Annotated in this window: 49 protein-coding genes and 1 pseudogene (1 of these 50 running past the window's edge); 13 read left to right on the plus strand and 37 right to left on the minus strand. The window is 40.0% G+C overall.

Annotation, left to right across the window (positions count from 1 at the left end; genetic code table 11):
- Positions 1-268 precede the first annotated feature (268 nt).
- The gene (locus L4C37_RS19365; protein ID WP_429769501.1) at positions 269-1,156 is read left to right on the plus strand and encodes an endonuclease/exonuclease/phosphatase family protein; all 888 of its coding nucleotides are present in this window, start codon (positions 269-271) and stop codon (positions 1,154-1,156) included.
- 12 nt (positions 1,157-1,168) lie between these two features.
- Here the strand turns inward: L4C37_RS19365 and L4C37_RS19370 are convergent, their stop codons facing one another.
- Complete coding sequence (locus tag L4C37_RS19370; RefSeq protein ID WP_372265848.1) at positions 1,169-1,597, minus strand: DUF6691 family protein; 429 nt, start codon at positions 1,595-1,597, stop codon at positions 1,169-1,171.
- Complete coding sequence (locus tag L4C37_RS19375) at positions 1,597-2,019, minus strand: YeeE/YedE family protein (protein ID WP_429769503.1); 423 nt, start codon at positions 2,017-2,019, stop codon at positions 1,597-1,599. The genes L4C37_RS19370 and L4C37_RS19375 overlap by 1 nt, the downstream gene beginning before the upstream one ends.
- A gap of 182 nt (positions 2,020-2,201) precedes the next feature.
- On the opposite strand from L4C37_RS19375, the gene L4C37_RS19380 reads away from it, so the two are divergent.
- Positions 2,202-3,854 (plus strand): FAD-dependent oxidoreductase, encoded by a 1,653-nt coding sequence (locus L4C37_RS19380; RefSeq protein ID WP_429769504.1) that lies wholly within the window; start codon positions 2,202-2,204, stop codon positions 3,852-3,854.
- Positions 3,855-4,090: 236 nt separating this feature from the next.
- Here L4C37_RS19380 and L4C37_RS19385 read toward each other — a convergent pair whose 3' ends face one another.
- Complete coding sequence (locus L4C37_RS19385; protein WP_429769506.1) at positions 4,091-5,323, minus strand: glycosyltransferase; 1,233 nt, start codon at positions 5,321-5,323, stop codon at positions 4,091-4,093.
- A gap of 172 nt (positions 5,324-5,495) precedes the next feature.
- Entirely contained in the window at positions 5,496-6,590 is a 1,095-nt protein-coding gene (locus L4C37_RS19390) for a ketoacyl-ACP synthase III (RefSeq protein ID WP_429769565.1), read from the minus strand.
- A 122-nt stretch (positions 6,591-6,712) separates the two neighbouring features.
- On the opposite strand from L4C37_RS19390, the gene trxC reads away from it, so the two are divergent.
- Together trxC and L4C37_RS19400 are read left to right on the plus strand one after the other, a co-directional pair.
- Positions 6,713-7,147, plus strand: coding sequence for a thioredoxin TrxC (trxC, locus tag L4C37_RS19395; protein ID WP_429769508.1), 435 nt, complete (start codon positions 6,713-6,715; stop codon positions 7,145-7,147).
- A gap of 159 nt (positions 7,148-7,306) precedes the next feature.
- Positions 7,307-8,458, plus strand: a complete 1,152-nt coding sequence (locus tag L4C37_RS19400; protein ID WP_137374290.1) for an MFS transporter — start codon at positions 7,307-7,309, stop codon at positions 8,456-8,458.
- Between the two features lie 129 nt (positions 8,459-8,587).
- On the opposite strand, the gene L4C37_RS19405 is transcribed toward L4C37_RS19400, so the two are convergent.
- Positions 8,588-10,003 (minus strand): hypothetical protein, encoded by a 1,416-nt coding sequence (locus tag L4C37_RS19405; RefSeq protein ID WP_429769510.1) that lies wholly within the window; start codon positions 10,001-10,003, stop codon positions 8,588-8,590.
- Between the two features lie 24 nt (positions 10,004-10,027).
- A complete protein-coding gene (locus tag L4C37_RS19410) occupies positions 10,028-14,284 on the minus strand; it encodes an ATP-binding protein (RefSeq protein ID WP_429769512.1) in 4,257 nt (1,418 codons plus the stop codon).
- Positions 14,285-14,435: 151 nt separating this feature from the next.
- On the opposite strand from L4C37_RS19410, the gene L4C37_RS19415 reads away from it, so the two are divergent.
- The 3 genes from L4C37_RS19415 (at position 14,436) to L4C37_RS19425 (ending at position 18,217) form a co-directional block, all read left to right on the plus strand.
- Positions 14,436-16,112, plus strand: coding sequence for a response regulator (locus L4C37_RS19415; RefSeq protein WP_429769514.1), 1,677 nt, complete (start codon positions 14,436-14,438; stop codon positions 16,110-16,112).
- Positions 16,112-17,323, plus strand: coding sequence for a two-component system response regulator (locus tag L4C37_RS19420; RefSeq protein WP_429769516.1), 1,212 nt, complete (start codon positions 16,112-16,114; stop codon positions 17,321-17,323). The genes L4C37_RS19415 and L4C37_RS19420 overlap by 1 nt, the downstream gene beginning before the upstream one ends.
- 201 nt (positions 17,324-17,524) lie before the next feature.
- Positions 17,525-18,217, plus strand: a complete 693-nt coding sequence (locus L4C37_RS19425) for a Crp/Fnr family transcriptional regulator (RefSeq protein WP_429769518.1) — start codon at positions 17,525-17,527, stop codon at positions 18,215-18,217.
- Positions 18,218-18,288: 71 nt separating this feature from the next.
- Here L4C37_RS19425 and L4C37_RS19430 read toward each other — a convergent pair whose 3' ends face one another.
- Entirely contained in the window at positions 18,289-19,176 is an 888-nt protein-coding gene (locus L4C37_RS19430) for a helix-turn-helix transcriptional regulator (RefSeq protein WP_137374296.1), read from the minus strand.
- Positions 19,177-19,227: 51 nt separating this feature from the next.
- Between L4C37_RS19430 and L4C37_RS19435 the strand changes: the two genes are divergently transcribed.
- Positions 19,228-20,640, plus strand: a complete 1,413-nt coding sequence (locus L4C37_RS19435) for an MATE family efflux transporter (protein WP_429769520.1) — start codon at positions 19,228-19,230, stop codon at positions 20,638-20,640.
- An 84-nt stretch (positions 20,641-20,724) separates the two neighbouring features.
- Here the strand turns inward: L4C37_RS19435 and L4C37_RS19440 are convergent, their stop codons facing one another.
- Both L4C37_RS19440 and L4C37_RS19445 read right to left on the minus strand, forming a co-directional pair.
- On the minus strand, positions 20,725-21,105 hold the full coding sequence (locus L4C37_RS19440) for a nitrous oxide-stimulated promoter family protein (protein WP_273293629.1): 381 nt from the start codon (positions 21,103-21,105) through the stop codon (positions 20,725-20,727).
- Between the two features lie 86 nt (positions 21,106-21,191).
- Positions 21,192-21,695, minus strand: a pseudogene (locus L4C37_RS19445) (GNAT family N-acetyltransferase); the annotation flags it as partial.
- A gap of 96 nt (positions 21,696-21,791) precedes the next feature.
- Between L4C37_RS19445 and L4C37_RS19450 the strand changes: the two are divergent.
- Together L4C37_RS19450 and L4C37_RS19455 are read left to right on the plus strand one after the other, a co-directional pair.
- Positions 21,792-21,974, plus strand: coding sequence for a DUF2986 domain-containing protein (locus tag L4C37_RS19450; protein ID WP_137374300.1), 183 nt, complete (start codon positions 21,792-21,794; stop codon positions 21,972-21,974).
- Between the two features lie 315 nt (positions 21,975-22,289).
- Positions 22,290-24,257 (plus strand): methyl-accepting chemotaxis protein, encoded by a 1,968-nt coding sequence (locus L4C37_RS19455; protein WP_429769523.1) that lies wholly within the window; start codon positions 22,290-22,292, stop codon positions 24,255-24,257.
- Positions 24,258-24,388: 131 nt separating this feature from the next.
- On the opposite strand, the gene L4C37_RS19460 is transcribed toward L4C37_RS19455, so the two are convergent.
- From L4C37_RS19460 to L4C37_RS19575, 24 genes are all read right to left on the minus strand, one after another.
- Positions 24,389-25,279, minus strand: coding sequence for a metal ABC transporter substrate-binding protein (locus L4C37_RS19460; RefSeq protein ID WP_429769525.1), 891 nt, complete (start codon positions 25,277-25,279; stop codon positions 24,389-24,391).
- Between the two features lie 2 nt (positions 25,280-25,281).
- Positions 25,282-26,157 carry a metal ABC transporter permease gene (locus tag L4C37_RS19465; RefSeq protein ID WP_429769527.1) on the minus strand — a complete coding sequence of 292 codons (876 nt, stop codon included), beginning with the start codon at positions 26,155-26,157 and terminating at the stop codon, positions 25,282-25,284.
- A complete protein-coding gene (locus L4C37_RS19470; protein ID WP_429769528.1) occupies positions 26,157-26,891 on the minus strand; it encodes a metal ABC transporter ATP-binding protein in 735 nt (244 codons plus the stop codon). Before L4C37_RS19470 ends, L4C37_RS19465 begins: the two co-directional genes overlap by 1 nt.
- Complete coding sequence (locus tag L4C37_RS19475) at positions 26,891-27,895, minus strand: metal ABC transporter solute-binding protein, Zn/Mn family (protein WP_137374305.1); 1,005 nt, start codon at positions 27,893-27,895, stop codon at positions 26,891-26,893. Before L4C37_RS19475 ends, L4C37_RS19470 begins: the two co-directional genes overlap by 1 nt.
- A gap of 15 nt (positions 27,896-27,910) precedes the next feature.
- A complete protein-coding gene (locus tag L4C37_RS19480; RefSeq protein ID WP_429769531.1) occupies positions 27,911-28,471 on the minus strand; it encodes a DUF6162 family protein in 561 nt (186 codons plus the stop codon).
- A complete protein-coding gene (locus tag L4C37_RS19485) occupies positions 28,468-28,809 on the minus strand; it encodes a hypothetical protein (protein ID WP_429769533.1) in 342 nt (113 codons plus the stop codon). The genes L4C37_RS19480 and L4C37_RS19485 overlap by 4 nt, the downstream gene beginning before the upstream one ends.
- Positions 28,810-28,976: 167 nt before the next feature.
- A complete protein-coding gene (locus L4C37_RS19490; protein WP_372265814.1) occupies positions 28,977-29,813 on the minus strand; it encodes a DUF4198 domain-containing protein in 837 nt (278 codons plus the stop codon).
- Positions 29,814-29,938: 125 nt separating this feature from the next.
- A complete protein-coding gene (locus L4C37_RS19495; RefSeq protein ID WP_429769535.1) occupies positions 29,939-30,457 on the minus strand; it encodes a DUF2271 domain-containing protein in 519 nt (172 codons plus the stop codon).
- A 53-nt stretch (positions 30,458-30,510) separates the two neighbouring features.
- The gene (locus L4C37_RS19500) at positions 30,511-31,140 is read right to left on the minus strand and encodes a PepSY-associated TM helix domain-containing protein (RefSeq protein ID WP_273295945.1); all 630 of its coding nucleotides are present in this window, start codon (positions 31,138-31,140) and stop codon (positions 30,511-30,513) included.
- Positions 31,141-31,518: 378 nt separating this feature from the next.
- On the minus strand, positions 31,519-33,642 hold the full coding sequence (locus tag L4C37_RS19505) for a TonB-dependent receptor (protein WP_429769537.1): 2,124 nt from the start codon (positions 33,640-33,642) through the stop codon (positions 31,519-31,521).
- Between the two features lie 353 nt (positions 33,643-33,995).
- A complete protein-coding gene (gene fhuB / locus L4C37_RS19510; RefSeq protein ID WP_429769567.1) occupies positions 33,996-35,942 on the minus strand; it encodes a Fe(3+)-hydroxamate ABC transporter permease FhuB in 1,947 nt (648 codons plus the stop codon).
- 47 nt (positions 35,943-35,989) lie between these two features.
- Positions 35,990-36,895, minus strand: a complete 906-nt coding sequence (locus L4C37_RS19515; RefSeq protein WP_429769539.1) for an ABC transporter substrate-binding protein — start codon at positions 36,893-36,895, stop codon at positions 35,990-35,992.
- Between the two features lie 125 nt (positions 36,896-37,020).
- The gene (locus L4C37_RS19520) at positions 37,021-37,788 is read right to left on the minus strand and encodes an ABC transporter ATP-binding protein (protein WP_429769541.1); all 768 of its coding nucleotides are present in this window, start codon (positions 37,786-37,788) and stop codon (positions 37,021-37,023) included.
- 81 nt (positions 37,789-37,869) lie between these two features.
- A complete protein-coding gene (locus L4C37_RS19525) occupies positions 37,870-38,688 on the minus strand; it encodes a siderophore ferric iron reductase (protein ID WP_429769543.1) in 819 nt (272 codons plus the stop codon).
- Between the two features lie 180 nt (positions 38,689-38,868).
- A complete protein-coding gene (locus tag L4C37_RS19530; RefSeq protein ID WP_429769544.1) occupies positions 38,869-40,056 on the minus strand; it encodes a tetratricopeptide repeat protein in 1,188 nt (395 codons plus the stop codon).
- Complete coding sequence (locus L4C37_RS19535; protein ID WP_137374317.1) at positions 40,053-40,673, minus strand: energy transducer TonB; 621 nt, start codon at positions 40,671-40,673, stop codon at positions 40,053-40,055. Before L4C37_RS19535 ends, L4C37_RS19530 begins: the two co-directional genes overlap by 4 nt.
- A gap of 58 nt (positions 40,674-40,731) precedes the next feature.
- On the minus strand, positions 40,732-41,136 hold the full coding sequence (locus L4C37_RS19540) for an ExbD/TolR family protein (RefSeq protein WP_137374318.1): 405 nt from the start codon (positions 41,134-41,136) through the stop codon (positions 40,732-40,734).
- A complete protein-coding gene (locus L4C37_RS19545) occupies positions 41,133-41,726 on the minus strand; it encodes a MotA/TolQ/ExbB proton channel family protein (protein WP_137374319.1) in 594 nt (197 codons plus the stop codon). Before L4C37_RS19545 ends, L4C37_RS19540 begins: the two co-directional genes overlap by 4 nt.
- A complete protein-coding gene (locus L4C37_RS19550) occupies positions 41,726-43,126 on the minus strand; it encodes a MotA/TolQ/ExbB proton channel family protein (protein ID WP_273295532.1) in 1,401 nt (466 codons plus the stop codon). The genes L4C37_RS19545 and L4C37_RS19550 overlap by 1 nt, the downstream gene beginning before the upstream one ends.
- A gap of 1 nt (position 43,127) precedes the next feature.
- Entirely contained in the window at positions 43,128-43,925 is a 798-nt protein-coding gene (locus L4C37_RS19555; RefSeq protein ID WP_137374321.1) for a DUF3450 domain-containing protein, read from the minus strand.
- A gap of 160 nt (positions 43,926-44,085) precedes the next feature.
- Positions 44,086-46,179 carry a TonB-dependent siderophore receptor gene (locus tag L4C37_RS19560; RefSeq protein WP_429769548.1) on the minus strand — a complete coding sequence of 698 codons (2,094 nt, stop codon included), beginning with the start codon at positions 46,177-46,179 and terminating at the stop codon, positions 44,086-44,088.
- A 356-nt stretch (positions 46,180-46,535) separates the two neighbouring features.
- A complete protein-coding gene (locus L4C37_RS19565; RefSeq protein WP_273295275.1) occupies positions 46,536-47,936 on the minus strand; it encodes a histidine kinase sensor domain-containing protein in 1,401 nt (466 codons plus the stop codon).
- A 6-nt stretch (positions 47,937-47,942) separates the two neighbouring features.
- A complete protein-coding gene (locus tag L4C37_RS19570) occupies positions 47,943-48,608 on the minus strand; it encodes a response regulator transcription factor (RefSeq protein WP_137374324.1) in 666 nt (221 codons plus the stop codon).
- A gap of 81 nt (positions 48,609-48,689) precedes the next feature.
- Positions 48,690-49,163, minus strand: coding sequence for a LabA-like NYN domain-containing protein (locus L4C37_RS19575; RefSeq protein WP_137374325.1), 474 nt, complete (start codon positions 49,161-49,163; stop codon positions 48,690-48,692).
- A gap of 163 nt (positions 49,164-49,326) precedes the next feature.
- Between L4C37_RS19575 and L4C37_RS19580 the strand changes: the two genes are divergently transcribed.
- Entirely contained in the window at positions 49,327-49,755 is a 429-nt protein-coding gene (locus L4C37_RS19580; protein ID WP_338117241.1) for a DUF4174 domain-containing protein, read from the plus strand.
- A 64-nt stretch (positions 49,756-49,819) separates the two neighbouring features.
- On the opposite strand, the gene cobA is transcribed toward L4C37_RS19580, so the two are convergent.
- The 4 genes from cobA to nirB form a co-directional block, all read right to left on the minus strand.
- Entirely contained in the window at positions 49,820-50,593 is a 774-nt protein-coding gene (gene cobA / locus L4C37_RS19585) for a uroporphyrinogen-III C-methyltransferase (RefSeq protein ID WP_137374327.1), read from the minus strand.
- A 295-nt stretch (positions 50,594-50,888) separates the two neighbouring features.
- The gene (locus L4C37_RS19590) at positions 50,889-51,704 is read right to left on the minus strand and encodes a formate/nitrite transporter family protein (protein WP_137374328.1); all 816 of its coding nucleotides are present in this window, start codon (positions 51,702-51,704) and stop codon (positions 50,889-50,891) included.
- Between the two features lie 143 nt (positions 51,705-51,847).
- A complete protein-coding gene (gene nirD / locus L4C37_RS19595) occupies positions 51,848-52,171 on the minus strand; it encodes a nitrite reductase small subunit NirD (protein ID WP_429769552.1) in 324 nt (107 codons plus the stop codon).
- A 15-nt stretch (positions 52,172-52,186) separates the two neighbouring features.
- Positions 52,187-54,745: a nitrite reductase large subunit NirB gene (nirB, locus tag L4C37_RS19600; RefSeq protein WP_273295267.1), complete on the minus strand. Its 2,559-nt coding sequence runs from the start codon at positions 54,743-54,745 to the stop codon at positions 52,187-52,189.
- Between the two features lie 576 nt (positions 54,746-55,321).
- On the opposite strand from nirB, the gene L4C37_RS19605 reads away from it, so the two are divergent.
- Complete coding sequence (locus L4C37_RS19605; RefSeq protein WP_429769554.1) at positions 55,322-56,872, plus strand: methyl-accepting chemotaxis protein; 1,551 nt, start codon at positions 55,322-55,324, stop codon at positions 56,870-56,872.
- A 696-nt stretch (positions 56,873-57,568) separates the two neighbouring features.
- Positions 57,569-57,671, plus strand: the 5' end (the start) of a protein-coding gene (locus L4C37_RS19610; protein ID WP_273295212.1) for a hypothetical protein. 725 nt of this gene lie beyond the right edge of the window; only the first 103 of its 828 coding nucleotides appear in the window; the start codon lies at positions 57,569-57,571; the stop codon falls past the right edge of the window.

Below are 57,671 nucleotides of genomic sequence, written 5' to 3' on the forward strand. Positions count from 1 at the left end.
ATCCACAGATACACTATATAGAGCTATTTATTATTGAACTAACACAAGATGTTGTGGCGTATTTAACGAGAACCGTCGACTTTGAGCATTGATCTAGATCAAGGATAGTCACAAGCTGACTAATAACAATTCGATCTTGTCGCATGACTTCTCAGTTGAAAAGAAACAATGTAATTGATGAAAAAAAACTTAAAAGAGTTGAATTTTCTGTAGGTGTTGTAGGATAAAGGCTAAATATCAATTACTAACTCTATTATGGTCAAATCGCATGACACAACTAAATAAATGGCTTGCACTTTTTTTCTTTTTTAGCATTCCAGCATTTGCTTCACCATTGACCATCACAACGTGGAATATTGAGTGGCTAACCAAAAAAACCACTAATGAATTGAACATTCCTCAACGGACATTTACAGATGAAAACAAGCTTTCTGATTACTTCAATAAATTGAATTCGGATATTATCGCTTTCCAAGAAGTAGACAGTATTGAAGCTCTAAGCCGAATATCCGGCAATAAGTTCGATTTACTCTTATCAGACCGTGCTATTCCCGCGAACAGACGTCATCAATTCAGTAACGTAAACCAGTACACTGGTTTTGCGATTCGAAAAGGGCTTTCTATTACAGACTATGAAGACTTCCCGCTAGAGAGTAATAGTAAGCTAAGATTTGCGAGTTATATATCTGTCGATATAGAAGGAAACGAAGTACATCTCTTATCAATTCATTTAAAAGCTGGCTGCAGTGGTGCCTATAGAGGAAATAAGAATTGCCAGCGTTTAAAAGCTCAAGGTAAAAGGTTAAATCAGTGGATTAGGGCTAGAGAGGAAAATAATGATGCTTATATCATTCTAGGTGACTTCAACCATAACCTAGCTTACCCCAATGACTGGCTGTGGGATATTTTAACCGACAACACCACTGCAACCCTAGCAACAAAGAATACTCAGGCTAAGTGTAAAATTCGCTCAAATAGACATAAAGGCAAAATCCACCAGTTTCGTTCTGTTATAGATCATATTGTGGTGAGTGACTCACTGAGCTTTCAACCTGCAGAACAGAATCTTTTTAAGACCCAAGATGTACTAGATTTTCAACTAAGTGATCATTGCCCAGTGAGTAGTGTTGTGCAATTGGTCACTACAAACCGTTAATCTCGATTTAGATTATTTACTTTGAAAAGCCACAGCAGCTTTCATTCCAATGAGCATTGTAATACTAAATAAAATTACACTTGTTGCCCCGCCACCTAAACTGGTCACCGCTGGACCGGGACAAAAACCCGCTAAGCCCCAGCCAATCCCAAACAGTGCAGCTCCACCAACTAGTTTTTTATCTATTACTTGATTGGTTGTTATTTTGAAACCTTCACCATTAACTGCCTGTTTGCGTTTCTTAATAACCAGATGGTACATGGGAGTAAATATTGCTAGTGCACCGCCCATGACAAATGCAAGGCTTGGATTCCAATCCCCTGTTATATCTAGGAAACCAAGAACGTTAATCGGATCAACCATTCCTGATATCACCATACCACTACCAAATAGAACTCCAGACACTAAACCAATAACAGATTTATACATTGATTCATTCATTACATAACTCCTGTAACTTTAGTGACTAGCACAGTCAGCGCAGCAAAAGCCATGAATGTTAATGTTGCAACAATTGAACGTTTAGAAAACCTTGCTAAGCCAACAATTCCGTGACCACTCGTGCATCCATTCGAAATTTTGGTTCCAAACCCGACAAGTAGCCCTGCGATAGCCACAATAAATAGATTACTGTTATCGATTACTGGCAGTTCAACTCCGAATGGTTGCAAGATAAATACACTGACAATCATTCCAACGATAAAAGTAATTCGCCAACCAGACTCGCCTTTGACTGGGTTCAATAACCCACTGACAATGCCGCTAATTCCTGCGACACGCCCTATAAACAGCAATAAAATAGTGGCGGATACACCAAGTAACATACCTCCAACTAGTGCATGCCATGGAATTGTATGAATCATATTTACCTCTGCTTCATTTTTAATGTAATTACGGAGCAATTAACTATAAATTAGATATTACTAATAAACTTAAATTAGTCAATCCTAATTTAGATGTAATTAAATAAAACTAACATTAGACTTTTCTAATGTTAGTTTTTATAGTGTGGCTAAAGACAAGTACTAACCCATTGGAGATTCAAATGACCAAGATTGTGATTGTTGGTGGCGTAGCCGGCGGAGCATCAGCAGCAGCCAGAGCAAGAAGACTAAGCGAAGATGCTGAAATTATAATGTTCGAGCGTGGTGAATTTGTATCATTTGCTAACTGTGGTCTTCCTTACCATATTGGTGGTGACATCAAAGACCGAAGTAAATTGTTACTGCAAACACCTCAAAGCTTCTTGGCTCGCTTCAATGTTGATGTGCGTGTGATGAATGAAGTTGTCAGTATCAATCGCTCTAACAAAACTGTCACTGTAAAAAACCTTCTCGATCAAACTGAATACCAAGAAAGTTATGACTTTTTGCTGTTAAGCCCTGGCGCGAGCCCTATTACACCAAACATCAGTGGTATTAATAACCCGCTCACTCATACACTTCGTAATATTCCTGATATGGATAAAATATTAAGAAGTTTGAACACCAACAAACCGCAACATGCGACCGTTGTAGGCGGTGGTTTTATCGGTTTAGAAATGGTTGAGGCATTCCACCAGCTCGGTATTTCCACTTCATTAATCGAAATGTCTGATCAAGTCATGACTCCAGTAGATAGAGAAATGGCAGGCTTCGTACATAGTGAAATTAAAGAAAAAGGCATTGCTCTTCGCTTAAACAGTGCTCTTGAAGCAGTCGAGTTCGATAATTCAAGCCAGAATCTTACATTAAGCCTGAGTAGCGGTGAGCAGATTTCAACGGGTATATTAATTATGGCGATTGGTGTTCGACCAGAAACCTCTCTCGCGAAAGAAGCAGGTCTAACCATTGGTTCATTGGGCGGAATTCAAACCAATGATCAATTACAAACCAGTGATCCGTCGATCTATGCCGTTGGTGACGCCATAGAAGAAAAAGACTTTGTTACAGAGCAACCAACCTTAGTCCCTTTAGCGGGTCCTGCCAATCGCCAAGGTCGAATGGCAGCAGACAATATATTTGGAAGAAACGAAAGTTATCAAGGCACACAAGGTACTGCGATTTGTAAGGTATTTGATTTAGCTGTTGCTTCAACGGGTAAAAATGAAAAACAACTTATACAAAGCAGTACTGATTATGAAAAAGTCTATGTACATACCGCAAGCCATGCCAGTTACTATCCGGGAGCTGAAACAGTATCGTTAAAAATTCTGTTCCACCCGACTTCAGGCGTACTTTTGGGGGCACAGGCAGTTGGAAAAGATGGCATCGATAAACGAATAGATGTATTAGCTGTGGCTCAACGTGCAGGTATGACTGTAGAGCAATTACAGCACCTTGAACTGACTTACGCGCCACCTTATGGAAGTGCTAAGGATGTAATCAACCAAGCGGCATTTGTTGCTAGCAATATTATTAAAGGTGATGCAACGCCTATCCACTATCATCAAATTGATCAACTGTCTGAAAACCAATTGCTGCTTGATGTGCGTAACCCTAACGAATTGTCTAACGGTAATTTCCTTGAAGGCACCGTTAATATCCCTGTAGACCAACTTCGTGAGCGAATGACTGAACTCCCTAAAGATAAAGAGATCATCATTTATTGCCAAGTTGGGTTACGTGGTAACGTAGCTTATCGTCAGTTAGTGAATAATGGCTATAAAGCTCGTAATTTGATTGGTGGCTTCCGTACATATCAATTTTCTAGATTTTAAACACATATAGTAATTATCCATAATAAGAACCTATATTAAGAATCTGTAAGCTCTCTTTAAGAGAACATAGCTTCTAGATGAAAGTTATTAGACGAGATGTAGCTAAGTAATAGCTGATACAAGTAACGTAGAGAAATAAAAAGCCCATTAGCTGAAAGGCTGATGGGCTTTATTTTTTATACTAGCTAAATAGTCGCTAGTAATGCTCTGGATTTAACTTACCAATAGAGATCGGTCTATTTGTGTTTGTTCTTTTCATTAATCCATTGAGACATATACTTAGTACTGGTCATTGTATGGTGCTTTAGCATTGAACCAACGAAGTTATTTAACCGATGCGATTCTAAGGTTGCTTCTAAGCGCGTCAATTCTTTAATTAAAGCATTACCTAAAGCATTCTGCTCATAACATGCTTCTAGTAAACCATGGCACTGGCTCTGCGCAGCTAACCACTTATCTTTATTGGTATACAATTCAACCGCAGCCGAAACAAAGTCGTCATAATCATTTTCAACTGCACCAGGCCAAACCGAATCAGAATTGGGTAGCATCCCTTCACTACCAATTTCACTTGTAATACTTGGGGTTTGCACCTTCATCGCATCTAATAGTTTACCTTTTATCCCAGCTCCAAAGCGTAATGGTGCTAAGCAAATACGTGATTGCTCTACGACTTCCTCTGCATCCTTAGCCCAGCCCTTAATATGGAAGCCAGTTTTGGGATTATGCAGTGCAGTTGCCTTTGGTGGCGGATACGAACCGTAAATGTGTAACTCAGCTTCTGGTAGTTGTTTTTTTATCTTTGGCCAGATTTGTTGAAGTTGCAAAACCGCATCCCAATTTGGGGCATGCCTAAAGTTGCCAATCGTCATAAAGTGCTGACGCTCTTCAAAACTGAGGGTACTTTTAGGCAATGTATCAAGGTCGACCATAAATGGCAGATGGTAGATCAATGATGGATCAACCTTAAATTCATCAACCAATAACTTCATTTCATGGCTTGATATGATCAACGAAAGATCGCATCGAAGTATTGCAGCAATTTCTCGCTTCGCCAAATCACCAAAGAGATCAATTTTAGTCAGCTCTCTATCCGCTTTTACAGCCTGATGACGGGCATTTCGTAAACATTGTAAGTCTTCAGTATCCAACAACTTTAACGCAGTCGGACATGATCTTTCTACACGCCAACCAAATTGCTCTTCCATCATAAACCGATCAAACATGACGATATCTGGTTGTAACTCGGAAATATACTCATCAAAGCTGTCGCAATTAAGCTCGATAGCTTTGCTGGTAATACCTTCAGCACTAAGATCTATCATGTGCTCTGTTTCTTGAGAAGGCGTAGCAAATTCAACTTCCCAACCTTGACGTCTAAATAAACGTAACAGTGACAACATGTGGCTGCCCGCAGCTGAAGAGTTCGGTTCAGGCCAAACATAGCCAATTGCTAATACTTTTTTCACGTAGCTTCCTATCAGAAAAGCAAAAGGGACTGTATGTAGTCCCTTAATTAAAGTTTATATGTACGATGTTAAACTAGATGTAACCTTCATGCTCGATATGCATCCTTCTTACTCAAAGCGATAGTTTTTCCAGAAACAATGTTTTGACCTAAGAAAGTTCAAGAATGAATGATTACTTAACCTCGTTTGGGCGCTCTTTACAGTGTAAAATTGCATTTTCTAGTAGCTCTAGAGCCGTTTGATCTAATTCAGGTAAGCTTGCATCTGAGCTGCCAATAGCAGTGACTCTTTCACCCCATTTTATATGACCAGCGCCCCACGTTAAACCAGCACCAAAAGCAGCAACCAAAAGGTTAGAATTTGGCTTTACAACGCCCTGCTCTAGTGACTCACATAAAGCGATAGGCACAGTAGCAGCAGATGTATTACCGTATTTCTGAATATTCACAAATGCTTTATCGCGTTCGATCCCTGCCATATCACACAGAGTTTGAATAATGCGAATGTTTGCTTGGTGTGGAATAACCACATCAATATTATCAGTGGACAAACCGGTACGGCTCAGAACAGTATGAGCAGCTGCTCCCATCCCTTTTACTGCACGTTTGAAAATCTCTTTACCGACAAAGTCAAAGTCCCAATACCCATTGTCAGCAGCAAATCGATCCATAGATGTACCAAACTTTGGTACCGCAAGAATGTCACGACCTTCTGCATCACAACCAATCTGAGCATGCTGTAAACCCACTTGGCTTTCTGTACGAGACAATACAACCGCCCCTGCTCCATCACCAAATAGCACGGCAGTATCACGTTTAGTCCAATCAATGAAGAAAGACAGTCTTTCTGCGCCAATCACGATGGTATTACGGTAGTTACCTGACTGAATCAATCGAGTCGCCGTTTCCAATCCATAGATAAAGCCAGTACAAGCTGCATTTAAATCAAAGGCAGCAGCCCCTTTAATGCCAAGGTTTTGTTGTACTTTAGATGCGGTGTTAGGGATCAGAGAATCAGGACTGCAAGTCGCAATAATGATCAAATCGATATCTTCGGCTGTTAGACCAGCACATGCCATTGCATGCTTTGCTGCCACAGTTGCAAGCTCAGAAGTATTCACATGGCTAATGCGACGATTTTCGATACCTGTTCGAGTTTTTATCCACTCATCTGAAGTGTCAATAAAAGTGCTTAGGTCATCGTTTGAAAGTACAGCTGGTGGCAAGCATTTCCCCCAGCCTGTAATTTCAGCATAATAATTTGTCATCATTTACCTATTTATTGTTTGTTTTTATTTAAGTATCGTAAGGCTGTTTGAAACAGTATAAACATTTCGTACCACTGCCGTAAATCGGGCATTCTACGAACTGATAATAAAAAGAGAAAGTTATGTCTACATTTAATACTCGTTGCCCTTCTTGCCAAGGTGTCAACCGCGTTCCATCAGAAAGAATCACAGAAAGCCCAACCTGTGGAAAATGCAAAAGCTCACTACTAGACGGCTCACCAGTCGAAGGTACCGTTTTAAACCTACCTGCGATTTTAAACAGCTCTCAACCTGTTGTTATCGACTTTTGGGCTACATGGTGTAATCCATGTGTTGGTTTTGCGCCAGTATTCAGTGATGTGGCAACTGAACGTGCCGGTGCTGTCCGATTCGTTAAGATTGATACTGAAGCTCAGCAACAACTTGCCGCGCAATATCAAATTCGCAGTATACCAACCGTTATGGTATTCAAGAATGGTAAACGTGTTGATAGCATTAATGGCGCACTACCTAAATCACAGTTTGATCAATGGCTTAATCAAGCTTTAACTAAATAAGAATCTAAAATCATCTCATTTTAAAATAGATAATTTTACACCACAGTGGCGATAAACTTTCTTTATCGTCACGACTATTTTTATTCGTTTTACCCATCTCACTTTCTCCTCCATAGTCGCGGAAAATTCATCTTCCACACGACCTTGGAGACTCCTGCATTGGAAAACACTCAACCTATCGCTCGTATAACAGTTCCTGTTATTGCGCTGTCACTTTACGCTATTGCTTCTGGCTACTTAATGAGTTCACTTTCATTAATGCTGTCTGACTATGGGCTAGAAAGTACGCTATCGAGTTGGTTAGCGAGTGCATTTTATGCAGGCTTACTGGTTGGTACTCTTATTATCGAACGTGTTGTTGCTCATTACGGGCATCGTAATGCTTTCGTACTTTGCTTATCAGTATTCATTGGTACCGTACTTATACTTCCGTTAATACCTATTAGCCAAGTTTGGCTAGTCGCACGTTTTGTTGCTGGTATTGCCGTTGCGGGTATTTTTGTTGTCGTAGAGTCTTGGTTGATGAGCGGTGAAGAATCGCAACGAGCAAAACGCTTAGCAATTTACATGTGCTCTCTATATGGCGGCTCTGCACTGGGTCAATTGGGTATTGGTGTATTAGGCGTTATAGGCGGTGTACCTTTTATTGCTATTTTCACACTCTTATTCAGTGCTGTTATCGTATTACTGTTTGGCAATGTTGCTGCACCTGCATCAAGCCACTCGCAAAGTTTGTCTTTCAAACAAATCACGAATTTAAGTCACAGCGCTTTAATTGGGTGCATTGTTTCAGGGCTTACTCTTGGCGCAATTTATGGCTTGATGCCTGTTGAGCTTTCAAACCGTAATATTAGCCACGATGACATTGGCGGCTTAATGGCATTGATTATTATGGGTGGAATGGCTGTACAACCGATTGTTACTTGGTTATCTCGAATGATTGGTCAAGTATTGCTGATGGCTTTGTTCTGCCTGTTAGGTGTAGCAAGCATTGCATTAATCACCTTAAGCCAAGATTTTTACGTGATGGCGAGCAGTTTGTTTATTTTAGGCATGGCAACTTTTGCTTTGTACCCAATTGCAATCAACTTAGGTTGCCGAAACATGGATGCAAGCTACTTGGTTTCGGTCACTCAGATTATGCTGTTTTGCTACAGTATAGGTTCTGTGGCAGGTCCTATTATTGCAGACAGCTTCATGGGTTCACAATCGGGGTTATTTACTTATCTGTTCGCTTCGTTACTAGCAACGACAATCTATATGTTTATTGCTAGCCTTAAAGGCTCACACCTACAAATTGCTGGTGAGTAAAGTAGAACGAGAACCAGTCAGTAAAAGTATTGATTGAACGGCGTGTTTAACTCACTCATGTTTTACTTAGTTAATTTTTTTACAACCCGATGTTTTAAAGGAAATAAGGAGAGCCAACGCTCTCCTTATTTATGAGATGTACTTATCAAGTGGAATGGTGTCTTTAATTCTTATCACAACCACTGTCGAAGAACTTCCATCAATACTCTCAAACTCACTATCTGATTTTAAAATATTGATCGGCTGAACAATAACATCGGCAGGATAAGCAAACGTCTTACTAATAATATTAACCAATTCGGCTTCACACTGAATCCGTTCTTTATTGACGTTGCTAGTATATAACCAAGTCGCCACGTCTGGGCTTTCATGATTAATATTACTCGTAAACAGCTCTAGTGGCTGACCAAACAAAATACTTTCGCACACATTAAACCATTGCCTCGCGGCTGGATTGGCATAACAAATCTTACCCTCAATATCGACGGTGATAATAATATCTCCAATCGCATCAACCAATACTTGGCTAAATTGATTCTGCCGAGACATATTAAAATACACCTTCTTAAAACGATGATGGATCAGCTTCAGCTCTTCCGGCAATTCATGCGATGACGTTGTATCTACTCGTGCCTCATTGTATGTCCCTTCATCGGTTACATAATCAATAAGTTTTGCCATAGGGGTAATAACCTTAGTTGAAAAACCAAGCCAAAGTACAAACGTAATCAAAGGTACAGTGAGTGCGACACCAAAAAGTAAGTACCTAGGGTCAAAATGCTGATAAGACATTAGATCAAAGGTGATAACAAAATTTGCGGGCTGGACACGTCCGTCTGGCAATGTAATTTTATATTCCGCATCGAATGAATGTTCACCATTTGTTATTCGGTGCAAATCCACTTTAAAACCATGAGAATAACTAATTTGAGTTAATCGCATTCCTGCTGATGTGTAGTGAAAGTTGAATTCACGACCGATCTTCTCACTTAATTCTCTTAGTAGCTCAGAATTCACCTCTCGAAGCGTAGTAACCAAGCCTGTAGGTCTTACGGAGGATTCTCCAACAATAGGGACACTTACAAACATGAAAATTCGACCATCAATAAAGTCTACGCCAAGATTTTTCACTGGAGTAAAAACCATTTGCGTATGAGGTTCATGTAACCTCTTTAGCCCGTTAATTGAGCTTGTTTTACTTTTTGTGTTTGTATAAACAAACTGTCCAATGGTGTTTTGAATAATTAAGGTAGAAAACTGGTCACTTTTCTGTATTTCATTATCAATAGAAACGTGTTTTTTATTGATATGATTTACCTGTATAAATTCAGAAATAACTGCATTTTTTGCAAGTTCTTCCGTCGCCAAATTTAGATCTTTAAATTCATCAGAAAAATGGGTAACGGCTAGATTTTTGTAATCTTCGACTAAATTTTCTTGCCAAAAGTTTCGTTCGATATTTAACGAAAACGCACCAACAAGACATGCAATTAAAGTAGCAAAAAAGCAATTGATGGCGACTGCTGCTTTTAGCAATCGCTTCATAGAAGATATATTTATCACTTTAGATTAGCTCATTACTGAATGGTTTGGACTTCTTATTCCTTCGCAATATTGTTCGATTTCTTGTCCAAGAATCGTTAACCCTTTAGTCACAAACTCAATGCGTTCATGACTGTAAGTTAAGTCATTTTTTAAAGCGTTCTTTTCAATATCCTTTGCAACCGTAGATAGTGGATCATTACCTAAATAAAGCGCACTACCTTTAATGCGATGTGCGGTATCTTTAATGGCTAATGCATCTTGAATTGCACCAGTAGCTTCAAGTTCTTGAATGTCGTTTTTGTAGTTTTTAATGAAGGTATCGAGAATATCTAAGGCTATATCTTGATCTTCACCGCTCATAGATAACACATGGTCTACATTAAATGCTTCAAATGCAGGCAATATCAATTCATTGGGTGAAGTTTGTTCTTCTGTTAGTTCAAGTCCAGCGAGTTCGCTTAAAGGGGCATCAAATTTATCAGTTGTGAATTCAAAATTAGATTCAATAAAATCATTGGAACCTAAGGTGCTCCTTGATTGGTATGACTCGAATAAATCTTGTTCAGCTTGTAAAATTGCCGATTCCATTAAAGATTCAGGGGCATTTGAGTTTATTTCTGACTGCTGAACCGCCAACTCAAACTGCTCCATTTCTTTTTCAAATAGCTCAGCATCAGTGAGGTCATTCAAATGGTATTCTGTTTCTTGCTGAACGCTATGTGGGTCGTTAATGCTATTTGGAGAATTGGCGCTATCTGAATCTTCATTGTTATTTGGACCATTGTCGATTTGACTTTCTTCATAAATAACATCGGTAAAGTACCCAGTCTCAGGTAAGTTACCTTGTGACTTCTCCAAGGGAAATAGAGCCTGATTTAACTCATCCATGTGTGACTCTTCTATTTCACTCCATTGGATTGCATCTATCTCAAGCTCCTCAGCTAAATTTGGCTTAGATTCATGATTTACTGATCCGTTAACAAGCCTATTATTAACAAGCCTATTATTAACAAGCTTATTAGATTCTTTGCCACCGTCCGCTAAATTTTCTTTGGATAAGAGGAAATCATTATCCTCTTTTTCATCTGAATCACTCTCCATCTCGCTTAACCAATCTAATGAATCGCTTTCATCAACGGTATTAACTGGTTTGATTATTGGCTCCTGAACATCATTAACCGAGAAAATATCTTCGACACATTCATCATCCAAATTATCGGCTTCGAAGCTATTTGCATCCAACCAAGCCACCAGCGAATTTTCATTACCATCAAAATCAGATTCAGCCACATAATGCTTACCTGCAATTTGTATCAGCTTACTTTCAAGAACATCAAGTGGGCATGGTTTAGAGATGTAGTCATCAAACCCTGCAGTAATACAACGTTTAGCTGCACCGCTTAACGCATCTGCAGTAATGGCAATAAGATGGGGTTTATCTTCTGGAAATTCAGTAGAGATCTTAGTCGCCAATGTAAAACCATCCATTTCAGGCATATGGCAATCAGAAAGAATGACATCATAAGATGCATTCGAAAGGAATTTATTATAAGCAATAAGTCCATTTTCAGCAGTATCAAAGCTAACGCCAAGGCGCTTTAATTGCCCGCCAATTACTTTCCTATTCACTTCATTATCTTCTGCGAACAGAACCCTTAGCTTATTCAATTGATTGCCAGAGGGCATCTCACTAATGGCTTTATCTTGAATAACAATATCTTCGCTTTTACCTACTGGCATAGGTAAAGTGATGCTGAATAAGCTCCCATGTCCAATCACAGAAGACACACGGATCTCTCCCCCCATTTCAGTCACAATCTCACTACAGATACTAAGACCAAGCCCTGTACCACCAAAACGTCGAGTAATATCACCATCAGCCTGAACAAAAGGATCAAACAAAGAGCTTTGCTTATGTTTAGCGATGCCTATACCGCTGTCTCTAACTTGAAAACCAATTAGGTCATATAATGTCCCATCGTCCGTTTGTTTATAATCGGACGCAATAAGCTGGGCGCTTAGTTCAACAAACCCTTCTTGGGTAAACTTTACTGAATTAGAAACCAGATTATTGAGTACTTGCATTAGACGAGTTGAATCGCACATGTAAACGCGACCAATTTGAGAGTCTATTCGGCTATTAATGGAAAGATCTTTAGCAGTAGCTTTATGTTTAAAGTTACCAATCACACTCGTCATCAATGAATTTAGCTCACAGTTAACACTCTCGAGCGTCAGTTTACCTGCATCCATTTTTGAAAAATCTAGTACGTCATTAAGAAGTGCCATTAAGTTACGAGCGGATCCGTTTAGGGTTTGTAACAGATCTTCTTGTTCACTACTAAGTTTAGTAAAAGACAAGGCTTCGGCCATTCCTAGAACACCATTCATCGGAGTTCTAATCTCATGACTCATACGTGCTAGAAAGTCTGATTTAGCAAGAGTCAGTTCCTCCGCCTCTTTCTTTGCTAACTCAGCTTCTTGCAGTGCTCTTTCAAGAGTTGCCTGAATGTCTTTCCTTCTTCCTAATTGATGTCGGTAAAATAAAAAACACATCAATAAGAAAACAATAAGTATTCCACTTGCGATGACAACTTGTTGGTATAAGGCTTGAACACGCTCCCCTTCTTGGCTAAATACAATATGTTCTTTCCATTTAACTTGAAGATCTTGTTGGAATTTATCCCCTAAATTGAAAATACCGACATTGAGTAATTCAACCCAGTCCGTTTCCATTTTAGGTAAAGCAATCCTCGGCCAGAACTCAACATCAAAGTCTTCAGCTTTATGAAGGTTAAGAGTAAATAGCTTGTGCTTATTCACTAAATACGCGCTATTGAGTAACTTACCCACATAAGCATCAGCACGGCCTTCTGCCACTGCACGCATCGCATCTTCTGCTGTGTCCAAATAAATGATTGGATTAACAGGCAACAAATCAGCCAACAGTTCGTTTTCATATAATCCACGGACTAACGCTAAACGTTTACCTTTCAATTGCCTAATAGTGTAGTAATTTTCTTCACTCGCGATGGCAAGCAAAGTTCTGTCTATGTCAGTGGTAAATTCTAAGCTACTGAGTCGCTGTTCAGTTCTATATACGCCAGGAAACATGTCTACTTCACGATTCTTTACCGCATCCATGGCTTCCTGAAATGAGTGATACGGTTTGGCTTTAAATGTCAGACCAAGCTTTAGGCTGATGCTTCGCATCACATCAACGATATAGCCCTCTATAAGGAAATCTTCCGTAATAAAATAGGGTTCTTCTCCATCGACAATATAGGCATAGGTAAGCACTGGTTGTTCTGCTATTTTTTTAGATTGCTTATCCGTTAATTCCGGTATGTAAGATCCAACAACTGGCGCGAAAGACACCAGACCCTTGTTATCTGTCGCCTGTTGCCACAGTTGCTGAGTTTTATCTTTGGAAAATTTTCGAATACCGCTATTGATCAACAACATAAGCTGTTCATCTTCAAAACGTGTCATTGAACGGATGGGGATCCCGGAAGTATTAAATGCAACGGAAAACTCATCGATTAGACCTCGAAAAGCCAACTCTTTCTTTAGTTCTTTGACCGACCAACTGAAGATATAATTGAGTCTATCTGCTCGATCGAGCACTTTAGGTGTTGAATTTGTATGTATCTCAATTTCATTATTGATATTAAAACCAAATGGGGTAATCGATGTGGGTAAATCTAAACCAACCTTCCCACCATCTATGCTTTCACCAATACGTTTAGCCAGAGCAGTTTTTGCCTCTACGTATGGGATACTATACTTAACCCAACTGGTTAAATTGCTGCTGTAGGTTGATGTTGTAAGGATATCAATAGAACCATTTAGTAGTTCTGAATATAAGGTTTGGTACGGTGAAAGCTGAAATTTTATTTCGAACCCATACAACTCCCCCCAAGCCAACCAGTACTGTTTCATAAAAGTACGTAAGATAGCGATATCTTCTTGATCAGCGTGATAACCCTTCGTCTTAGAAGGCTGAGGAATACCAATCGTCAAACTGCGCTTGAGGTGAGCTTCTCCTTTACTATTCAGAATCGCGTCAACTGAGTAGTCTTCCTCCGCAAAAACGTCCTTATAACTGACCTCTATCAAGCTCACTTGCTCTGAACTACTTTTCAGCAAGTTTTCTGATGGTCGTTCAGTACTTTTATTACTGGTAGTTTCTTCATAATCAGAGGCTGATTGGGCGAATGTATTGAATGAAGACAAAACAGACAGAAGCAGAATTTTCAGGCGTAAAGTACTATAAAACATATTATTCGACATCGAGGTTTATAAACTCGCTACCTAGGGGGAATTGCATACAGTATAATTGCAAGTTTCTCTTAGTTCTGTTCTTTAAGGAACAGACTTCTGTATAAAAATTATAAATAATGGCTATGTACCAATTGATAGCGACTTATATATGCCATTCAACACTCTTGACCATTCACGCCCAGTTTTAATTGTCGATGACAGCTCAATGTATAGAACCGCCGCCAAAGGTATGCTTCAAAAGCTGGGTTACCAACCGGAAATGCTGCATTTTGCCCAAGATGCTTCAGAAGCCATTTTACGATGCCGTAATAACCACTATGGTCTTGTCTTCTTCGATTACAACTTAGGTGATCGCGCTAATGGTTTTCAGCTGATTGATGAACTACAGACTAAAGGCTTACTTGCCGCAGACTGCGCTAATATCATTGTAACTGGCGATGCTACAGCTGAAGTCGTGCGAGGGTTTATGGAATTAAGCCCAGATGGTTACCTTCTTAAACCACTCAATTACACGACTTTAAAAGAACGTCTTTCTGGGTTTGTTCGTAAAAAACGCGAACTTTCCGACCTTCTGATTTACTTTGCTAAAAAAGACTACCAAGCCGTTATAACGATGGTCGATGAAGCGTTTTATCAAGACGATGGCATCATTGTTCATGCTCAACGCATAAAAGCAGAAGCACTTATAGAACTTGGTCAATATGATGATGCACGTAATGTGCTAATCAATTTACAAGGCAGTGTGGAAAATGGAAAAGTGGTCCTTAATTTGGCTCGTATTGCACTTAAGCAAAGGCAATATAAACAAGGCTTGTTCTTACTCAAACCACTACAAAAAGACCCTTTCCATGCAGCTTCTGCCGCACAACTCAGTGCAGAGCTAAATGTAGCTCAAATTCAATTTGACCTTGCGTTAAAGGACATCGACCGTGCGATTGCCATTTCCCCCAAGGTTATTGAAAGGCATCGCTTAAAAGTAAACCTCAACATGGCAATGTTTAATTTACCTAATGCTATCTCTAGTACGAAGTCGATGATCTTAGAATCTCGGCATTCATTTAGAGAAACTTTGGATATGTATCAGCTAGGTGCGCAACTAGTTCTAGACCAGGCTCAGTTTGCCACTAGAGAACAGCGATTAACGCACTTATCTGTTTTAGGGAAATGGGCAGAAAGTTGGCGTGCCAAATTCCCGAGAACAGCTTACAAAGCAATGGAGTTATTGCTTTTTTCTCGCGGTAATATTCTAAAAAGTGATCCAATGAAAGGGCGAGCTTTACTGCAAGAATACAAAACCTACATTGCAAACATTGAAGGTTATCAGCCAAGCCTTCTCGAAAAAATTGAACTTTCACGCGTATATTTATTATTAGGTCATCAGTCTGAATACCAGCGCTTAAGCGAACAAATTAACATATCACTTAAAAAAGAGCCCTTCACCACTCAAGACAAAGCTTTGTTAGCTTATCTATCACAGTGGCGAAACAAAGTTCAAAGATCGCGAGAAAATTCGATCAAACTTAAACGCGATGCTCTCACATTGATCGAACAGAAAAGCTTTGAGAAAGCATCGACAATGCTTGCTCACTCATTGGATACACAATTTACTGATAACGAAGTACCTAAACTCTTATTTGGTGTGTTAACTCGAGCTTGGCCCAACAATTGGAGTAAACGTGACGTTATCCATTTAGCGATTAGATGCCGTGATCAGCTTCACGACACTGATTTCATCAAAAGCAAGGAGTTTTCGGCACAAAGCCGAGTTCTAGCTCAACAATTGGATTACAAGGATCTAGCTATGACTGCTAGCATGGTCTCTTAATGGATATTGGTAATATTCTCATCATTGAAGATGATGCATTCCAAAGTAAAATTTTGCATTCGATGCTCTCTTCAATCACAAGTGCCACCATAGTGACTGCGAACAATGGAAAAAAAGGGTTTGAAGCGGTAAAGAAACAAAAGCCTGATTTGATCTTCTGTGATCTTTATATGCCCGAAATGGATGGCGTAGAATTCGTAAGAGTCTTAGCTGATTCAGGAATACAGACGACCGTCGTTTTCACCAGTAGTGCTGCCAGTGATGTACAAGCCGCTGTAATTGAAATGTCGAAATCATGCGGGTTAAAAAAAGTCGCCAATTTAATTAAGCCTCTTAAACGAGAGCAAGTTACTGAACTTCTCACTTGGGTACAAAAAGACACATCCATAGCTCAAAGCAAGCATTCACAAATTATTTCTGTAACGGAAGAAGAGATAAGACATGCACTAAGAAGTGATCAGTTTGAACCTCATTACCAAGCTCACTTTGATGCTCGCTGTGGTACGTTAATCGGTGCTGAAGCCTTGATACGCTGGAACCACCCAAAATTTGGAATGCTGACTCCTATTCACTTCTTAGACAAATTGATAGATATGGGTTTAAGCTATCAGATGACCTGTCATATGCTAAGGAAGTCCATTGAAACTGCCGCAAGTTGGCATAACAAGGGGTGGTCTTTGAATATATCGGTAAACGTAACGCCTACCGATCTAATTCAACCTGATTTTGCTAACCGCGTTTTACAAATTGCTGATGAAGTACGTTTCCCGCCTCATAAATTAACGATTGAGGTGACTGAAACTGAACTAGCGTCTGATTTAGCTCGAACACTTGAAAATACCAGCCGATTACGCATCCGTGGAGTGAACATTTCTATAGATGACTTTGGTACTGGTCACTCATCATTAAGCCAATTAATTTCCAGCCCATTTACTGAGCTTAAAATCGATCAACTTTTTGTTAGTAAAATGCTGAAAAACAATAAACACTTAGCGGCTGTACAGTGTGTAATTGCTTTAAGTAAGAGCTTAGATTTAAGAGTGGTTGCAGAAGGTGTAGAAAGCCAAGTTCAAGCTCGTAGGCTTGCTCAACTTGGTTGTGATGTTTTACAAGGGTACTTTCTCGCGAAGCCTAAAAGTAGTAATGACTTTGTTCAATTTTGCTTCAAACATTTTAATAAGCCTTCGCAATGTAAAAGTGCATCTATTTAAGTACCTATGACTAAGTAGCTACTGCCTAAATACCTATATTTAAGTACCTATACCAAAATACCTATGTCTAAGTATTTTAGCAGCAGCCACTTGATCGTTTCGATAGCACTTTGTCTGCCGATTTTAGCGTTAGAGGTTATTCATATTGTAAGAACGTAATTCGTCACGTTACACTATGAAAAAATACAATCGAGATCGCTTTTGAAAACCTCTACTTCCGATATCCAATGGCCTTGCAATCTAAGCCAGGCATTAAAAGATGAGTTATTGCTTTCTGCCATTACTGTACATGGTCTCTCAGACCGAAATCAGTTTAAACGTTCCAGTGTAGATGGCGTTTTTTATATCGTTCAAGGGATCATGTCGATTAGCTTTGCTTCTGAAAATACAAATACGATGAACGCCACGCTACTTAGTGCAAATACTTGGGCTGGTGGTGGTGTGATATACAATAGCTTATCTTTAAACGCGACAATTGATGAGATTCTACCTTGCACGATCCTTTATTTCCCAAAAGAAAAAATTGACCGTCTGGCTAGCTCCAACGACGAAGTGTTTCGATGGTTGTATCATTGCACTCTAGACTTACAAAAAAATTGGCTTCAATCTCAACTTTGCTCACTTTACGATCGTGAATCTAGAATTGTATTTTCTTTGCTGGATCTAGCAAAACGCTTACCTGCTGTGCAAGGCAGTTTGATTAAAATCGATATTTCGCAAAAGCAACTTAGCCAAATCACCGGGATATCACGCCCTAGGCTCAACGAAGTTCTTAAAAGCTTAGAAGCTGCTAATGAAATAAGTTTAGAACGTGGCAGTATTCACCTTATCGATATTCCATCTCTTAATAAGAAGACCGAGAAACTTAAGCATGCTTTCCAAACGATAAGCTAAATGTCGTGCTTACGTTCTAAGCTCTAAGTTCTAAGTTCTAAGTTCCAATATAGCCTTTAAAATTCATTCATCTAGTGACGCAATGATTTTCTATATTGACTAGGAGATTGCCCAAAATGCTTCTTGAAACGATGCGAGAAATTGTATGGGTCTTTATAACCTAATCGATGAGAAATCATAGTTACTGACCATTCTTGGTGATGCAATAAGCTCACGGCTTTATCCATCCTCAAATGAATGAGCTTACTTCTAGGTGACAATTGGAACAACGATTTGGTCACTCTATTTAGCTGCTCTTCACTAACGAATACTCGCTTTGCCATTTCTGCCACAGTCCAATTTAAATGTAAGCTGCTTTCAATTTCATTATATAAAGCTTGTACACGTGACGTAGTATTAGTCGATTTCGGTTCAAACCCAGTTAGCAAGCGTACAATTTCACTCGAAAGCAGTTTTCTAAAACTCGCACGACCACCAATCTCAAAATACAACAAATTCAATAAAGACCACACTTGCTCGCACTCTCCAAACGGCACTATCGCTTGTCCTAAACCTGCCATATGTTGCCATTGTGGAGTGTCAGGGATCAGCATCCAAGCCATTTTCCAATAGTTCTGCTGTGGATTAAGTTCAAATCGGAAAGAAGTCCCTGCTGGTAAAACAACTAAAGTATATGGCTCAATTTCAGCAACAAATGTAGAGGTAGTTAAAATGCCACTGCCTTCTTGAGTAAATACAAAAGTATGAACAGACACTGATTCACGCTCAATCCGGTAGCCATCAAATAGCTTAGCCATACCAGCCATATGAACACCGCATGCTTGTAATTCAGGGATGTCTTCGGTGGTCAAAAAACGTTCTTTACAACTTTCAGCAAGAAAGACTTCATCTTGCCATGTTGTTTTAGGGCTCATAGACCCAATGACGGATTCGCACAGGTTTTCTCGATTTTCAAACATGTTCTTATCTTTGTCTTATCACTATAGTTCTCGTCATAAACTGGAGAGCCTATGACTACTAAAACATACCCTAACGCAAACAACTTAACGAAGCCAGAGCATATCTTATCTAGGATAATTAAGCTTGGCTTACCTGTAGCACTACAAAGTGCTTTAGTTGCAATACTCGCCCTTGCCGATGTGTTGATGGTTAGTGATTTTGGTATGGAAGCCACCGCAGCTGTGGGAATAGCATCAAAATGGCACTTTGTTGCGATTATGATTATGGCAGGTTTAGCCACTGCCAATGGCACGCTGGTTGCTCAGTACTGGGGAAAAGGTGACCGCTCGAGTGCTAAAACGATCACGTCCATAACATTGCGTTTTGGTTTGAAAGTTTTATTACCAGTTACTGCAGTCATTACGCTTGGTGCCCAGTTGCTGATGATGCTACAAACCAGCGATCAAACTGTGATAGACCTAGGAGCATCTTACCTTTGGTATGGGTTTCCGGTTCTTCTACTTACTCACATTGTGATTGTAACAGAAGCAAGCATGCGCTCATCAGGTGACACGGTAACCCCATTATTACTTGGTGCTGTGACTATTGGGCTCAATATAGCTTTAAACCTAATACTCATTAAAGGAGCATTTGGGATTCCAGCAATGGGTGTGGCTGGAGCTGCCTTAGCCACGACACTTGCTCGTTTAATTCAAGTGATCATGATGTACGCCTACATGCGCCATAAAAACCACTGGCTACTCACATCAGAAAGCTCTACTCACAAACAATCACTGTGGCTTTCTTACCGACGTATTGCATTTCCATTAACAATGAATGCTGTACTTTGGGCTGTAGGGACAATGGCTTATCAAATGGTTTTCGGTCATATGGGAACCACTGAATTAGCGGTCTTCTCTATGCTTGCGCCATTTGAATCACTTTGCTATTCGGTATTTTTTGGAATTTCTGTTGCGTGTTCTGTACTACTAGGTCACTCCTTAGGACGTGATGAATTTGATCAAGCGATGGATATGGGGAAAGCTTTTATTAAAATTGTCGTGGTATTCGGCATTACTGTAGGGTCCGCCCTATTTCTGGGACAAGAATACGTTCTAGAGTGGTTAAACTTAACAGAATCCAGCTTATACGCTTTAGCTTCACCAACAATGCTATTCATGAGTTGTGCCATTGTTATTAGAATGCTCAACATGGTGATCATTAACGGGATGCTACGATCTGGAGGTGACAATAAATTCTGCCTTCGCATGGACTTCATTGCCATGTGGATGGTTGGTATTCCAGTTTGTGTCTTTGGTGCATTTGTATTGGGATGGAGTTTCCAATATATCTACGCATTAATGCTTGTAGAAGAAGTGGTGAAATTGGCTATTTGTTCACATCGCTACGTAAGCCGACGCTGGATTAATAATTTAACCATCAGCAATGATAGCGATAATCAGGCCACACCTGCTATTGCGTAATCAGCATTTAGTCAGGTTAACTTGAATAAAAACAGGGTGAGCATGAATGTGCTCACCCTTTAATTTTTAATCAACACAAATAGATCATTTCAGCCTTTTATGTCGATTTGAAGCATTAGGTAACGGCTTAGCCGGCACTGTACGTCTTTCGTGTAATAAGTGTCTAATCGCTAGTATAGGATGCTTTAACAACATTCTCGGACCCGAATAACGCATCACTAAACGCATCTGTTCTTTAGGTTCAGGTTTATAACAATGAATTGGGCACTTATTGCAGGTAGGTTTTGCTTCACCATATGGGCATCGATCAAGCCGAGTTTCAGCATAGTCTAGTAACTCCGAGCAATCCGCACACAGCTCCTTTACTGTTCCGTGGTGGTGATTGCAATAAATATGAACCATTGCGACAACCGTTTTAAATTCAGTGGCCAGTTCGCCAATGAGTATGTCTTTAGTTTGATACATTATTGAGTACCATGCTTAGATTGAAAGACGTGCTTTGATTGAGAGAAGAGCTTGGGTTGTGAATTAGGGCTGGATTGACGATCAAAGGTCAATTGATAAAGATTGAGATCCACCGACTCTGATAAAGCCTCCTCAACTCTTGCAAAACTAAACCCTAAGCGTTCAAGCAGTTTTATACTGCGCTGGTTGTTTGAGGTAGTAATCGCGACAAGGCTTTTAATTTTCAATCTATGCTGCGCATCATCCAATATTGCTTTCGCAGCTTCATAAGCAATACCTTTGCCGTAGACACTTGGAAAATAGCCGTAGCCAATATCATACGCTTCTAATGTATCTCGCTTAATCAAGCCACAAACACCAAAAGCAGTTAATGTATGTTTATCTTCTACCAACAATAAACACACACCTTTATCTTCATACATCTTCAAAATATTATTTTGGATATAATTTACAGCAGATTCTGGAGAGTCAATGCCTTTGTCCCCAATGTCATTCAAGAAATCTTCTGTGTTGTATAAAGCTTGAATAAACCCGGCATCATCATGCGTGATCATTCGTAAATTTAAACGCTCAGTAGTAAGTGGCTGCATTGACACCATTCTCCATCGAAATACACTCATTTATTGAGTTCTGCGGCTAAAATGATTATCCTCCACCGCATTAACTAAATACAAGGCTATGCAGCAATGAACCGTAAGAAAAAAATTAACGATATTCTAAAAAAGAAACAAAAGAGAGCAAATGCTAAGCTGCATACTAGCAATAAGCCTCGCTATATTTCCAAAGCAGAGCGTGCCAAGATAGAAGCTGAAGAAGCGGCTGCGAAACCAAACGAAGAATCGGTTTCGTCAAACGAAGTCTCTGACTAGATTGGCTCTAAACATGCCTATATTGAATTCCTCATTCTTTGTAGGCACGTTTAACTTTTTATAGGAACGCTTAATTTATTGCTGCACAGAAAATATGAACTGTACGCATCACCCCACTCAGCCTACTCGCCACTTCAATATGCAAACTGTGACATAGTTTAAATATATTAAAAACCAATCCTGATCTATCGCTTATTTACCCACATTATTAATATGGCTTTGTGTCTAATCTGATACTTTAAATAACATCCCGTTTCTCTATACCAATTATTAATTTCACTAAGAGAATCAACCAGAAACAAGTCAGGACGCTGGATGTTAAATTTATTAAAAAGAATAACGAATAGAAGCTCACAAAGTGCTCAAGATGTTTTACCCCACTCTGTCATCCTCTCTCATACCACGAGTTCACTACCCAAAGCAGAAGACATATTAAACACAGTTGAAAAACCTACGCTATGTTTGGCTTACGTCTCGAATCATTCAAAATTTGATCAAGTAACTGCTGATTTAGGACACGTGTTTAAATCTATTGGCGCACATTGCGTCACCATTATGAGTGCAGGTAACTTGAGTTCAACAACGGCTTCCGCCTATGACGGTGGTGAAGTTGTTCTTCATATTTTCTCTCAGAAAATGTTTATCCAATGCGAGCCACAACTTGTTGATATACCGAAACATACTCTTGAAACCGATATTGACCGCCACATAACAACCATGACAAAGGCGATCAAGTCTCTGAATTGGCAAGTTGAGCAAAACCATACTGATACCTTTGCGTACACTTGCTTTACTGGCTTAAATGCTATGGAGAATCAGTTTTTAAGAGCTGCTTATAACAGCGGAAAAATAGAGGTCCCGTTAATAGGTGGAAGTGCTGGGGGTAAGCTGGATTTCACAAGAGCAGATTTTGGGTTAAATGGAAAACCATGCAGTAATAAAGCGCTGTTAATGCTTATTAAACTTCATCCTGATTACGCTTACGCGTTCCATCATACACACTCTGTATCCGGTACTGTCCATACCAAGTTTACCGTAGCTAAATCTAATAATGTTACACGGACTCTGTCTAAAATTATTTTAAGCAATAATGAGATAACATCACCAGTTGAGCATTTATGTGAGGTTCTCAACTGTTCTCCTGACAATCTTCAAAATGCGTTAACCGGAAAGCATTTTGTCATAGAGACTAGTGAAGGAGAAAAATTTGTTCGAAGCGTAGCCAGTGTTAATGGCAACGAGAATTCTCTAAATTTGTTTTCAGATTTAACATTTGGTGAAGAAATTTCTTTAGTAAGTTCTGAGAGCATTGCCTCTTCAACGCAGCGATCCAACAAACAATTTTTATCTGAAATTCAAGGTCAGCCAATTACCACAATAGCGATAGATTGTGTCCTAAGACGTATAGGAAGCAGCGAACAGGAGCTAAAAGCAACAAAGTTTGATGTTCCAACCGCTGGCTACTCAAGCTTTGGTGAAACATGCTATGTTCATTCAAACTGCACAAATGTGTCGATTACAATTTATAAGCGTACCGGTAATCACCATAAATCAGTCACCCATTATCCTTCAACACTAGCAAGGTTTGTTAAATTCCATTCCCAATCGGAAGTTAACGCTGAGCGCTATATGAATAACATTCAAAGAAACATGCTCGCTCAAATTTCTGAGTACAATCCAATCATTACTAATTGTTCTCAGTCACTTAGATCACTGGCATCTATGTCTTTAGCGTTGCAGGGCAAGCAGCATCAACTGAATGACTATTTAGAACATGTTTCTAAAATTACTCATACTCAATCAGATCAACGCGAGCAGTTGATAAAAATGATTGATACTTTAGGTTCAAATGCTTCTGATATTACCAATGCTTTTTCATCTATCACTAGCATTGCCGATCAAACCAACCTATTGGCTTTAAACGCTGCGATTGAAGCTGCAAGAGCTGGAGAACAAGGAAGAGGGTTTGCAGTTGTCGCGGATGAAGTGAGAAGCTTAGCCGTAAGGACTAAGCAAGATGTGAGTGTGAATAGTGAAATAGTCACTCAACTCAATACTTATAGTGTAGATATTGGTGAATTGGTCAATAACGTTCAGTCATCCACTCTAGAACAAATCGAATTAGTTGATGGTGCAAATAGCCTTTGTTCATCAATAAAAGATGAATCAAAAGCGTCAGAGAAAGCGGCGGAAGATGCATTAGATCTGGTTGAAGAAGCCATCCAAAAAATGTCTGCCATTGAAGGTCAACAAGAAAAACTAAACCAACTACTCGTTTCTTAAAAGACGTAAACCATACTCAGACCACTATCGTGGGATAAATAAAAATGCAGCAGGCTACTAACCTGCTGCATTTTGCATGCTAGCCACTCAGTTAAAACGCAAGTGCTCAGTTTTAATACAAGCATAAGCTTTTATTGATTGTTAGGAATAATTTCCCAACGCGAGAATACTTTATCGCTAGTAATACCCTTCTTACCCCAACGATCTACTGAATCAATAACTAGAATTTTGTTTTCTGGTACTAGTGATTTCAATAATTTCGAAGGATTTTTAGATGTGACTAACCACAAGGAATCATCTTCTTTGAATGCCGACTGTAACTCTGTTTTCTGAGTCTCATTCCATTCAAGCTCTGCGGTAAAAATCCTATCTTCAACAAACAACTGATTACCAGAAACAAAGTCTTCTAAGCTTTCAGATAAAAGTACAACGGCATCCACTTCTTGATCAAATAAGATCGCTTGCTGCTGGTTGATCAACTCGCGGACATCTAACATGACACGCTGCAAGTTTTCATCAATCGTGTCTGAATATGTCGGCCATACTTTTTTTAAATCATCCGCCACAATTGATGCCATGCGAGTCAAGTTAGTCGGGTTAAGCCAAACGAATTTAGATACTTCGCCACTTGATAGTGTAATAGCAGCGACCCCTTGCGCACGTGGTGTAATTGCCTGAGCAGCATCAATCTCGACCAATCGAATATTACCCTGCCTTGCATATACATAGGTTGGATCCGCCTTCCATACAGACGAAAGTGTAATGGCTACCGTAGCATTCTGGCCTGATTCAATGGCTTTCTTCTCGCCTTTGGTACTGAACCAGTTGGGCAAACGTTCAATACCATAACGCTTGGGAGGCAAGTACTGGGTCGTGATACTGGTTTTCTTCGTTAGCTCAGTCGCCAGTGCATAAGTCACAGGCGTAGCGGTCAAAATATCTTGAGCAAATACAAACTGAGGGGTAAGAAGCACAGTAATTAAAGCTAGCGCAGAAGAAACCTTAGTGAATAAAGAGGTCATTTTTAAGCCTTTCTTATAATTAGGTAGAATGTTGCAGACAAGAAAAAGACTGCGGAAACAATGATAATTGATGCGCCTGAAGGCACTGGAAGGTCAAGTTCCATAGGCAATATCGTTCCGACCAAACAAGCAATTGTCGCGAGTAACGCAGAAAGCAGCACAAAGCTTCCCATTCGTTTAGTCAGTAAACGCGCGGTAGCACCAGGAATGAGCAATAATGCTCCAACTAAGACTGCACCAACGATCTTTACTGCAGCTATGGTCACTAGCGTAATCATCATTACAAATAAGTAATCATAAAAACTGGTGTTATAGCCACGAACTTTCGCGATATCAGGGCTAATACAAGTTAATAAAATGCGATTAAACGTAGGGATAAGCAGTACAATTATGATGAAACAACTCGCCGCTAATATCGCTAAATCTTGATCGGTCACCGTGAGTATCGAACCAAACAAGACATTCTCTAGCATATGGATATTTATCTTACGCGCGACATACATTAATAAGGCGGCACCAACCGCTAAAGCAAGCGCTAAAAATACGCCCACAAGCGTGTCGTATGGCACATTGGTTCTATTTCTTACAAAGTGAAGTAGCAAAGCAAAAATCATACAGAAGCTAAACAAGCCTATGATTGGGTTTTCGGCTGGCTCTCCAAGTAGCACGCCGATTGCAATCCCTGTTAAAGCAGCGTGACCCACAGCTTCAGAAAAGAAAGCGAGTCGTTTAGCAATAACAAGCGTGCCTAGCCCACCAAGTAATGGCCCTAGTAGTAAGGCTGCAACCAGGGCGTTAACCATAAATGCATACATGAAGCTATCGCTTAACCAACCCGCTTCTACACCCATGATGGCGATTTGTCGTAACCATTCCATTACGCTACCTCGACTGTATTTTTAATGTTTGAAGTACTCGTATAATGTTGGAACAAGCTTTCAATTTTTGATGGGTGTAAAACTTGTTCATGAGTGCCACTTTCAACTAAGCCTCGATTAACCACATGTACATTCGCTTCTAAACGACGAACCGCTGTCACATCATGATGAACCGCTAAAATGGTTCGTCCCTCATCAACACACTCTTTTATAAGAGTTTCTAAATAGCGAACCCCTTGTTCATCCATGCCAGTGGTTGGTTCATCCAACACTAATAAACTTGGGTTATCTAATAGCGCTTGAGCAAATAACACCCTCTGCTGTTCACCACCTGATAATTGCCCCATTCGACGATCAGAACGGCTTGCCATACCTACGCGATCTAACTGTTCAAGAGCGGTATCAAGTTGTTTTGATTTACGACGGAAAAATAAGGGCGTACGTGTTTGGTTGAGCAACACAAAGTCCATCACAGTCAAAGGCAAACTGGATTCGAAGATAGCCTTTTGTGGAACATAGCCAATGCTCGGCTTTGCAGGCCAATGGATCTTTATGTCCCCAGAGAATGGAGTGAGTCCAAGAACAGAACGAAGCAGCGATGTTTTGCCTCCTCCATTTGGTCCCATTACTACGTGGCATTTACCTGGTTCAAAATCTACAGATATTTTTTCCAAAATGATGTTGTTATCATATTGAAGACCAAGGTTATTAATTGAGATTGAAGGACCAATCATTACAAACCACCCGACTTACTTACTTGTTTAATCTTCTGGCCTTGTTGGGATGAGTTAGCCTGATTACTGGCTGCAAATTTCATCGCTTCAATAAGAGTCTCGACATTCTTTTTCATTTCAACTTCAACTTTTTCATCTTCATAATCACCATGAGTCATGTGTGAGAATCGATAAAGTTGAACTCCAGTTTCTACTTCAATAGTGTCGACAAAACGGTTTGGCATATTTAACTCGTAAAAGAGAACGTCAATTTCAGATTCACGAATCTTTTCAATTGTTCCTTGAAGTTGGCTAGCGCTTGGTTCGACGCCATGAGCCGGCTCAATCACCGCGACTACGTCCACCCCAAATTCTTGAAGGATATACCCGTAAGCATTATGTGTTGTGGCCACTTTCATACCTGAAGTATCAAGTTCACCAAGTGAAAGCATGGCGTCACGTTTCATCAAACGGAAATGCTTCGCGTACTTACGAGCATTTTTGCGATAAAAAGCGGCATTATCTGGGTCTAATTTCGATACTTCACTAGCAATGGTGTACACCTTTTGTATCGTTGTTGATAAGCCTACAAACGTATGCGGGTTTACTGCACCTTGACCAACAGATTGACCGAGTGCAGGCAGTAAAGGCACTTCTTTATTGGCTTCAATTACAACCAAATCGTTACGTTGTGACGCTTCAATAACTTTCAATGCAAAGTCATCATGTCCAATGCCATTCACTATAATGGCATCCATCATACTTAAGCGTTTTAGGTCGTTTGGTTGAGGTAAGTAATTGTGTGGGTTAAAACCAGCATCAACCAATGGGAGTATGTTAGCTTTATCACCAACCACAGCTTTGACATAGCTGTAATAGGGTTGCAGCGTGATACCGATTGTAATTTTATTGCTGTCTATTAAATTGCTATCTAATTGTTCGTCTAATGATGAAAGTGCTGTGGCGTGAAGGCTCGACGTGGTAAACACAGAAAGAAAAACAATGAATACAGTTAAAACTCGCATGATAAATCTCTATTTTTAATGAACATCATTTAATTTGTTTTTGGGGTCACTTGCAGTAGTGACAACTTGTTTCCAGCCTAATGACTCTAAATACTCGATCTCATAAGAGCTCGGTGCTTCTAGGCTTCCCCCTAGAGATATCCATATATCAGGTGACATAACATTGGTGTTTAACAAGAATGCGTTTGCTGCATCTGAGTGAGAGGGAGCAGAAAAATAGTATCCATTTCCCACATGAGTCCAATGATGTTGCCCTTTACGCTTCCAACTTTGATCTTTCACAAACGGCGCTATCCACTCGTCTTCTAAAAAATTGACACTTGGCCATTCGCCAGCACTTTCTAAATAAATGTCTCGAATTTCTTCGTGAGCAAGCCTAAGTTCAGACAGCATAGCCAGGTTTTCTTTCTTAACATCGGTAACTAATATTTGATGTTGTTCAACGTGTTCTGTTTGAGTGTTTGCTTGATGAAATGGAATAGCAACCGTAGCGAACGCAAGGATCAAGATAATAATGAACCCGACCCATTTCCCTTCTCTATCACCAGTATCTGGTCTTACTGATTGAGTGATCATTTCTCACTGATCTCAACAACATCAACTTCAACTGGATTTTCATGACCAGAATCGAAGACTAAATAGAAATCTTCATTGGGATGTACAAATTCCACGATTGAACGCTTATCAGTCACTTCTTTAGCGATAAGATTATCGTCATAATCAAACATCTCAACAGCGTAATCGACCGCTGTACTTCCATCTGAATACCCCGCTTCACAAATCACTAATTCTTTTTCTAGCCAGCAGCCCATAAGTGGAAAATGCGCTTGTGCAGGTAATGCTATTGCCGCGACAGCAATAGCGAAGTTTGTCTTAATAGTTATTTTTAATTTTGTTTTAATTTGTTTTTTCATATTCAACATTCACATGGCTAACGTAGTAATATTTTGTAATTTTAAACTTGTGTATTACTTAACTGAGGTAATTCTTAATCGACGCAATACATAACCGACAAAGGGTTCATAACCATGAACCCTAATCGTTGTTTACGAGCGTTCGAAGCCCAGTATGGGAGCCGCGATTACTGTAGTAATGCTTCAAAAGTTAGATGGACATTAGCACTGGCTTTATCTGCTAATGGATTATCAATAAGCTCACCTTTGTAGTTCGCTTTCATCACGTAACGACCAGCAACATCCGGAGTAAACGTGATTTCACCTTTATCATTACTTACTACGTCAATTTGCTCTTGATGGTTACGGTAAAGCGTACCTTCTCGTGTGATTTCAGCGGTTACACCTTTTTGAATTGCACCGTTGTAAAAGAACTGGAATGTCACAGGCTCGCCTTCGATGATATCTGAAGGGTGAGTTACAGGTTTCATTTCAAGTAATTTGCCTTCAATCTCAAATACTGAGTCTGATGGTTTGCCCACAGTGATGTAACTTTCAGCTCGTGTGAAACTGATTTGAGTGACAATGTCACGAGATTTTTCAGGAAGAATGCTGTCTCTTTCTGCTTTAGTCGCTTTCACCCACTTAACGGTATCACGACGACCTGCTTTGTACTGAGTGTAATAGCTTGGTGTATTGTTAATCGTAACCTTGTGAGTACCTTCTTCTTCAAAGTAGAAATCAAAAATAGAACGGCGCTTACCACGTACCACGAAGTTTGGACGCTCTTTTCTCCCATCTGGCATGATAATTTGTGCACTTTCACTGCCAGCAGGCTTATCAAATACAAACGTGCCGTGAGAAGCGGTAACGTCAAAAGTTAACCAATCGCCGCCTTCTTTTGATACGGTAAAATGAGAAGGTAAAACCCAACGAGGGTGTGCTTGAGCTGTTGTAGCTACCGCTAAACCAAATGCCATTACACCCGCAAGAGCTAGCGCTTTTACTTTTGTTTGTTTCATCATTTTTAATTCCATTATTTTCGTTAATTCATCTTCAACTAACGTGAGTATTTGATCGATTTAAATACGTAATTCTATTTAACGACGTGATCTTATTTAGCAACTCGATTTTATTTAACAACTCGATCTTATTTAACAACGTAGCTCATTGTTATTTGTCCTGTTTCTTCCGTTGGCTCTAATTGGTAGCTTTCGTTTGAGCCACCCAATGTGATTTTTTGACGTAAGTAGTTCCGTCCACCATGCTCGCGAACTACCTCAATATGCACGGTGTAGTTACCTTGTTCGAGTGGTTCACCACTGTCAGTTTTTCCATCCCAAACGAATCGATATTCACCCGCAGGTCTCGTTGCTGAGGTAACAGCGTCAACAAGTTCACGATCATAGCGACCTACTTTTCGCCACCAACTACGCAAGTCTTTCAGCCATTCGTCTTTACCGACCCAAAGTTCAATCGTTTTTACAGACTTTCTTTCACTGTTTTCCACCCATACTGCAACATACGGTCTGGCATACATTGATGTATCGATTGTTGGTAATTCAAAGCTCACATCTAGCTTGGCAGCTGCTGGAATAGGTTCAGCCATACTTAAAGTTGGAGCCAGTGACAGTGCAATAAGCAACTGACACCAAAATTTGTTTTTCATGTTCATAGCCTTAGGAAACGAATACCGAATATCTTTAATCAATGCTGACCAAATTAAGGCACAGCAATTACGTAAATGATGAGAGAGACGAGTGAGCCAAAAATGGTCCACTTAATGGATGTATGTAATGTTTTCTTTTTCGGAAGCAGCAAACAAACTCCAGTGATAACGAAAAAAATCATCAGCAATGCAGTAATATCAATAAACCACTTCCACACTTCGCCACTATTTCGGCCTTTGTGTAAGTCATTAAGTAACGCGATTACCCCGTAATCTGTACTTTCGACTTCAACCGATGCATCCAAAATATCGACGAATACAGAAGCGTTATAACCCGGTCCTTTGAAATCCATTGATACTTCGCCAATGATTAACTCGCCATCTTCTATTTCTGAAAAGATGTCTAAATTTGAAGGGCTTCCGGATACATTTGCTTCGTTTTTCAAGAATTGATGTAGCGCTTTTTCATCGGCTTCAATTCGTCCATCATTGATAGAAAATAATGCCCTTGGTAATTCGAAAATATTGCTTTGAATATCAGGCTGGCTTAACTCAAACAGATTTGGGCGATTAAGAGTGATCCCGGTTACTGAGAAAAACAGGACCACAAACAATAATGCCATTGAAATATAAACATGGAGTCGGCGTGCCCACGCTTGAACCGCTCTACCTTTTAACCACATGGTTGTTTAGCCACTTTGTTTTTAACTGCATGTTTTTCAAGCGAATGGTTGCTTAACCAATTTGACTCGTTAACCAATTTGATTTTTAACCGCGCTAGCACTTTAAACTCCGCTAACACTTTGAACACCGCACAGCTTAATTGCATGAATGTATGTACCTATATAATATCTGGGCGGTAATTTAGTTGATAATCATTCGTATTGGCATTTAATTTACATTGTTTACGTTTATATAAGCAGAAGTTCTATAAAATATGAGCTTCTCAAATTTGAGTTCAGAACGGTTCTATGTGAGGGGATTTTTGATTTCTATGAAAAAGCCGCTCTACTTCTAAAGTAAAGCGGCTGACTGATTAAATTTGATAATAATCTATGAGATTAATATTTCACTTGGTAATTGAGAGTAAATGTACGACCTCGACCTTTGTATTCGAACATGTCTGAATCACCATACCAATGTCTTGCACGCTGACTCCATACTGTTGAGTAATCTTCATTTAGTAGATTTTTAATACCAAAGCCTAGGCTTCCAACTGGAAGTTGATAGCTGCCAACAAAATCAAAAACAGTGTAACCATCCAATTTACGATCATCAGCGTCTTTGTAATCAAACATTGTGACACTTTGCAGCTTCATGTTGTAATCGTAGTCATTCCATCCAACCCATGCCGTTGCTTTGGTTGTACTCGCTTCCATCGCGGCTAAATCTTCCCAGCCGTTATCGCCTTTCTCTTCTGAGACAACATAATGACCAGATGTACCCAGTTGCAGGTTATCTGTCATCCAATATTTAACTTCGGCTTCTGCACCATAAACTCGTAGCGGATCAGAAATTCCTTTAATGCTTTTGTCATCTGCATACTCAACTGAACCATCTGAATATGAATAGTACAAGGCTGTTTGGAATGACAAATCATCAAGTTCATTACGGTAGCCAATTTCGTAGCCATCCGTTTTAATGCCTTCAAGTTTAGAGTCATTTACATTTACGGTTGCGTCTTTACCATAGTATTTTGCAGGGTTAGCTAAATCAAAGCCTTGTGAGAAGTTAGCCCACACCTGAGAGCTCTCTGATAGTTGATATATAGTGCCGAAGTTAAACAGTGTTTCTGAATAATCTGTTTCACCACCAGGAACAAAATCTGACGCCGCATTTTTCTGAAAATCGGAAATCTTTGTATTCAAATACTGGTAACGAGTACCACCTTGAATAGACCAATCATTCGTTATCGCATATTCGAGTTGAATAAATGTTGCAAGAGCTTCTGTATCAACTCCAGGGTAACGTCCAGTAATTTCATCAATAACATTGACTAAACCACCGGTATTACCGGTAACCGTTGAATCATAAAGAGCTTGGTCACTATCGAATTTATCTAAATACCCATCGATGCCATAAGTAAAAGACAATGAATCAAACGACTTATTCATGACTGCTTTTAAAGAAATAACGTCTGTTTTTTGTCTTGATGAACTAAAGCTTAGTGTCTGTCGACCTGCTCGCGTATATGGAGTATAGGTATGCTCTTCCATACGATATGAAAGCTCAGCAATAAACTGATGACTTAGGAAGTCATCATTGTTGTAGGCAGCACTAACCATGATTCTTTCAGTACCCTGCTGACGCTCTGCAGAGTACCCTTCACGAACGTCGACAAATTGATAATTTCCGTTCGCGTCTTTCTCAAAATATAAGCCATATGGCGAATCTTGTTGGCTATCATAATATTGGGCAAGTAAATTGAGCCTTTGACTATCGGCTAAATCAATTTGTAAATTACCCAATACGTCAACTGTCTCGTTAAACTGGGTCGAACCTTGCGTCACATCTGGTGTGATAATGTCACCATCTGCATCAAAATAGGCTTGGGTTTTAGTATAAGTAACAGCAGCTCGACCTTTAACGCGGTCATTACCACCCGATACTGATTGCGCAATTTTATAGTCTAGATCTTCACCAGAATTAAAGCCTGTTGTTCCACCAACAAAAGTTTCAAATTCAAGTTCATCACTGTTCGATTTTTTAGTCACAATGTTGATCACACCGCCACTTGCACCAGCACCATAAATGGAACTAGCACCTGAAAGGACTTCAATTCGTGCAATATTGAATGGGTCTATAGAATCTAGTTGGCGGCTGATGGAGCGAACAGACTGCAGAGATACGCCATCAATCATTACCATGATACTTCTACCACGTAAGTTTTGCCCTGTATGAGTTCGACCACCACTTTGTACATCAAGAGACGGAATAGTAACGGCTAGAATTTCATCTAGGTTTTTTCCACCTCTATACTCCCGTTCAATCTGTTCAGCATCAATGTACCAAACCGTACCTGGAATATCGCTGATTGCTTTTGGTGTACGGCTAGAAACCACCACCATTTTTTCATCAGTTTCTGCGTACCCTTCAGCTTGAGCTTGCGTTGAAACGATTGAAAATGCAGAAGTTACAGCCACTGCAACTAATGTTAATGGGAAAATCCCTTTCTTAGACTTCATTCAATTCTCTTATATTTTATAAACAACAAGTGAGAATGGGAATAATACTCATATGCATAAATATTACTACCGATTTATGAAATTTATCGATGAGTGGCTAGGTTTTATCAACTACCTGCATAAAATGCACACCTACTATCTTAGGTGATTGTTTTATCAGTAAAAACCGGATGAAAAAGTATCTAAAGGGGGGCTGCCTTAATGAAAAATATCAAAGTATAGGCGGATGTAAGAATAAAACTGAAAGGGTCTGAACTTGCCTAGCAACTAAAGATAAGTTGGAAAAAACGGTTTTAAGGTGTGGCGGCTACCCATATTAATAACCGCCTAAAATAATCACCGATTGGAGCTATTTACTTTCTCATTAGATATAAGAAGTATGCCCCTCCAATCAATGAAGCTAATAGCCCTGCTGGAAATTGCCAAGGGAACCAAAATGTTCGCCCTAACCAATCCGCGGTCATCATTAAGATTGCACCCAGTAAACTGGCGGTAATCAATTGCTGCTTTGCACTGTATTGGTGTAATGACCGAGCCATATGGGGAGCAAGCAAACCTACAAAACTTAAAGGTCCAATTACTATTGTTGCTAAAGTCGTAATACTTGCCACCAAAAGCAGCAATAGCATTCTTACTCTTGTTGAATCTACCCCAAGGCTATTTGCTGCGACCTCACCTAAGCTAATGATGTCTAACCATTTATGAATTAAGGCTATGGTAATAATGAAAACTAATATCCCTGATCCTAATAAATAGACATCTGTCATTGAAACGAGATAAGTCGAGCCAGATAACCATGTGAGCAAGGCTCTCATATTGTCTTGACCAGATGACAAAGCAATCCTCAGAAAGGCATCAAGCCCCGCACTTAGTGCGATGCCAGTCAGAAGCATGTGTGTTGCTGCAAAGTTATGCTTTCTGCCCATCCACCAAATAAAAAAAGTAACCGATGATGCGCCTAAAGTACCCAACAGCATTTGTTGGAATCGATCAGCCGTTATCCCGAAATAAGCTCCTATAACTAATGCAAGTGCTGCACCAGAGCTTATCCCTAGAACTTCAGGGCTAGCCATAGGATTTGTTGATACTCGTTGGATTATTGTTCCAGCAATAGCTAAGCCAACACCAGCTAATGCAGCAACAGCAACTCTTGGTATTCTAAGTTGTAAGATTGAAACCGATTCAACTATCGTCCAGCCAGTTTGATCTTTACCAACAAAGACAGCAACAATCACAAGAAACACAAAGAGCCCCACAATAGGGATAACAACTTGCTTTAATGTTCGGTGACAATAAGTGCTGATCACTGACTCGCGTGCTTTCATATCTGACTGCAACAGTTTCTTATTGAGCAGCCATAAAAGGAAAGGCGCTCCAAGTAAGGCAGTCATTGCGCCTGTTGGTAGCATTTCGCCACCCGCTCCTGAAAATGGCTGTATGATTAAGTCAGCAAGCAACAACATAGATGAGCCAACCAACCCACTAACCAAAATTTGTTGGTTGAGCTTCCTAGCCCCTAACATTCTTGCAATTGCCGGCGCTACGATACCGACAAAACCTATCAACCCAACTTCACTAACCACTGCCGCTGTAACAAAAATAGCCAATGCTAAACTGATCACTTTTAGAACTTTAACACTCACACCTATAGAAGAGGCAACGTCATCCCCTAGCTGCAATGCAGATAATGGTCTTTCAATGGCTAGAAGTAGTAATGTCGGAATAACCGTTAATGGAATTAGGATTTGCGCACTTTCCCATCCATTTTGATTCAACGTGCCTGCTCCCCACACAAATAAACTGGTAAGGTGCTCTTCATTTAATAAAAGCAACATGGTATTCACTGAGCCAAAAAACAAACTCACAACCATGCCCGCAAGTACCATATGAACTGGTGAAAAGCCTCGTTTAGCCGATAAGATAAAAACCAATGCTGTAGCAAAACAACCGCCGATAAATGCAGGAATAAAACCACTGACTTCAATACTGGCTGGAAGTAATAAAATACTCAGGATCATTCCTAGTTCGGCACCAGAAGCGACACCTAAAGTGGTTGGCGACGCAATGGGGTTTCGTAAAACAAATTGCATCACACAACCCGCAACCGCTAATGCAAAACCACATATCAAGGCAACAGCCAAACGTGGTAGATAAGTTAAATTGATTATGATGTGTTGATAATCTGACGGGTCATACTGAGTAATAACATCAACTAATACGGATAAACCTTGTGAGTAAGGAACCGTAATGTGCACTAGTAGGGCTATCACACTGAATAGCCCAGCTATGCCTAAAGGCAGTCTCGTTCGCTGAAGTGACTCAAACCAACTATGAGTGAACACATTGATCATTTGTTTGATTGATTAGTTAATTGACTAGTTATTTGGTCACTAAACCTTTGAGAGGCGATAAGCCCACCAAAAGTCCAGATAGCAGGTAGTTCATAAACTGAGTCATTTCGAGTGAATTCCATTGCTTGCCATAAAGGAGACTGCAATAACTGCTTTCTTTCTACTTCTTTCAATGGACCAAATATCATCAAGTTGGTTTTTTGATGCTCAGCAACCTTCTCAATTCCTGCGGTTGTAAAACCCCAAAGATTGGTTGTTTCCTGCCAAGAGTTGGTTAAACCCATTTTTTCAATAGTGTCGTTTGCCAGCGAACCGTCACTATGAATTCGAACCGTTTTCTCATCAACGAATCGAACAAACAAAAATGGCTGAGTGCTACTAGCTGATTGAGCTTTAATTTTCTGACCATTAGTTAATAGCTTATTTTGGGTATCACTTATAATTCGTTCTGCTTGAGTAGATTTATCCAGTAAATCACCAAGATCGCGCGTAATACTGACGGCTGAATCAAAGGGAGATTTATTACTATTATAAATTGAATAAGCCAATGTGGGTGCAATTGAATTAAGCTGCGGGTAAGCCGCCGACATTTGTTTACTTATTAAAATCACATCAGGATTCAACTTTAATAATGATTCAAAGTTAGGCTCTCTTCTTGAACCAACATCTATGGCAGCGTCCCCTACTTCAGGCTCTGCTACCCAAGAGTTGTACCCTTTAATATCTGCGACACCAATAGGCTCAATACCTAAGCTCAAAACTGTCTCTGTTAACGCCCAGTCTAATGTAACTACTCGTACTGGGGTGTATTCAAAATTCGCTGATCCAAGCTCATGACTGACTTCTTTTGCAAAAGCCGTAAAACTAAAGAAACACGCTATATAAGCGACCAATATTTTCACACTAATATCCTTTCAACAGTTGTATACCGAACCTGATTAAAATCATCATCTAAAACCAACCTTTATAAACGGATTGTTCTTAAGTTGGGTTTTCTTAAACGTATTAAGCTTCTTAAACCAAATATTTAGGCAATATAGCTGATTGTTTTTCCAGAGATGGGGTCAGTAAAAAGGGATAAATCCATCCCGTAAATTTTCTTCAGGTTATCGGTTGTCATTAATTCAGAAGGAGAACCAGAAGCGATGACTTGACCAGAATGGAGAGCAATGAGTTCATCACTAAACTTGGCAGCCATATTGATGTCATGTAGAACCATAATTACGGTTAATCCCAAAGATTGGTTTAACTCTCTAATCAAAGATAAAAGCTCATGCTGATGCGCAACATCTAAGGCTGATGTCGGTTCATCTAAAAGAATGCATGTGCTTTGCTGGGCTAACAACATTGCTACCCAGGCACGTTGGCGTTCCCCACCAGAGAGTGTGGCAACGAATCGCTGAGAAAAGTCTTCCAAACCCACTTTATTGATGGCGTCATCGACGATTTGATAATCATCTTTACTGTAACGACCAAATACCCCTTTCCATGGATAGCGACCAAAACAGACAAGTTCACGGACAGTCACACCATCTGTTACTGGGGGGTGCTGAGGTAAATAGGCAACATTAAGTGCGAAATCTTGACTACTCAGGCTCCCTACTTCTTTTTCGTTTAACAGAACAGTTCCAGAGTAAGCTTTATTTTGACGACTGAGTAACTTCATTAATGTCGACTTTCCACAACCATTGTGACCAAGTAGCGTGGTAACTTTTCCGGATTTAAACACCAAAGAGGTAGGTTTAAGAATCTTCTTTCCATCGACTTGAAACGACGCGTTAACTAATTGGTACATTGGTTCTTCTAAATTTTAGCTAAGTGCCGCGACTTTATCACATGAGAATATAAATGATAATTAATTTCATAAAGCTCTTTATTAAGATGCTTTCAACGTTACTTTCATCTCTCTATTTTCAGGTAATTTAGGGCAATCAGAACATAGTTTTCGACCTGTGCACTTATATACTAAACAACAACTCGTCCTAACTAAGTGAAGCTTACTTGTCTCTGGATTAACGCTTAGCCCTTCTAATGACTTCAATGGTAAACCAGCAGCAATAATCCAAATTTTAGCCTGCTCTAAAAAATAAGAGTTTGGAATTTCAGGCTGAAATTGTTGAAATTGAACAATGCATCCCAAGATCGCATCTGCAAAAAGGTGGTTTGTGAAACCTGGGCGAATTCGAGCCCACTCGCCGATTTCTTCTCTGTAAAAATCAAACAATAAATGTAGCTCAGTCGCCGCCAGCTTAATGAGCGTGTTTTGTTCATTAATCCTGACGCCGTCATCATTAAATTGATAACCCGCGATAAACTGCTCGCGAAGGTCTTGAGACATATCTTTAACCTTTGGCAAACCATGACAAGCATAAATTGATATAAAAGAAAGGTATATCGGTTGCCAACAAAGCAATCCCCAAGTGCGAGTTAACCAATAAGCTTGTTTAGCCTCAGGGGATACTGTTGCTATTGAGTCATAAAGCACTTTGATATCAGCACTGCAAGGCACACCATAAGTGATGCTGGGCGACGAATATATTGAGGTTGGCTGGTCATTAGTTTGGCTGTTGATGGCTTCAAGTGGGCTATCAGAGTTTTCACAAGTCAATTCAATCGATTTTAAACGACCTTCCAGAAATGGAGTGACGGTTTGTGAATATTGGAAAAGAGTATCAAAGGAGAAAGTTTCACTCATGGAAATTGGCTTTTATAAATTTTTGTATAGCCTATTATAATTCGTCGCTATTGAAAATGATTATCAGTCAATTTAACGGGTGTTAACAAATTTAGTTAAATACAAAAGTAGCCACCTGAATACAAAAAAGCATATTCTAAATACAAAGCAGCCACTTATAATTAAGTGGCTGCTTTGATTTTAACTGCTGGTATCAATACGTCTCAATTGAGTTAAGTATTTTATCCACCCTTTAGCTTCAGTTGAGGCTTCAATGCCTTCAGCTCTTTTAGCATGAATTAAAGCATTCTCTAATTCTTTGAGTTTGTACCACGAACGAACTTTGGCCAGTGCGACATCCGCTTGTTTTTCTTTTTGCTTAACTTTATCTAGTTCAACAAGAGCTTCTTGATAGTAGCCCTGTTGCACCATCAACTGAGCAACATTCCAATGATACTTAGCATTGTATTTGGAGGCCAGTTCCCACACTTTGATCGACGTATCCCACTCTCTAGCAAGTTGCCAATAAGTTGCTTGCTCGGCAAGAAGCTGGACATCTGTATGAGCATTACTAAGTTTGCTCAACTCTTGGGCCGCGCGTTCAGGTATTCCGCGTTTAGCATATAATTGAGCAGTTAATCGACGGTCAGAGTCAGACAATTCAACGCCTTGTAAATCAGCTAAGGCTAAAGTATTTAGCGCTGCACGATTTTGATTTAGCCTAAGCTGTAAACCTACAAGCTGTCTCCACCAGTTCGTTTTTTCCGGCTGTAAAACAATCAAGGACTCTAGAGTCGGAATAGCCTGTTTCCACTGTTTAAGTTGCAGTTGCGAACCTAACTTTAAAGATAACGGAGCTAAATCAGGTTCTGGTTTCAACTTGTCGTGTTTGCTGATTGCTTTTAATACATTACTCCAGTTACCGATTTGGTATTCCGCTTGTGCTATACGCATCCACAGTAAATCGATCTTCTCAGTTTCAGGCGCGTATTTAACTAATGCGTAGTAATGAGGAAGCGCCGTTTTGAAGCGCTGCTCATTCAGTAATACATCGGCAAGCATTCTTTGAGTAATCCATGCTTGTTCATCAAGAAGCAAGCCACTATCAACGGCATAGGTCAGCTCTTTGATTGCAGATTTAGTATCACTATTTTGCCAATGATAAACACCCAACATGCGAGCAACAAAAGCTTTATCGTATTCTTTAGTAAGCTCCATGGCCGATAGTGTTTCTATAGCCTCTTTGAGTTTTTCGTCTTGAGCAAATTGACTTGCTTTTTGAACACGAATTGCGGTGTACTGACTCAACTCTTTAGCTTGCAAAGCCTTCAATGGAAGTAGAGAAGGCAATAGTAATAAGCTGATAAATATCCATATTTTTTTCATCATTCTGCCAACTTAAATTCAAGTTTAACGGTTTGGCCAACCTGAGCTATTGCTTTTCCATCAATGACCTTAGGTTGATATTTCCATTTTTTTAGTGCTCTTATTGCATTCCTTTCAAACATTCTACGAGGCTTAGCGTCTGTTACTTCAATATCCACAGGGCGACCAGTTTCATCTATTGTGAATGACATCAGTACATAGCCTTCGGCACCACGTTTTAAAGCTTTTGCAGGGTATCTAGGTTCCACTCTATAGAGGGGCATTGCCTGTTGGTTTGAACCAAAATCAGAGAATGTTGGAGCGCTAATCGCCAATCCACTAATTGAAGTATTTAGATCCAATGCAGGAATTGAAGACATTGGATTAATTGGCGTAACTTCTGCTTTAGATGTAGATACTTGAGCTTCTGGTGGCGGCTCTGGTGCTTTAGGCTTTTCTGGTACAGCTCGCTGGCGTCTTTGAACTTCCTGCTCACTTTCAACCATTACCATGTTAAAACTTAATGTTTCGCTATTTTCTTGCGTTCTATGGTGACCGTTGTCCACCATCCATGCCATAAAAGAAAACAATGCAATTCCCATAGCGGCGGCAATCGGCAATGCTAGCAACAAACGAATCATTACAGACTCCCCTGTATGTTACCTATAAAGGCGGATCGAACTTTTAAATAAAAGATCATTATCGTTTCTCTGCCGCTAAAGCTATATTTTTCACGCCAGCGCCTTTCGCAGCATCCATCACTTTAACAACGGTTCCATTGTATGCATGCTCATCCGCTTGAATAACTAAGGATGCATCAGGTTGTTCTAGCAATAGATGCTCAAGTGTTGCTTGAACTCGCTCAACATCGATCATACGCTTATCAATAAAAATGTCGTTTGTCGAAGTAATCGCAACAAAAATACCCGCATCTTTTTGGCTAACAACATTAGAAGCCTGAGGGCGATTTACTTCAACCCCAGACTCACGTACAAATGAACTCGTCACAATAAAGAAAATCAGCATGATAAATACGATATCAAGCATAGAAGTTAGGTCAATTTGAGCCTCTTCATTTCGGTTTTGACGTCTGCCGAGTCTCATTGTTGACTCCTTAATGATTTTTCTAATTTTAATTCTAAACGAGAGCACACCTTTGCTAAGCGTGCATGAACAAACATTCCAGCTAATGCCGCAACCATTCCCGCCATCGTAGGTAGTGTCGCTAAAGAAATTCCTGAAGCCATTAGTTTCGGATTACTACTACCTTGCGTAGCCATCACATCAAAGACAGAAATCATTCCCGTAACCGTTCCTAATAAACCAAGCATTGGGCAAATCGCAACCAACAGCTTAATAAAGTTCAGGTTTTGGTTGAGCAACATACTCGCTTGCCCTAACCAACCTTCACGTATAGCTTTAGCATGCCAAGATGACTGGTCATTTCTAGCATGCCACTGGCTAATCCATTGTTTGCGTTGCTTTGGGAAGTAGAGCGTTAGATACAATACACGCTCTACCACCAGCAGCCAGTACACCACGACAACCGCCGCTAGCCACCACAATACAAAACCGCCCTGCTCCATAAAGTGATTTAATGAAAGCAGCCAATTACTCGTGAGTAATGCGTCCGGTATTAAGCCATTTGGAATGATGGAGCTCGACAAAATTGAGCTCCCCAATGAAATACCCATTACGCAGCGGTCCCAACAGATGATAATGAAGTTTCAGGCTGTGTTGTTTTTTCAGCTTGCTCAGCAACTAAACCAATACCCTGTTTCTCAAGGATATTACGGATATTTTCAGCTTGTGTGCTTAAAATATTATGCGCAAGTAGAAGAGGCATAGCTGCCACTAAACCAAGTACCGTTGTGATAAGCGCCATAGAGATACCGCCAGCCATAACTTTAGGATCACCATTACCAAATTGAGTAATCACTTGGAATGTTTCGATCATGCCTGTCACAGTACCAAGTAAACCAAGCATTGGAGCGAGTGCAGCTAGCAGCTTAAGCATTGACAAACCTTTCTCTAAATGAGTTTGTTCATCAACTACCGCTTCAAGTAATCTCAGCTCAAGTGCTTCTACGCTTCTATTCTGCTCTTTGTCGTAAACCGCTAGTACACGACCTAATGGGTTATTTCCTGGTTGATCTGGCTTTTTAAGTTGTGAGCGGATTTTTTGACGAGCAATCGCTAGAGACACGCCACGGAAAAGAGCAATGAGAAGACCAATCGCAAGTAAACCAAGAATGACTTTACCTACAACACCACCGGCTTGAAGACGGTCTCGTAAACTTGGGGTTAATGCGAGTTGCTCAAGCATGAAACCACGAGATGGATCGATGATTATATTAGTAGTCTCACCGGCAGCTAGTGAAGAAAGAGAGCTAATAACAGGTCCGTTATCTGGCTGCTTCATGTACGCAATGGCATCATTTCGTTTGCTATTCCAGCTCACGTAACCTTGCTCTGTCACTAAGCCAATTGAACCTAGGCGATAAGCTTCAACTAGAGATGTATTACCATTACCATCAATAAATGAAATTTGAGCTTTACCCAACTCGCGGCTTGCAGAAATTTGCTCTGACATACTTAGCCACAAACCAGTTAACTGTTCCATTGAAGGTAATGATTTGGCGTCAATGATTTGATCGACTGTGTCAGTATGAACACCTCGGTCTACACTGTTCACGGTATTATGTAATTCAGCGCCAAGCTCTTTTGCATTTTGGCGAACGACACCAAAAAGCTCACCTAAACTGCCCGTTTCTAAACGCAGTTTTTCTTCAAGACGCGCTAGCTTATTTTCGTTTTCACTGAATGCTTCAGTCAACACATCAGTTTGCTGCTGGATTGTTTTCTGTTTCACTTCCAGCTTCGACTTTAACGCTAAAAGTTGTTTTTCTGTCTGTTTGAACTCAGCTTCTCGCTGAATATTGTGACGAGCCTGAGCTTTGTTTTCAGCAGTAGCTTTATTCGCAAGGTCGGCAGATGTACTTGTTGCAGCCATTACTGGAAAAGAAAGAGAAATAGCGCATAAAAGTGCAGTAAGAGGCTTTAAAGAGAATAATGAATTTGAGTTAAAGTTCATGTTACTTCACCTCAGCAGTAATAAGAGATACAGGTAAAGTGATTAAGCTCGGTGCAGCTTGCTGGCCTGCAATGTCATAAGCTTTATCTAAATCAGTTTTCATAGAAGGGTCTAGCTCAAGCCACTGTTTTGATGTCTGATTCCAAGACCAGTACTGGCTACCATTCAAATTACGAGCGATAAGAGAAGTGCGCCCTAAATGCAGTATGTCAGCTTCGATAATTTGTTCATTGCCTGCTTCTCCACCATTCAACGCCATACGACCTTGGTAGACGCCCAATTTGATGCCGTAATCCATTTCAATTTGGTAAGCCTCTAGAATGCGGCGGTATTTTTCTGCATCACTTACGTCGGCACGAACCATCATAGATTGAAGCTTTTCTACTCGCTCTAAACGTTGTTCTTTTTTGATTGGCATGTCTTGTTCAACAATAACATGCAACCCATCGATCATCTGATACATCAAAGGTACGACACCTTGACGTGTATATTTTATTTGATCAATTTGTGCATCGATACTTGCCGCTTCTTGATTTTGGCTATTCACAAGAGCCGCAAGGTGGTCATGATAGATTTCTAAATTTTTCACTTCTTCTTGCAATCGCTCAATCTCAGCTTTCAAGGCTAATGTTGCTTCAGAACTTTTATTGATCACTTTCTGACTGGATGCAGATGCGTTATTGGTTTTATTTTGAATAGATTGCGCTTGGTCTAGGCTATTAGCCGACGCGGTTGTCGCAATCATGCCACCACTGATAAGAATAACTTGAAGCGCTAGGCTCGTTTTTAAAAAGTTCATAGTTGTAGTCAATTACTTTAGAAGAAGAGATTCATATGAAGTTTATTGATAACCACTCTCATTATCAATAACATCCTTAATTTAATATCATATTTTATTGATGTAGCACAATCACAAAAGGGGAAAGCATTGCTCTCCCCTATCATTTCATTACTAAGTATTAATATTTAACTTGTAAAGTTGCCATGTAGTTACGACCTTCGCCAAGAACAACATTTTTAGCACCTTCGTAATTACTACTTGTTGAACCACCACCTGCTTGGTATTCCGTATCAAATACATTTTCAATATTGATACGTGCAATGATGTCAAAGTTTTCATCGTATTTATGAGTATAAGCTGCGCCCATATCTACACGAGTATAACCGTCTTTTTTGAATGTATTTGCTGCGTCTCCGTAGCGCTCACCTTCATAAATAAGACCAAGATTCACATCAGTATTGTTAACCACTTCATATGTTGACCAAAGGCTTGCAGATAATTCAGGAACATCCGCTGGTTGGTTACCTTGGTAAGTCTTATCTTTCGTGATTTCAGCATCAAGATACATTGTAGAAGCCGATAGAGAGAAGCTATCCGTTACGAAGCCTTGCACTGTAACCTCAACACCACGGTGTTTCTGCTCACCGCCTTGAGTTTTGTCATAAAGCGTATCGCCATTCCCGTCTAAACCAGCTTCAACATCAAGAGCTACATTTTCTTTGGTGATATCAAACAGTGCACCGCTTACGAATAGGCGCTCATCCAATAGCTCCCATTTAGTACCGATTTCGTAAGAAATACCGCGTTCAGCGTCAAGTTCTTCGCCATCGTTAACGTACTGATCACCATTCACAGCACCAATTGGCATGAAGCTTTCAGAATATTGCACGTATACAGAGCCATTTTCAGCAGGGTGGTAAATCACACCTAGTTTGGGAGACACTTGGTTTTCTGTCAAATCATCCGTTTTCTTCTCATCAAAACGTAAACCAGCTAGCACTTGCCATTGGTCGTTGATTGTCATCATGTTTTGTAAGTAAACACCGTATGTTTTGTAGTCAGAATCAGACTCTCTTACACGACCTGAATAACCAGGTTTACCTACAGTTTCTCCAGGAGCAACAGAAACAGAGTTGTAATAAGCTTGATGACGATCGTATGAGTAATCTAGCCAGTTACCACCTACAAGTAGTGTGTTCTCAGTACCTAGCAATTCAAAGTCTTTAGTTACATCTAAGTAAGCCGTATCAAAAACCCACTTATCTGTACGTTCATTACCTGAGTGCTTGATAAGACCAGTTTGCTCATAATCATTAAAGTTAGGGTACGACTCCACATCAAAACGTTCGAAGTTTTGACGGTTGTAGCCTGCATTTAATGAAATAGTGTCTGTAATTGCAGCATCAATTGAAACACCGTAGTTCTCAACATCATTTTCAATTTCTGACCATTCCGCATCCCAGATGTATTTGTCGCCAAGTACAGGCTTACCATTTACAATGTAGGCACCAGAATCCACGCTGCCGTGATCTTCTGTTCTATCATAATGAGCAGAGATCATCACTTTGTCATTGATATCATATTCAACAAATAGACCACCCACTAATCTATCTGTTTCTGGCTCACTTCCATCGCCATATGAACGGTATGAACCATAAGTTTCTTTAGATAAAATAGCGCGAGCTCTTAGTGTTTCAGCTTCGTTCAGTGAGCCACTTACATCAAGAGTAGTACGAAAATGATCATCAGAGCCCATATCTTGGCTTAATGACATTTGAGTGTTTGATGTAGGCTTCTTCGTTACCATATTGACTAAGCCACCCGGCTCAGATTTGCCGTATAGCAATCCTGATGGACCTTTTAGAACTTCAACTCGCTCTAGTAATTCAATTGGCTGGCGGTAGTGAGACCAATGTTGACGCCCATCTCTTAAAAAACCATCTGAGCTGCTTAATTCAAAGCCACGAAGTGAGAAACGCTCACGGTTACGGCTTGTACCACCAGCACTAACACTAGCGTCATTTTGTAATACTTCACCCAACGTACTTGCACGTTGTTCATCAATGATTTGTTCATCAATAACGGATACTTGTCCAGGAGTCTCTAATTGAGTCGCCTCCATGCGCATAGCTGTAGTGTTCGTGTCGGCTTTATAACCGTAGTCACGACCTTCTACAACCATATGTTCGTCTGCTTTTGTTGTCTCTGCTTGTACAACTGATGAGGCTAATACTGCGCCTATCACTAAAGCCAATGGGCTCTTTGAAAACATGTCCTTTCTCCGACTTTTCTTTTTGTTCAGGCTGCTTTATTTATTGTGAGTGAATCTCACTATTTAATGACTAACCTGATAAACCGTTTCCGGTACCACTTGATAATTCTGACGCAAATATAAGTGATAACTATTACTATTTGCATTAAATTTACATTCTTTGCATTCGTAAAGTTATGTAAATTTTCTGACATGAAATCTAACAACATACTGACAAGTAAAAAAAGCGCCAATATCGGCGCTTTTAGAGTGTTTAAACAATGATTTTCGACCATTTCAGCTATGTCATTCAATTGCTGGTGTTGTTCAATTTTCGATACTTTAAAATAATGCAATATTTTAAAGTGCCACATTGTTTAACTTGGATTTTTGTTTAGTTTCATAGGGAAAAGCAGATTGACCTTCAAACCGCCTTGAGTTCGGTTTTCGGCTACGACTAACCCATTCATCACTAACATCGCTTCTTTAACTATTGCAAGACCAAGACCGTAGCCTCCCGATTGTTTATCTCGAGCAGATTCTAATCGGGTAAAGGGATCGAATATGTCGACAAGCTTACTCTCAGAGATACCGGGGCCGTCATCTTCAACAGAAATCACTCGATAGACTTTGTCTAACTCTATTTCATGAGTTAAAACGACAATATTGGCATCTTCACCTGCGTACTTAATCGCATTTCCTATAACGTTACTTAAAGCCCTTAATACTAACCTTTCATCTAAAGCAACCTCTGATAAATCGGTTGATAGATCAGTTTTTAAAGTCTGTCCTGTCTTAAGGTCTGGTTGCATCTGCTCTACTTGCATTGAGCAGTACTGTTCGACGTGCATGAATTTGAGCTTGGCGTCATAACGAGAGTTCTCTAAACGGCTAAATTCTAAAATTTCACCAACTAGATTATTCATTTCTTCTGTTTCGTTTTCTAAGCGATCCAATAAATGATGAGATTCTTCATTTATCTTCCGCCTTAGAAGGTGAAGTGCTAAGTTTTGCCTTGCCAATGGCGTTCTCAGTTCATGCGAGACATCACGGATCAGCCGACGTTGCTTTTCCGCCAGAGAATGTATTTCATTGGTCATGTGATCAAAATCATTGGCAAGTTCATTAAACTCTCGTGTTTTAGAGTTCAATTCTGAAACCACACTAACAGAGAAGTCACCTTGAGCTAAGCGTCGGCTTGCCTCTCTTAATCGTCCTAAAGGCTGTTGTAAACTTCTCGCCATAATGATCGAAAATAAAGTCAGAATAATAAGTGCGATCAATGCTTTTATGAGTGAGAAATACAAAGCAAAGTTTTGTGCTGGATGTACTTGGTGTGGGAGTTGTACCACAAGGGTATTCCCTTCAATAAGTGGGATCCCAAAGATAGGTTTACTGACTCTTGCCCCTAACTGATGATCTAAAGTACGTAAAAACCGTAGCTTAAATTCGAAGTGTGGATGCATGTCTCTGTGGGTTATTGGTCGACCTTCCTTATCCAATACAAATAAGTAATAATCTTGTGCATTCCCCCAGTCAGCGAGTTCATCCATATCGCCATCTTCTATCAAAACGTTCGCTTGGTAAGCTAAATCAAGCATTTCTTCTTTGACTGTTTCGGGCACTTTCAGTAATGCTTTCATCAAAGCCTTTTCAGCCAACCCTTGAAGAATAAGTATGCTGACTAAGATCACGGTGAGATAACTAAATAACTGGAATGTTAACCCATCTTTTCTTTTGGCGATAAAATTGGGGCAGCGAAAATAAGAAGACACCATTGATAGTTATGCCCCTACCGTTTCTAGGTAGCTGTAGCCTTTCCCACGAACTGTTTTGATGTGTTGTTTTGATAAACCTGCTTGAACTAGCTTTCGGCGGATATTACTAATGTGCATGTCTAAGTTTCGATCAAATGGGCACAATTCTTTCTTCAGTACTCTCACTTGTAAATCTGATTTAGATACAACAACGCCATTATTTTTGATTAAAAAGTCTAGAAGTTCTTGCTCAGTTCCTGTCAGAGGAAGCCGTGATAGCTGTTCGTTTAATCCCTGATTCGTTGTCGCAAGAGATTGCCTTTGGCGCTCAAAAGCAACGCGTCGAAGGATCACTTTAATACGTGTAAGTAATTCAGGCACTTTGAATGGTTTGGCAATGTACTGATCAGCACCAGCTTGATAGCCATCAAGCATAGATGCTTCATCATTTAAAGCCGTTAGCATTAAGATAGGTGTCGCGAATCGCTGACAAATGCGACGTGCAACCTGAAGACCGCTGAGGTTTGGTAGCATTACGTCGAGTAAAACTAAATCCACAGGGTTGCTTTGAATGAACTGAAGGGCACTTTCACCACAATGCACTGTATCGACGTGATACCCTTCTTCTTCTAAAACTTCACTCAATAATTCACATAATTGAATATCATCATCAACAACTAAAACGCGGGACATTGTCATTTACCATATAAATAATAATGGTTTGCATTTTAATTATCATTAATATTAAATCAATTGATAAATGTGATATAGCCGCTATAAAAGTAAGTCTTTCTCAATTGGTATAAATCTTGAGGCTGAATCGATTAAATTCTGGGCGGTTAAACCAGGAACACCATAGACTTCTACAGGTTTGTTGAAACGCTCTTTAATTCGTTCTACTAAAATTTCGAAGTCACCATCACCAGATACCAGCACAATAACATCAGCCTGCTCTGCTAATTCAATCGCATCAAGTGCGATACCAACATCCCAATCACCTTTTGCGCTTCCATCACGGCGTTGGATAAAAGGCTTCAGTTTCACATCAAACCCAACTCCACGCAGAATATGGTGGAACTGGCGTTGTTTAGGATCCTGACTCGAAATTGCATATGCATGAGCGGCAACAACGTCACGTCCTTCCGTTGCCACATACCAAAATTGGTTGTAATCAAAATTGCTGCGGTATTTATCACGAGTGGTGTAATAAACGTTTTGCACATCTACTAAAATTGCTACTTTTTCCATTTTATTCTTATGCCTTTAATCGAGTGTGACTACACTATTCTATTCATCTCAAAATTGCGAGTAGCTTTCGCTAATGTGGCATCCATGAACAATATTGAACCTATTAGCTACACTTAACGTATATCTACTTTTAGTTTATTGAGGCTAGATTATGGTTAAGTTCATGCTCGCTCTATTAGTGGTCAGCCTTTATGCAGGTCAAGCCAACAGTTATCCTGCTTACGGGCACTACTTGGAACATAGAAGTGTTATCTATTTTGCTCCCAGCCAAGATTCAATGGTGAAATCATTTCTTAAAGGCGTTCTCATCAATAATTGCCAGCTCAAAGAGCGTGACATTGTAACCATTGTGATTACGGAAGATGGATACACTGTTCCGCAGTGGTTCGACGAAGCATTCAACATTGAATCTGTTGCGAACATTTACCAAATTCCGGAAGGATCACATACTGCAATTTTGATAGGTAAAGATGGAGAAGAAAAGCACAGGTGGGATGGAGAAACTAATTGGCAGGGTTTAACTGATTTAATCGATGAAATGCCAATGAGGAAACAAGAAATGCAGCGACGTGCTAGCCACTGCAATATTTGAGTTTAATCTTGTTATCTTAATTTGAACTGTCACTAGGCAACTTTAACTAAACAAGTGTCGCCATTTATTGCTCATTAAACCAAGCCAGTTTTTCATGAAGTTGAGCCACACTTCCAACAACAATCAGAGCTGGGCTTTTAGCTTGTGCAGCTAGGTTTGATAAATCTTGTAGACCGCCTCGATAAACCTTTTGTTCTTTGCGTGTTCCATTTTCAATAATGGCAACAGGCATATCAGCACGCATTCCATTATCCAGTAAATTTTTCTGAATATTAGGGCTTTCTTTTAGCCCCATATAGAACACGATTGTGTGATTATGTTGAGCAAGAGAGCGCCAATCAATATCTTCACCGTCCTTCTTCAGGTGACCTGTGATGAATTGAACACTTTGAGCGTGGTCACGATGTGTTAATGGGATTCCCGCATACGCAGTAGCACCTGCGGCAGCAGTAATACCAGGTACAACTTCAAATCTCACATTGTTTTCTGCTAGAGTTTCACACTCTTCCCCACCACGACCAAAGATGAATGAGTCTCCACCTTTCAAGCGGACAACCAGCTTATTCTCTTGTGCTTTAGTCACTAGCAATTGATTGATTTGATCTTGTGGTACACAGTGATGATCGAGTTTTTTTCCCACATATAGCATCTCTGCATCTGAGTTAGCCATGGCTAATATATCTTTCGATACTAAGCGATCATAAACCACCACATCAGCTTGTTGAATAACACGTGCGGCTTTTAATGTGAGGAGGTCTGGGTCACCCGGACCTGCACCTACTAATGAAACAAATCCTTTGCTTACTTCTTTAACATTCGATGACGATACTTCTGACATGCTGCGCTCCGAAGGTTTGCTTGTTTTAAATCAAGCTTTAATCTATGCGATAAGCCGCTGTATTCTTTACGGCTTATCCAAATCCTTAACACTTAGATTATCAGTTGTTGAAATAAATATTCTGACTAAATACTAACTAAGATAGAAATATTTATAACAAAACAATCTATTGCGTGAATTTCGTTCAATGTAAATGAACTCATTTGCCAAATTGGGATGACCTAAACTAAAAAGCCCCAAACACTTTGTTGGGGCTTTTAATCTCATACTAAATTACGTTTCACCGTATTCAGAATTACTTAGCGTCTAAAGAAGGAGCAGTCTTAGCATGAGTTAAGTATAGAGGAATACATGTGAACAGTAGACCACCAACAATGTTACCTAGGATTGTAGGGATAAGGTTGAAGTTCAACCATGTCGCGATACCAAAATCAGCGCCCAGAATCATGCCCAGTGGGAATAGGAACATGTTTACTACTGTGTGCTCAAATACCAGTGCAAAGAAGATGAAGATTGGGAACCACATCATTGCTACACGACCAGTAACGGTACGTGCCGTCATGTTACCAATCACACCCAGGCAAACCATTAAGTTACAGAAAATACCGCGAACGAAACAAGTAATCCATCCGTCCATTCCCATATTTTCAAAACCTAAGCTACGCCCCGTAGATACAGCAATGAACTTTTGAGCAACTGCGTTTGGCTCTAAAGAAAAGTTACCCGTTAGTGAAATCGCAACTAGAAAAGCAACAATAAGAGAACCAATAAGGTTACCAAGACCAACGATACCCCAACAACGTAAGATACGACCCCAAGTAATGCCAGGGCGGTTATCAAATTTAGCTAAAGGTGCAAGACCAAATACGCCTGTTACTAGATCGTAGCCCATAACACTCAAGATTACGAAACCCACTGGGAACACTAGTGCGCCCACAATGCCAATGCCTGTTTGTACGATGGTTGTAATAGCAACAACAACCGCTAGAGAAAGAATGATACCAGCCATTGTGCTTCGAATCAGAAGATCGCGAGTACTTGTTTTAGTTTTTGCTTCACCCACATCAATCATGGTTTGAACGAATTCAGCTGGTTTGAAATCAGGAGACATAAAATTGTCCTTAAAAGTTAAATTTAAAAGTTAAAATCGGATAGGAAAAGGTTCTAATTGCCGAACTAAGGCAATGTCGGGAACTAGAACCCTTGAACTATCGAATCTTAAACTGGCTCAACTTAAGCAAAGCCGAATTTTGATTATGCTGAGATTTCAACAGCACCTTTAGTCACACGAGCTTTATACGCTTTAACGCTAAACTGCTCGTCTTCCATGCACACACCTGTTACTAGGTTAAAGCGTTGCTTTTTAAGTGGGCTTGCCACCCAAAGCTCCCCTTTGTGCTCAACCGTTAAACCACGAGATAAAACGTTTGATTGAAAGAAAGGGTCTGTATTACTAATTGCAAACACTTCTTCCGCTTTGGTTGGACGGAAGATTGCTACTTGCTCACCAGCAACCAACGCACATACACCCGTACCTGGAACAATGTCTTCGATCTTACAAACTTTGGTAAATGCCATGATGTCGTCTCCCAATTAAACCAGTTCAACGTGAAGGATATCGCCCTTCGCTTCTGGGTGTTTTTCTGTAAATGTTGCAGGGCGGTGTTGTTCACGACCATCTTCAACAAATACTACGTTGTCATCACGGTCATCAGCATTGATGAAGTGCGAGAAGCGTTTAAGTTGAGCTTCGTCGTTAATCGTGTCGGTCCATTCGCAAGCGAAATTACCCACTAGAGCAGCTACGTCCGCTTCAAGTTGATCATTGATGCCAAGTTTGTTGTCTACAATCACTTCACGTAAGTAATCCACGCCACCTTCTAGGTTGTCCATCCATACTGATGTACGTTGTAGTGGAGCAGCCGTACGAATGTAGAACATCATGAAGCGGTCAATGTATTTCAATAATGTTTCTTGGTCTAAGTCACTTGCAAGTAAATCTGCATGACGAGGCTTCATACCACCGTTACCACAAACGTACATGTTCCAACCTGCGTCAGTCGCGATAATACCTAAGTCTTTACCTTGAGCTTCAGCACACTCACGAGTACAGCCAGATACACCGAACTTCATCTTATGAGGAGTACGGATACCTTTGTAGCGGTTCTCAATCATCACGCCTAGACCAACAGAATCTTGAACACCGTAACGACACCAAGTTGAACCTACACATGTCTTCGCCATACGCAGTGCTTTAGCGTAAGCTTGACCAGTTTCGTAACCTGCTGCGATTAACTTTTTCCAGATTGCTGGTAAGTCATCTTTTTGAGCACCAAATAGACCGATACGTTGAGCACCAGTGATCTTCGTATACAGATTGTATTCAGCCGCAACATCAGCAAGAACGCTCAGAGCTTGAGGCGTTACTTCACCACCAGCCATACGAGGAATAACTGAGTAAGTACCATCTTTTTGGATATTACCTAGGAAGTTGTCATTGGTATCATGAAGCTTCACTAGCTCAGGTTTAAGGATATGTTCACCCCAGCAAGAAGCAAGAATAGAACCCGCTAGAGGTTTACATACTTCACAGCCGTAACCCTTGCCGTATTTTTCTAACAGCTCATCGAATGTTTTGATTTCTTCAATACGAATCAAGTGGAAAAGCTCTTGGCGAGAATAAGCAAAGTGCTCACATACGTCGTTCTTAACTTCCACACCAGCTTTAGCAAGTTCAGCGTTTAATACTGAAGTCACAAGTGGGATACAACCACCACAACCTGTGCCTGCGCCAGTCACTGCTTTGATATCACCAATGGTATGGTGACCTTCAGCTACAGCTTGAGCAATTTTGCCTTTGGTCACGTCGAAACAAGAACAAATAACAGCAGTTTCTGGTAATGAGTCAGCGCCAAGCGTTGGTTTTTCACCACCCGCGTGCGCTGGAAGAATCAGAGCGTCTGGGTGTTCTGGTAGGTCAATCTCGTTCAACATAAGTTGAAGAAGGTCGCCGTAGTCAGAAGTATCGCCAACCATCACAGCACCAAGAAGCTTCTTGTTGTCTTCAGAAACAATTAGGCGTTTATAAACTTCTTGCTCTTCGTTTTGGTAAACGTAGCTCTTACAGCCAGGTGTACGGCCGTTTGCATCACCGATTGAACCTACTTTTACGCCTAGAAGCTTCAGCTTCGCAGACATGTCAGCACCTTCAAACGTGCTTTCGTTACCAACAACGTGGTCAACCGCTACTGTCGCCATCTTGTAACCAGGAGCCACTAGCCCGTAAAACGTTTGGTTCCAAGACGCACACTCACCGATAGCGTAGATATCTTTATCTGTCGTTTGACAGTGATCATTAATCTCGATACCACCACGAGGGGCAATACCTAGACCCATTTGACGAGCAAGTTTGTCTTGTGGGCGAATACCTGCAGAGAATACGATGAAATCAGTTTCTAATTCTGTACCGTCTGCAAAACGCATAACGTTACGAGCTTCTGTGCCTTCAGGAGCAATCTCAAGCGTGTTCTTACTTGTATGAACGTTTACGCCCATACGTTCGATTTTCTGACGAAGCTGATTACCACCTGCCAAGTCAAGCTGTTCAGCCATCAACTTAGGAGCAAACTCAACAACATGAGTCGTTACGCCAAGCGCTTTTAGTGCACCAGCAGCTTCAAGACCAAGTAAACCACCACCAACAACAACACCAGATTTAGAGTTTTTAGCGGTTGCTTCAATCGCTTTCAAATCTTCGATTGTGCGGTATACAAAACAATCTTTCCCTTCATGCCCTTTAATAGGCGGTACAAATGGGAAAGAGCCAGTTGCAAGAATCAGTTTGTCGTATTGAATTTCACGACCAGTGCTTGAGTAAACTGTTTTCTTTTCACGGTTAACGTTAATTGCACGTTCACCGATTAGCATGTTGATGCCGTGTTTCTCGTAGAAGCCTTCTTTAACTAAAGAAAGTTCGTCCGCAGTGTGGTGTGAAAAATATGAAGAAAGGTGTACACGATCGTAAGCTACACGTGGCTCTTCACAGAATACTGTGATGTCCATGTTAGCTACATCTGTCTTCTCTACTAAATCTTCGATATAGCGATGACCGACCATCCCGTTACCGATTACGACTAGCTTCATCTTGCTCATAAGAATTCCTGAAGGTTATATATTTCTTAACTGAGCGAATAATGAATTATGAAAGAAAATGAAAATATGATGTAAATCAATTACGAAAACAAACTACCCTAAAGGGGTAGGACAAAAGAGGTAGAAGCGTTCAAAAAAGAGGCAAAGCAAACGAATAACCTCAGTTATATTGGGGTTTAAGGCTGTTTTATGAGATTAAAGTCTTGAAGAGAAATGTTGTAATCTTTCAAAACAGACTACATAAACAACACTCAAATGACAATGGTTTTTATTTAGATTAACAAAAATTAATAAGCAGCTTGATAAAACTCACTTTGTAGAATAATAAGTCAAAATATATCGATTAATTCGTAATTCGCTTACCCATCCAAATTATTTTGACCATAAACAGCATTGTAACCCGTTAAACTTGAGAGGCTGATTCCAAAAATTTGACAGGTTTCGATCACGAAAACTTATTTTGCACCTATTCATTTCGTGAATATAAAAATCAAATTGATTTCAATCATATAGAGACATGAACTCGTATGATATTTCTGCGTCGTTTTTAACCATTAAAAGAAAAGTGAAGTTAGGATGACGACAGATAACACAGCCAACAAAGATTTCCCTCCAGCTGCCAATTTAATATCTACTACTGACCCCGACAGTTATGTCACTTATGCAAATGATGATTTTTGTTCTATTGCAGGGTATCAAGAGAGTGAGATACTAGGTAAAGCCCATAATCTTGTTAGACACTCTGATATGCCTAAATCAGCTTTTAAACAGATGTGGTCATATTTAAATGCTGGAAAAAGCTGGATGGGGCTTGTTAAAAACAAATGTAAGGAAAATGAACATTATTGGGTCTCAGCTTTTGTCACGCCAATAAAAGATGAACAGGGCAATATTATTGAGTTCCAGTCGGTGCGTTCAAAGCCTTCATCGGATCAGGTGGATCGAGCGGAAACTTTATATTCTCGCCTCAGAAATAATCTCTCAACCTCAACTAAACGCATCTCATACCTAAAGCTGATCATCGGACTAACGATTTTGAATGTCACTTTGGTCCCTTCCCTATTCATCTTCGTAAACCAATTAACTGGGTTAGCATCATTATTTGCTTGTAATCTTTTACTCGCAGCCTGTTTAACTCGTTTTGTTGCTAGGCTAAGACATATCTCCACTTTATCTAAACAAACGTATGATAATGAGTTAATGGAAAAACCATACACTGGTTTCCAAGATGACTTTTCTCAAATCCAACTTGCTTTAATGATGAAATCAGCACAACTTCGTGCTGTATCAGCACGAGCGGAAGATACTGCATCTAAAATACTTCAATCTGCTGAAGATGAGTTCGCAACGATACAAACGATAGATACAAGCATTGATCAGCAATGCCTAGAAACCGAACAAGTAGCCACTGCAATTGAAGAGTTAACCTATTCAATTAATGAAGTTTCAACCAGTGCAACTTCATCCTCTACACTGACTTCAGAAGCCAGTAATAAATCAAAAGAAGGGCTTCAAAGCATCACCGAAACCATCCAAGCGGTAGATTCACTTGCTTTAGAATTAGAAGAATCGAAAAATGTGATTTATCAACTAGCACAAGATAGCAAAAAGATTGATAGCATTTTGGATGTCATCAGTGCCATTTCTGATCAAACCAATTTACTTGCATTAAATGCTGCTATTGAGGCGGCACGTGCAGGTGAAGCAGGTCGAGGCTTTGCGGTAGTAGCCGATGAAGTAAGAAACTTAGCATCTAAAACAGGTTCTTCAGCAAGTGAAATTCATTTAATGATTAGTCAGCTTCAATCTACAGCAGATAATGCAGTACAAACCATGCAAAAAGGAAGTGAGTTGTCTGTTCAATGTAAACAACGTGCAGACAGCACAGGGCAAGTGTTAACAGACATATATAAGCGCCTAGATGAAGTTGCCGATAGTAGCCACCAAATAGCAGCAGCCGTTGATCAACAGTCAACAGTGACAAAAGAAATCAATACTAATATCACGCGAATTCGTTCTCTTGCCTCTTCTACAGCAGAAACATCATCATTATCCATTAATAGAACTCGAAAGCTTGTTGATGATATCGAGCAATTACGAAGACTTATGAATCAATTCAGAAGCTAATCAATTGCGTTAATTGGCTGCGAAATAAGGTTATTGATAGTGAATAATGTGTGTTAAGTGCGAGTTTAGTTGACAATAAATTAAGTCTAATGACCAACGAATATAGATTAACCTCTCGATTCAATTTAGCAAAACTTCATCATTGCTGAAATTAACGCAATGCCATATAAAAACAACGATCAATTTATTATTGGTCGCTGTTTTTATCAATACTTAATTATTAATAGAAATAAAGATCAACTATTACTTAAGTAACTATTAAATTAATTTTCGCTAATGTTATCCGTCCACATTCCCTTCCATAATAATGCGCAAATACGTGTCTAAAATATCACCAACTCAATTTATAAGTGTGTTGATGCTTAATTTAATAATAGATTGAGACAAAACAGCACCCAATCACTCATAAAAACCATAATCACCACAAAAGGTAACCATTAAATCTACCTTTAGATCAACAAGCAACATAAACCACCAACCCTTAATAACTAGGTGAAACATAGTAAATAACGCGACAAATAATTGGTTTCATCATATAAGACTAATGAATCAATCAGGTGGTACTTTCTAAATAGGATTATCAAGGACTCTCTAGACCGATTATTATCTATTCCCTCAATTAAGAGCAGTGATAAAAAGTTCGTAACGCATGGAGCGGAAACGAATGGAACGATCTACACAGGGAATGGGCACATCATGAAACTCAATACACTCAGTTGCATTATTGCGTCAGCTTTAATGTCAACCGCCCTTCATGCCGAAGAATTATCAAATGCAGAAATAGAGGAAGACCAACTTC

This window comes from Vibrio kagoshimensis, assembly GCF_050337535.1.
Taxonomy (GTDB): Bacteria; Pseudomonadota; Gammaproteobacteria; order Enterobacterales; family Vibrionaceae; genus Vibrio; species Vibrio gallaecicus.

Bases quoted from the DNA above. Each gene is read 5' to 3' on its own strand.
- L4C37_RS19365 (WP_429769501.1), top strand. From the start codon at position 269: ATGACACAACTAAATAAATGGCTTGCACTTTTTTTCTTTTTTAGCATT.
- L4C37_RS19370 (WP_372265848.1), bottom strand. From the start codon at position 1,597: ATGAATGAATCAATGTATAAATCTGTTATTGGTTTAGTGTCTGGAGTT.
- L4C37_RS19375 (WP_429769503.1), bottom strand. From the start codon at position 2,019: ATGATTCATACAATTCCATGGCATGCACTAGTTGGAGGTATGTTACTT.
- L4C37_RS19380 (WP_429769504.1), top strand. From the start codon at position 2,202: ATGACCAAGATTGTGATTGTTGGTGGCGTAGCCGGCGGAGCATCAGCA.
- L4C37_RS19390 (WP_429769565.1), bottom strand. From the start codon at position 6,590: ATGACAAATTATTATGCTGAAATTACAGGCTGGGGGAAATGCTTGCCA.
- trxC (WP_429769508.1), top strand. From the start codon at position 6,713: ATGTCTACATTTAATACTCGTTGCCCTTCTTGCCAAGGTGTCAACCGC.
- L4C37_RS19405 (WP_429769510.1), bottom strand. From the start codon at position 10,003: ATGAAGCGATTGCTAAAAGCAGCAGTCGCCATCAATTGCTTTTTTGCT.
- L4C37_RS19410 (WP_429769512.1), bottom strand. From the start codon at position 14,284: ATGTTTTATAGTACTTTACGCCTGAAAATTCTGCTTCTGTCTGTTTTG.
- L4C37_RS19415 (WP_429769514.1), top strand. From the start codon at position 14,436: ATGCCATTCAACACTCTTGACCATTCACGCCCAGTTTTAATTGTCGAT.
- L4C37_RS19420 (WP_429769516.1), top strand. From the start codon at position 16,112: ATGGATATTGGTAATATTCTCATCATTGAAGATGATGCATTCCAAAGT.
- L4C37_RS19430 (WP_137374296.1), bottom strand. From the start codon at position 19,176: ATGTTTGAAAATCGAGAAAACCTGTGCGAATCCGTCATTGGGTCTATG.
- L4C37_RS19435 (WP_429769520.1), top strand. From the start codon at position 19,228: ATGACTACTAAAACATACCCTAACGCAAACAACTTAACGAAGCCAGAG.
- L4C37_RS19440 (WP_273293629.1), bottom strand. From the start codon at position 21,105: ATGTATCAAACTAAAGACATACTCATTGGCGAACTGGCCACTGAATTT.
- L4C37_RS19450 (WP_137374300.1), top strand. From the start codon at position 21,792: ATGAACCGTAAGAAAAAAATTAACGATATTCTAAAAAAGAAACAAAAG.
- L4C37_RS19455 (WP_429769523.1), top strand. From the start codon at position 22,290: ATGTTAAATTTATTAAAAAGAATAACGAATAGAAGCTCACAAAGTGCT.
- L4C37_RS19460 (WP_429769525.1), bottom strand. From the start codon at position 25,279: ATGACCTCTTTATTCACTAAGGTTTCTTCTGCGCTAGCTTTAATTACT.
- L4C37_RS19465 (WP_429769527.1), bottom strand. From the start codon at position 26,157: ATGGAATGGTTACGACAAATCGCCATCATGGGTGTAGAAGCGGGTTGG.
- L4C37_RS19470 (WP_429769528.1), bottom strand. From the start codon at position 26,891: ATGATTGGTCCTTCAATCTCAATTAATAACCTTGGTCTTCAATATGAT.
- L4C37_RS19475 (WP_137374305.1), bottom strand. From the start codon at position 27,895: ATGCGAGTTTTAACTGTATTCATTGTTTTTCTTTCTGTGTTTACCACG.
- L4C37_RS19480 (WP_429769531.1), bottom strand. From the start codon at position 28,471: ATGATCACTCAATCAGTAAGACCAGATACTGGTGATAGAGAAGGGAAA.
- L4C37_RS19485 (WP_429769533.1), bottom strand. From the start codon at position 28,809: ATGAAAAAACAAATTAAAACAAAATTAAAAATAACTATTAAGACAAAC.
- L4C37_RS19490 (WP_372265814.1), bottom strand. From the start codon at position 29,813: ATGATGAAACAAACAAAAGTAAAAGCGCTAGCTCTTGCGGGTGTAATG.
- L4C37_RS19495 (WP_429769535.1), bottom strand. From the start codon at position 30,457: ATGAAAAACAAATTTTGGTGTCAGTTGCTTATTGCACTGTCACTGGCT.
- L4C37_RS19500 (WP_273295945.1), bottom strand. From the start codon at position 31,140: ATGTGGTTAAAAGGTAGAGCGGTTCAAGCGTGGGCACGCCGACTCCAT.
- L4C37_RS19505 (WP_429769537.1), bottom strand. From the start codon at position 33,642: ATGAAGTCTAAGAAAGGGATTTTCCCATTAACATTAGTTGCAGTGGCT.
- L4C37_RS19520 (WP_429769541.1), bottom strand. From the start codon at position 37,788: ATGTACCAATTAGTTAACGCGTCGTTTCAAGTCGATGGAAAGAAGATT.
- L4C37_RS19525 (WP_429769543.1), bottom strand. From the start codon at position 38,688: ATGAGTGAAACTTTCTCCTTTGATACTCTTTTCCAATATTCACAAACC.
- L4C37_RS19530 (WP_429769544.1), bottom strand. From the start codon at position 40,056: ATGATGAAAAAAATATGGATATTTATCAGCTTATTACTATTGCCTTCT.
- L4C37_RS19535 (WP_137374317.1), bottom strand. From the start codon at position 40,673: ATGATTCGTTTGTTGCTAGCATTGCCGATTGCCGCCGCTATGGGAATT.
- L4C37_RS19540 (WP_137374318.1), bottom strand. From the start codon at position 41,136: ATGAGACTCGGCAGACGTCAAAACCGAAATGAAGAGGCTCAAATTGAC.
- L4C37_RS19545 (WP_137374319.1), bottom strand. From the start codon at position 41,726: ATGGGTATTTCATTGGGGAGCTCAATTTTGTCGAGCTCCATCATTCCA.
- L4C37_RS19550 (WP_273295532.1), bottom strand. From the start codon at position 43,126: ATGAACTTTAACTCAAATTCATTATTCTCTTTAAAGCCTCTTACTGCA.
- L4C37_RS19555 (WP_137374321.1), bottom strand. From the start codon at position 43,925: ATGAACTTTTTAAAAACGAGCCTAGCGCTTCAAGTTATTCTTATCAGT.
- L4C37_RS19560 (WP_429769548.1), bottom strand. From the start codon at position 46,179: ATGTTTTCAAAGAGCCCATTGGCTTTAGTGATAGGCGCAGTATTAGCC.
- L4C37_RS19565 (WP_273295275.1), bottom strand. From the start codon at position 47,936: ATGGTGTCTTCTTATTTTCGCTGCCCCAATTTTATCGCCAAAAGAAAA.
- L4C37_RS19570 (WP_137374324.1), bottom strand. From the start codon at position 48,608: ATGTCCCGCGTTTTAGTTGTTGATGATGATATTCAATTATGTGAATTA.
- L4C37_RS19575 (WP_137374325.1), bottom strand. From the start codon at position 49,163: ATGGAAAAAGTAGCAATTTTAGTAGATGTGCAAAACGTTTATTACACC.
- L4C37_RS19580 (WP_338117241.1), top strand. From the start codon at position 49,327: ATGCTCGCTCTATTAGTGGTCAGCCTTTATGCAGGTCAAGCCAACAGT.
- cobA (WP_137374327.1), bottom strand. From the start codon at position 50,593: ATGTCAGAAGTATCGTCATCGAATGTTAAAGAAGTAAGCAAAGGATTT.
- L4C37_RS19590 (WP_137374328.1), bottom strand. From the start codon at position 51,704: ATGTCTCCTGATTTCAAACCAGCTGAATTCGTTCAAACCATGATTGAT.
- nirD (WP_429769552.1), bottom strand. From the start codon at position 52,171: ATGGCATTTACCAAAGTTTGTAAGATCGAAGACATTGTTCCAGGTACG.
- nirB (WP_273295267.1), bottom strand. From the start codon at position 54,745: ATGAGCAAGATGAAGCTAGTCGTAATCGGTAACGGGATGGTCGGTCAT.
- L4C37_RS19605 (WP_429769554.1), top strand. From the start codon at position 55,322: ATGACGACAGATAACACAGCCAACAAAGATTTCCCTCCAGCTGCCAAT.